This is a genomic window from Bradyrhizobium icense (assembly GCF_001693385.1).
GTDB classification, from domain to species: Bacteria; Pseudomonadota; Alphaproteobacteria; order Rhizobiales; family Xanthobacteraceae; genus Bradyrhizobium; species Bradyrhizobium icense.
Genome location: NZ_CP016428.1, coordinates 222,981 through 279,088 on the forward strand (window position 1 = coordinate 222,981; position 56,108 = coordinate 279,088).

52 protein-coding genes, 1 tRNA gene and 1 pseudogene (2 of these 54 cut by a window edge) are annotated in these 56,108 nt (G+C 62.7%); 29 read left to right on the plus strand and 25 right to left on the minus strand.

Features of this window, described 5'->3' with window-relative positions:
• The 4 genes from LMTR13_RS01095 to LMTR13_RS01110 form a co-directional block, all read left to right on the plus strand.
• Positions 1–683, plus strand: the 3' portion of a protein-coding gene (locus tag LMTR13_RS01095) for a phosphodiesterase (RefSeq protein ID WP_065726315.1). Its footprint begins 142 nt before the window's first position; 683 of the gene's 825 nt are visible here — the last part of the coding sequence; the start codon falls outside the window, past its left edge; it ends in the stop codon at positions 681–683.
• A gap of 220 nt (positions 684–903) precedes the next feature.
• The gene (locus LMTR13_RS01100) at positions 904–1,779 is read left to right on the plus strand and encodes a MurR/RpiR family transcriptional regulator (protein WP_065726316.1); all 876 of its coding nucleotides are present in this window, start codon (positions 904–906) and stop codon (positions 1,777–1,779) included.
• Between the two features lie 5 nt (positions 1,780–1,784).
• Positions 1,785–3,134 (plus strand): aspartate aminotransferase family protein, encoded by a 1,350-nt coding sequence (locus LMTR13_RS01105; RefSeq protein WP_065726317.1) that lies wholly within the window; start codon positions 1,785–1,787, stop codon positions 3,132–3,134.
• 231 nt (positions 3,135–3,365) lie between these two features.
• Positions 3,366–4,007: an arylsulfatase gene (locus tag LMTR13_RS01110; protein ID WP_065726318.1), complete on the plus strand. Its 642-nt coding sequence runs from the start codon at positions 3,366–3,368 to the stop codon at positions 4,005–4,007.
• Between the two features lie 18 nt (positions 4,008–4,025).
• Here LMTR13_RS01110 and LMTR13_RS01115 read toward each other — a convergent pair whose 3' ends face one another.
• The gene (locus LMTR13_RS01115) at positions 4,026–5,192 is read right to left on the minus strand and encodes an MFS transporter (RefSeq protein WP_065726319.1); all 1,167 of its coding nucleotides are present in this window, start codon (positions 5,190–5,192) and stop codon (positions 4,026–4,028) included.
• Positions 5,193–5,258: 66 nt separating this feature from the next.
• Complete coding sequence (locus LMTR13_RS01120) at positions 5,259–5,828, minus strand: hypothetical protein (RefSeq protein WP_065732314.1); 570 nt, start codon at positions 5,826–5,828, stop codon at positions 5,259–5,261.
• Positions 5,829–6,138: 310 nt separating this feature from the next.
• Here LMTR13_RS01120 and LMTR13_RS01125 point away from each other — a divergent pair, with 310 nt between their 5' ends.
• The gene (locus tag LMTR13_RS01125) at positions 6,139–6,912 is read left to right on the plus strand and encodes a helix-turn-helix transcriptional regulator (protein WP_236843254.1); all 774 of its coding nucleotides are present in this window, start codon (positions 6,139–6,141) and stop codon (positions 6,910–6,912) included.
• Between the two features lie 120 nt (positions 6,913–7,032).
• Here LMTR13_RS01125 and LMTR13_RS01130 read toward each other — a convergent pair whose 3' ends face one another.
• Positions 7,033–7,335, minus strand: coding sequence for a hypothetical protein (locus LMTR13_RS01130; RefSeq protein WP_065726320.1), 303 nt, complete (start codon positions 7,333–7,335; stop codon positions 7,033–7,035).
• 212 nt (positions 7,336–7,547) lie between these two features.
• On the opposite strand from LMTR13_RS01130, the gene LMTR13_RS01135 reads away from it, so the two are divergent.
• Positions 7,548–9,245, plus strand: coding sequence for a methyl-accepting chemotaxis protein (locus LMTR13_RS01135; RefSeq protein WP_065726321.1), 1,698 nt, complete (start codon positions 7,548–7,550; stop codon positions 9,243–9,245).
• A 100-nt stretch (positions 9,246–9,345) separates the two neighbouring features.
• Here LMTR13_RS01135 and LMTR13_RS01140 read toward each other — a convergent pair whose 3' ends face one another.
• Entirely contained in the window at positions 9,346–10,449 is a 1,104-nt protein-coding gene (locus tag LMTR13_RS01140) for a transporter (RefSeq protein WP_065726322.1), read from the minus strand.
• A gap of 386 nt (positions 10,450–10,835) precedes the next feature.
• Here LMTR13_RS01140 and LMTR13_RS01150 point away from each other — a divergent pair, with 386 nt between their 5' ends.
• From LMTR13_RS01150 to LMTR13_RS01160, 3 genes are all read left to right on the plus strand, one after another.
• Complete coding sequence (locus LMTR13_RS01150) at positions 10,836–11,354, plus strand: copper chaperone PCu(A)C (protein ID WP_065726324.1); 519 nt, start codon at positions 10,836–10,838, stop codon at positions 11,352–11,354.
• Between the two features lie 183 nt (positions 11,355–11,537).
• Positions 11,538–11,795 carry a hypothetical protein gene (locus LMTR13_RS01155; RefSeq protein WP_065726325.1) on the plus strand — a complete coding sequence of 86 codons (258 nt, stop codon included), beginning with the start codon at positions 11,538–11,540 and terminating at the stop codon, positions 11,793–11,795.
• 180 nt (positions 11,796–11,975) lie between these two features.
• A complete protein-coding gene (locus LMTR13_RS01160) occupies positions 11,976–12,200 on the plus strand; it encodes a hypothetical protein (RefSeq protein ID WP_065726326.1) in 225 nt (74 codons plus the stop codon).
• 188 nt (positions 12,201–12,388) lie between these two features.
• On the opposite strand, the gene fabA is transcribed toward LMTR13_RS01160, so the two are convergent.
• Positions 12,389–12,919 carry a bifunctional 3-hydroxydecanoyl-ACP dehydratase/trans-2-decenoyl-ACP isomerase gene (gene fabA / locus LMTR13_RS01165; RefSeq protein WP_065732316.1) on the minus strand — a complete coding sequence of 177 codons (531 nt, stop codon included), beginning with the start codon at positions 12,917–12,919 and terminating at the stop codon, positions 12,389–12,391.
• Between the two features lie 7 nt (positions 12,920–12,926).
• Complete coding sequence (locus LMTR13_RS01170) at positions 12,927–13,568, minus strand: TetR/AcrR family transcriptional regulator (protein ID WP_197520982.1); 642 nt, start codon at positions 13,566–13,568, stop codon at positions 12,927–12,929.
• A 211-nt stretch (positions 13,569–13,779) separates the two neighbouring features.
• Here LMTR13_RS01170 and LMTR13_RS01175 point away from each other — a divergent pair, with 211 nt between their 5' ends.
• The 3 genes from LMTR13_RS01175 to LMTR13_RS01180 all read left to right on the plus strand — a co-directional run bounded on the left by LMTR13_RS01175 (position 13,780) and on the right by LMTR13_RS01180 (position 15,825).
• A complete protein-coding gene (locus LMTR13_RS01175; protein ID WP_236843255.1) occupies positions 13,780–15,108 on the plus strand; it encodes an MFS transporter in 1,329 nt (442 codons plus the stop codon).
• Positions 15,109–15,199: 91 nt separating this feature from the next.
• Positions 15,200–15,376, plus strand: coding sequence for a hypothetical protein (locus LMTR13_RS40175; RefSeq protein ID WP_156795381.1), 177 nt, complete (start codon positions 15,200–15,202; stop codon positions 15,374–15,376).
• Positions 15,377–15,393: 17 nt separating this feature from the next.
• Positions 15,394–15,825, plus strand: a complete 432-nt coding sequence (locus LMTR13_RS01180; RefSeq protein WP_065726328.1) for a hypothetical protein — start codon at positions 15,394–15,396, stop codon at positions 15,823–15,825.
• An 83-nt stretch (positions 15,826–15,908) separates the two neighbouring features.
• Here LMTR13_RS01180 and LMTR13_RS01185 read toward each other — a convergent pair.
• Positions 15,909–15,985 (minus strand) — tRNA-Arg (locus LMTR13_RS01185).
• Between the two features lie 172 nt (positions 15,986–16,157).
• Between LMTR13_RS01185 and LMTR13_RS01190 the strand changes: the two genes are divergently transcribed.
• Positions 16,158–16,634 carry a universal stress protein gene (locus tag LMTR13_RS01190; protein ID WP_065726329.1) on the plus strand — a complete coding sequence of 159 codons (477 nt, stop codon included), beginning with the start codon at positions 16,158–16,160 and terminating at the stop codon, positions 16,632–16,634.
• Between the two features lie 7 nt (positions 16,635–16,641).
• On the opposite strand, the gene LMTR13_RS01195 is transcribed toward LMTR13_RS01190, so the two are convergent.
• The gene (locus tag LMTR13_RS01195; RefSeq protein ID WP_065726330.1) at positions 16,642–17,049 is read right to left on the minus strand and encodes a YccF domain-containing protein; all 408 of its coding nucleotides are present in this window, start codon (positions 17,047–17,049) and stop codon (positions 16,642–16,644) included.
• Between the two features lie 143 nt (positions 17,050–17,192).
• On the opposite strand from LMTR13_RS01195, the gene LMTR13_RS01200 reads away from it, so the two are divergent.
• Both LMTR13_RS01200 and LMTR13_RS01205 read left to right on the plus strand, forming a co-directional pair.
• On the plus strand, positions 17,193–18,263 hold the full coding sequence (locus tag LMTR13_RS01200; RefSeq protein WP_065726331.1) for an LLM class flavin-dependent oxidoreductase: 1,071 nt from the start codon (positions 17,193–17,195) through the stop codon (positions 18,261–18,263).
• Positions 18,264–18,471: 208 nt separating this feature from the next.
• Complete coding sequence (locus tag LMTR13_RS01205; RefSeq protein ID WP_236843256.1) at positions 18,472–20,367, plus strand: patatin-like phospholipase family protein; 1,896 nt, start codon at positions 18,472–18,474, stop codon at positions 20,365–20,367.
• On the opposite strand, the pseudogene LMTR13_RS38580 reads toward LMTR13_RS01205, so the two are convergent.
• Positions 20,283–20,486: pseudogene (locus tag LMTR13_RS38580) on the minus strand (EAL domain-containing protein); the annotation flags it as partial. The gene LMTR13_RS01205 and the pseudogene LMTR13_RS38580 sit on opposite strands and share 85 nt — an antisense overlap.
• 228 nt (positions 20,487–20,714) lie before the next feature.
• On the opposite strand from LMTR13_RS38580, the gene LMTR13_RS38585 reads away from it, so the two are divergent.
• Positions 20,715–21,676 (plus strand): IS630 family transposase gene (locus tag LMTR13_RS38585; RefSeq protein ID WP_156795382.1). Its coding sequence is split into 2 segments (ribosomal slippage): positions 20,715–21,054 and positions 21,054–21,676, totalling 963 coding nucleotides; the frame shifts between segments, so codons are not numbered across the junction.
• Here the strand turns inward: LMTR13_RS38585 and LMTR13_RS01220 are convergent.
• Both LMTR13_RS01220 and LMTR13_RS01225 read right to left on the minus strand, forming a co-directional pair.
• Entirely contained in the window at positions 21,673–23,442 is a 1,770-nt protein-coding gene (locus LMTR13_RS01220) for a putative bifunctional diguanylate cyclase/phosphodiesterase (protein ID WP_065726334.1), read from the minus strand. The genes LMTR13_RS38585 and LMTR13_RS01220 overlap by 4 nt on opposite strands.
• A 149-nt stretch (positions 23,443–23,591) precedes the next feature.
• The gene (locus tag LMTR13_RS01225; RefSeq protein WP_065726335.1) at positions 23,592–24,554 is read right to left on the minus strand and encodes a sensor histidine kinase; all 963 of its coding nucleotides are present in this window, start codon (positions 24,552–24,554) and stop codon (positions 23,592–23,594) included.
• 186 nt (positions 24,555–24,740) lie between these two features.
• Here LMTR13_RS01225 and LMTR13_RS01230 point away from each other — a divergent pair, with 186 nt between their 5' ends.
• Together LMTR13_RS01230 and LMTR13_RS01235 are read left to right on the plus strand one after the other, a co-directional pair.
• The gene (locus LMTR13_RS01230) at positions 24,741–25,577 is read left to right on the plus strand and encodes an SDR family NAD(P)-dependent oxidoreductase (protein WP_065726336.1); all 837 of its coding nucleotides are present in this window, start codon (positions 24,741–24,743) and stop codon (positions 25,575–25,577) included.
• 175 nt (positions 25,578–25,752) lie between these two features.
• Positions 25,753–26,250, plus strand: a complete 498-nt coding sequence (locus LMTR13_RS01235) for a cupin domain-containing protein (RefSeq protein ID WP_065726337.1) — start codon at positions 25,753–25,755, stop codon at positions 26,248–26,250.
• Between the two features lie 27 nt (positions 26,251–26,277).
• On the opposite strand, the gene LMTR13_RS01240 is transcribed toward LMTR13_RS01235, so the two are convergent.
• Together LMTR13_RS01240 and LMTR13_RS01245 are read right to left on the minus strand one after the other, a co-directional pair.
• The gene (locus tag LMTR13_RS01240) at positions 26,278–27,654 is read right to left on the minus strand and encodes a cytochrome P450 (protein WP_065726338.1); all 1,377 of its coding nucleotides are present in this window, start codon (positions 27,652–27,654) and stop codon (positions 26,278–26,280) included.
• A gap of 310 nt (positions 27,655–27,964) precedes the next feature.
• A complete protein-coding gene (locus LMTR13_RS01245) occupies positions 27,965–29,206 on the minus strand; it encodes an LLM class flavin-dependent oxidoreductase (RefSeq protein WP_065726339.1) in 1,242 nt (413 codons plus the stop codon).
• A gap of 166 nt (positions 29,207–29,372) precedes the next feature.
• Between LMTR13_RS01245 and LMTR13_RS01250 the strand changes: the two genes are divergently transcribed.
• Complete coding sequence (locus LMTR13_RS01250; RefSeq protein WP_197521200.1) at positions 29,373–29,609, plus strand: hypothetical protein; 237 nt, start codon at positions 29,373–29,375, stop codon at positions 29,607–29,609.
• Positions 29,610–29,736: 127 nt separating this feature from the next.
• On the plus strand, positions 29,737–30,948 hold the full coding sequence (locus LMTR13_RS01255; protein WP_065726341.1) for an extracellular catalytic domain type 1 short-chain-length polyhydroxyalkanoate depolymerase: 1,212 nt from the start codon (positions 29,737–29,739) through the stop codon (positions 30,946–30,948).
• Positions 30,949–30,982: 34 nt separating this feature from the next.
• Here the strand turns inward: LMTR13_RS01255 and LMTR13_RS01260 are convergent, their stop codons facing one another.
• Entirely contained in the window at positions 30,983–31,651 is a 669-nt protein-coding gene (locus tag LMTR13_RS01260) for an MBL fold metallo-hydrolase (protein ID WP_065726342.1), read from the minus strand.
• A gap of 119 nt (positions 31,652–31,770) precedes the next feature.
• Here LMTR13_RS01260 and LMTR13_RS01265 point away from each other — a divergent pair, with 119 nt between their 5' ends.
• Both LMTR13_RS01265 and LMTR13_RS01270 read left to right on the plus strand, forming a co-directional pair.
• Positions 31,771–32,586 carry an RMD1 family protein gene (locus LMTR13_RS01265; protein WP_065726343.1) on the plus strand — a complete coding sequence of 272 codons (816 nt, stop codon included), beginning with the start codon at positions 31,771–31,773 and terminating at the stop codon, positions 32,584–32,586.
• Positions 32,587–32,665: 79 nt separating this feature from the next.
• Positions 32,666–33,151 (plus strand): MmcB family DNA repair protein, encoded by a 486-nt coding sequence (locus LMTR13_RS01270; protein WP_065726344.1) that lies wholly within the window; start codon positions 32,666–32,668, stop codon positions 33,149–33,151.
• Positions 33,152–33,248: 97 nt separating this feature from the next.
• Here the strand turns inward: LMTR13_RS01270 and LMTR13_RS01275 are convergent, their stop codons facing one another.
• The 3 genes from LMTR13_RS01275 to LMTR13_RS01285 all read right to left on the minus strand — a co-directional run bounded on the left by LMTR13_RS01275 (position 33,249) and on the right by LMTR13_RS01285 (position 37,349).
• Positions 33,249–34,970: a SulP family inorganic anion transporter gene (locus LMTR13_RS01275; RefSeq protein WP_065726345.1), complete on the minus strand. Its 1,722-nt coding sequence runs from the start codon at positions 34,968–34,970 to the stop codon at positions 33,249–33,251.
• Positions 34,971–35,341: 371 nt separating this feature from the next.
• Positions 35,342–35,896, minus strand: coding sequence for an ActR/PrrA/RegA family redox response regulator transcription factor (locus LMTR13_RS01280; RefSeq protein ID WP_057852373.1), 555 nt, complete (start codon positions 35,894–35,896; stop codon positions 35,342–35,344).
• 118 nt (positions 35,897–36,014) lie between these two features.
• Positions 36,015–37,349: an ActS/PrrB/RegB family redox-sensitive histidine kinase gene (locus tag LMTR13_RS01285; RefSeq protein ID WP_065726346.1), complete on the minus strand. Its 1,335-nt coding sequence runs from the start codon at positions 37,347–37,349 to the stop codon at positions 36,015–36,017.
• Positions 37,350–37,497: 148 nt separating this feature from the next.
• Between LMTR13_RS01285 and LMTR13_RS01290 the strand changes: the two genes are divergently transcribed.
• The 4 genes from LMTR13_RS01290 (at position 37,498) to LMTR13_RS01305 (ending at position 41,638) form a co-directional block, all read left to right on the plus strand.
• Entirely contained in the window at positions 37,498–38,292 is a 795-nt protein-coding gene (locus LMTR13_RS01290) for an ABC transporter ATP-binding protein (protein WP_065726347.1), read from the plus strand.
• Positions 38,289–39,107 carry an ABC transporter permease gene (locus LMTR13_RS01295; RefSeq protein ID WP_065726348.1) on the plus strand — a complete coding sequence of 273 codons (819 nt, stop codon included), beginning with the start codon at positions 38,289–38,291 and terminating at the stop codon, positions 39,105–39,107. Before LMTR13_RS01290 ends, LMTR13_RS01295 begins: the two co-directional genes overlap by 4 nt.
• A gap of 123 nt (positions 39,108–39,230) precedes the next feature.
• Positions 39,231–40,601: a polyhydroxyalkanoate depolymerase gene (locus LMTR13_RS01300; protein ID WP_065726349.1), complete on the plus strand. Its 1,371-nt coding sequence runs from the start codon at positions 39,231–39,233 to the stop codon at positions 40,599–40,601.
• Between the two features lie 197 nt (positions 40,602–40,798).
• Positions 40,799–41,638, plus strand: a complete 840-nt coding sequence (locus LMTR13_RS01305; protein ID WP_065726350.1) for a M48 family metallopeptidase — start codon at positions 40,799–40,801, stop codon at positions 41,636–41,638.
• 40 nt (positions 41,639–41,678) lie between these two features.
• Here the strand turns inward: LMTR13_RS01305 and LMTR13_RS01310 are convergent, their stop codons facing one another.
• The gene (locus tag LMTR13_RS01310) at positions 41,679–43,892 is read right to left on the minus strand and encodes a transglycosylase domain-containing protein (protein ID WP_065726351.1); all 2,214 of its coding nucleotides are present in this window, start codon (positions 43,890–43,892) and stop codon (positions 41,679–41,681) included.
• A 144-nt stretch (positions 43,893–44,036) separates the two neighbouring features.
• Here LMTR13_RS01310 and LMTR13_RS01315 point away from each other — a divergent pair, with 144 nt between their 5' ends.
• The gene (locus tag LMTR13_RS01315; RefSeq protein WP_065726352.1) at positions 44,037–44,462 is read left to right on the plus strand and encodes a DUF1330 domain-containing protein; all 426 of its coding nucleotides are present in this window, start codon (positions 44,037–44,039) and stop codon (positions 44,460–44,462) included.
• Between the two features lie 75 nt (positions 44,463–44,537).
• Here LMTR13_RS01315 and LMTR13_RS01320 read toward each other — a convergent pair whose 3' ends face one another.
• Positions 44,538–45,764 carry an ABC transporter substrate-binding protein gene (locus tag LMTR13_RS01320; protein WP_065726353.1) on the minus strand — a complete coding sequence of 409 codons (1,227 nt, stop codon included), beginning with the start codon at positions 45,762–45,764 and terminating at the stop codon, positions 44,538–44,540.
• Between the two features lie 311 nt (positions 45,765–46,075).
• On the minus strand, positions 46,076–47,299 hold the full coding sequence (locus LMTR13_RS01325; protein WP_065726354.1) for an ABC transporter substrate-binding protein: 1,224 nt from the start codon (positions 47,297–47,299) through the stop codon (positions 46,076–46,078).
• Between the two features lie 266 nt (positions 47,300–47,565).
• On the opposite strand from LMTR13_RS01325, the gene LMTR13_RS01330 reads away from it, so the two are divergent.
• Positions 47,566–48,102: a methylated-DNA--[protein]-cysteine S-methyltransferase gene (locus LMTR13_RS01330; RefSeq protein ID WP_418219747.1), complete on the plus strand. Its 537-nt coding sequence runs from the start codon at positions 47,566–47,568 to the stop codon at positions 48,100–48,102.
• Between the two features lie 938 nt (positions 48,103–49,040).
• Here the strand turns inward: LMTR13_RS01330 and LMTR13_RS01335 are convergent.
• The 3 genes from LMTR13_RS01335 to LMTR13_RS01345 are packed head-to-tail and all read right to left on the minus strand — an operon-like array spanning position 49,041 to position 51,967.
• The gene (locus LMTR13_RS01335) at positions 49,041–49,499 is read right to left on the minus strand and encodes a response regulator transcription factor (RefSeq protein WP_418219748.1); all 459 of its coding nucleotides are present in this window, start codon (positions 49,497–49,499) and stop codon (positions 49,041–49,043) included.
• A gap of 33 nt (positions 49,500–49,532) precedes the next feature.
• Positions 49,533–50,204: a response regulator transcription factor gene (locus LMTR13_RS01340; RefSeq protein WP_065726357.1), complete on the minus strand. Its 672-nt coding sequence runs from the start codon at positions 50,202–50,204 to the stop codon at positions 49,533–49,535.
• Positions 50,201–51,967, minus strand: coding sequence for a PAS domain-containing sensor histidine kinase (locus tag LMTR13_RS01345; RefSeq protein ID WP_335622060.1), 1,767 nt, complete (start codon positions 51,965–51,967; stop codon positions 50,201–50,203). Before LMTR13_RS01345 ends, LMTR13_RS01340 begins: the two co-directional genes overlap by 4 nt.
• A gap of 420 nt (positions 51,968–52,387) precedes the next feature.
• On the opposite strand from LMTR13_RS01345, the gene LMTR13_RS01350 reads away from it, so the two are divergent.
• Positions 52,388–52,705, plus strand: coding sequence for a hypothetical protein (locus tag LMTR13_RS01350; protein WP_065726359.1), 318 nt, complete (start codon positions 52,388–52,390; stop codon positions 52,703–52,705).
• Positions 52,706–52,742: 37 nt separating this feature from the next.
• On the opposite strand, the gene LMTR13_RS01355 is transcribed toward LMTR13_RS01350, so the two are convergent.
• Together LMTR13_RS01355 and LMTR13_RS01360 are read right to left on the minus strand one after the other, a co-directional pair.
• On the minus strand, positions 52,743–54,071 hold the full coding sequence (locus LMTR13_RS01355; protein ID WP_197520869.1) for an IS1182 family transposase: 1,329 nt from the start codon (positions 54,069–54,071) through the stop codon (positions 52,743–52,745).
• Between the two features lie 195 nt (positions 54,072–54,266).
• Positions 54,267–56,108, minus strand: partial view of a [protein-PII] uridylyltransferase gene (locus tag LMTR13_RS01360; RefSeq protein WP_065732319.1) — the 3' portion only. It continues 954 nt past the right edge of the window; the window shows 1,842 of its 2,796 coding nt (coding positions 955–2,796); the start codon falls outside the window, past its right edge — the gene reads right to left on this strand; its stop codon occupies positions 54,267–54,269.

Below are 56,108 nucleotides of genomic sequence, written 5' to 3' on the forward strand. Positions count from 1 at the left end.
GTGACCTTGCCCATTGGGGCGAGGACGCGGCTTACGAAAATCTCGCCTCGGTCCTGGCACGGCTGACTGCGCCGACCATCCTCCTGATGGGCAACCACGACAAACGCGGTCCGTTTGGCCATTTCTTCCCCGGCGTGCCGCGCGACGAGTCCGGCTTCGTGCAGTCCATTCATTCGTTCGATGCTGCCACGGTCGTCACGCTGGATACGTTGAACGAGGCCGCGCCTGACCACGCCGGATGGCTGTGCGAGGCGCGGCTTGCTTTCCTCGAGCGCGCGCTTGCTTCGGCACCGGTCGACCGTCCGCTGCTGCTGTTTCAGCACCATCCGCCGTTCGATACCGGGCTACGCTACATGGATGGCATCAAGCTTGCCAATCCCGAGGCCGAATGGGGCGTGATCGCGCGCACGCGAAAGCCGGACTATCTGTTCATGGGCCATCTGCACCGGCCGATCTCGGGCATCTGGCGCGGCATTCCCTTCCACATCCAGCGCGCGCTATCGCATCAGGTGGCGTTCGACCTTGAGGCAGCGGATCACATTCCCGGATCGCACGAACTGCCGGACTATTCGCACGTCACCGTCAGCGCCGGGCAGGTGGTGATCCACCAATGCTCGTTCCTCTACGACGGGCCGCTGTTTTCGTTGCAGGACCGCGCCGCAATCGAATGGACCGATCGATAAGGCTAGCTAACGCCAAGCACGCCGCGATCGGCCGTCAGCCCGGTCGGGACTGCGCCCGGCGAGGGAATTCGGGCGTGGATGTCGTCACAGCACAAGGTTTCCCGACTTAAGCGGCGATGACTTCAGGCAACAATGACTTGCGGCAGCGATCTTCGGCCATGCGCCCGCAAGCTGCATTTCAAATGTTGTATCAAAATACAAGATGTGCAACATATGTTTTATGGCGCAGCCCGGGCCGAAATCCTCGCCGCTGAACGATTTGTGCAGTGCGCTGCCATCGTTGCCGATGCGGCTGCAACAGGTCGGCCGGTTCGTCGCCGCCAACGACTATGACGCCACCACGCGCTCGATGCGCGATCTGGCGGCCGAAGCCGGTGCCGATCCCGCCGCTTTCACCCGGCTCGCAAAAGCACTCGGCTATTCCGGATGGGACGAATTGCGCGCTGCGTTGACCGAGGCTCGCCGGCCGGCACAATCTTCGCCGTTTTCGGGTCGCGCCAAGGACGGCCGGAAGGGGCCCAACGCCGAGATGTCGCTGGTCTCCGACAAGCTGGAAGCCGAGGCGGCAGGTCTTGCGCGTATTTCGGCCGGCTCGGTGGCCAGCGCCGCCAAGGCCCTGCACGCCGCGCGGCGCATCTGGATCGCCGGCTTTCGGAGCTGCCGCAGCGTTGCGGAATTGCTCAATTATCAGCTTCGCTTGTTCCGGCCGGACGCGGTGCATCTGGTCGGCGGCTCGGGCCCCGAAGATCTCGATCTCGGTGCATTCCATAGCGGCGATGCCGTCGTGGTCATCGGGTTTGCACCTTATTCGAGGGCAAGCGTGCTGTCGGCCCGCGCCGCGCATGATTCCGGCGCCACGCTGATCGCGATCGCCGATACGGTTGCGGCGCCGATGGCGGAGGGGGCCGATCACCTGTTGCTCTATGAGGCCGCCGCGTCGCCCGGATTCTTTCCGAGCCTCACCGGCGCCATCGCCATCGCGCAGTCGCTGGCCGCCGTGACTTTCGTGCTGGGCGGCGCCGGCGCCAAGCGGCGCCTCGAAGAGACCGAAGGCCGCCTGGCCGCGCTGTCGCAATATGTCGCGGAGAAGGGTTGATCGCCATGGAAGCCAGCAAAAGCCGGTTGCTGCACCGAAGTCTGCGTGAAGCGCCACCAAAGGCCGTCGGTGGCGATGGCGTCTGGCTGATCGCCGAGGATGGCAGGCGGATTCTGGATGCGTCCGGCGGCGCGGCCGTCTCCTGCCTCGGCCACCAGCACCCTCGCGTGCTCGAGGCCATAACGCGGCAGGCGTCGAAGCTGGCCTTCGCCCATACCGGCTTCTTCTCGTCGGAGCCCGCCGAAGCGCTGGCCGAGGCGCTCGTCGGCGACGAGCCCGGCGGTCTGGCCTACGCCTATCTTGTCAGCGGCGGCTCGGAAGCGATCGAAGCCAGCATCAAGCTGGCGCGGCAATATTTTGCCGAAAGCGGTCAGCCGCAACGCCACCGCTTCATCGCGCGGCGCCAGAGTTATCACGGCAATACGCTGGGCGCGCTCGCCGCGGGCGGCAATGCCTGGCGGCGCGAGCCCTACGCGCCGCTATTGTCGGCGGCCTTCAGCCACGTGACGCCGGCCTTCGCCTATCACGAAAAACGCGATAGCGAATCCGAGACCGATTTCGTGACGCGACTGGCGGCCGAGCTGGAAGCCGAATTTCAGCGCCTTGGTCCGGATACGGTCGCAGCGTTCATCGCCGAGCCGGTGGTGGGTGCCACCGCCGGATGCGTGCCGGCGCCGGAGGGATATTTCCGCGCCGTCCGTGAGATCTGCAATCGGCATGGCGCGCTCTTGATTCTGGACGAAGTGATGTGCGGCATGGGCCGCACCGGCACGCGCCACGCCTGGGAGCAGGAGGGCGTCGCCCCCGATATCCAGGCGATCGCCAAGGGGCTTGGGGGCGGCTATCAGCCGATCGGCGCGATGCTCGCCGGCGGGCGCATCATCGATGCGATCCGGCAGGGCTCAGGCGCATTCCAGCATGGCCACACCTATCTGGCGCATCCGCTCGCCTGTGCCGCGGCGCTTGAGGTGCAGCGGGTGATCGATGACGAGCACCTGCTCGACCGGATCCAGGATCTTGGCCGCCAGCTCGAGCGGCGCCTGACCGAGCGTTTCGGCAACCACCGCCATGTCGGCGATATCAGGGGGCGGGGCCTGTTCCAGGCGATCGAGCTCGTCGCCGATCGCGCCAGCCGTACGCCGTTCGATCCCGCGCTCAAGCTCCACCAGCGGATCAAGGCCGCGGCGTTGGAAGGCGGCCTTGCCTGTTATCCCTCAGGTGGAACGTTGGATGGCCGCAGCGGCGACCACGTCCTGCTGGCGCCGCCCTATATCGCGACATCCGACGACATCGACATGATCGTCGATCGGCTGGGGCACGCCGTCGACTTGGCCTTGAAGAGTGTTGGCCATTAGGAGGAGCAGAATGAAGAGGATCATCATCGCTACGGCCTGATCGAGCTTGGTGTCACCGCAGCCAATGCCGATCGAATGGCAAAATCCAATGTGCCGGCCATCCAGCGGCTGCTCGGCACGTCGGGCGGCACCTGGGCCAAGGGCGGCCTGATGTACGCTCTGCCGTTCAAGTAATGAGACGCTGCGGCGCGGCGGGTTGACACAAGTCGCGCCGCAGCCAGACTGACCCGCATGCGCATTACCCTGATCCACGCCCTGAAACATTCGATCGTGCCGATCGAAGCCTCCTTCGCCAGGCTATGGCCGGAGGCTCGCCTGATGAATTTGCTCGACGACAGCCTGTCGGCCGATCTGGCCCGTGACGGTGGGCTCACCGACGCGATGGCCGAGCGATTCCTCGGGCTCGGACGCTATGCGGCCGGCACCGGATCGGATGCGATCCTGTTCACCTGCTCGGCGTTCGGCCCCTGCATCGAAGCTGTCGCGCGGGCCCACGCCCCGATGCCGGTGCTCAAGCCCAACGAAGCGATGATCGAGCAGGCGGTCGCGCGTGGCCGGAAGATCGGGCTGCTGTCGACGTTCCCGCCGACGCTGGTCTCGATGCCGCCGGAGTTTCCGTCGCGGGTCGAACTGGTGCCGAAACTGGCGGAAGGCGCGCTGGCCGCGCTCGATCGCGGCGATCGCGCGACCCATGACCGCCTGGTGGTGGAAGCAGCGAGGAGCTTGCGCAACTGCGACCTGATCGCGCTCGCCCAGTACAGCCTGGCGCCGGCAGCGGACGCGGTCGCCGAGGCGACGGGACGGCCGGTGCTGACCACGCCCGATAGCGCGGTGCTGAAGCTGATGGCGGTGCTGGGCGTTGAGAGCGGCTAGACTTGTTTCCTTTTTCGGCTAGGTTTGCTCGACACTATCTCTTGCCGCGGACCGTGCGCCAGCGGCAAATGCCGCTCCAATCGCGGCAACAAGCAGAGCAGCTCCTCCCCAAGAGAGCGCATTCGGGCCGAACCAAATAATCAGGCCACCACCGAACGCGCTGCCGAACATTTGCCCGAGATACGTGGCGGACAGATTCAATGCTGCCGAGGCTGAAGCCATTTCCGGCGACAGGAGCACCAGCCGTGCCTGCTGAGACGGATGAATAGCGAAGCCGCCAAGCCCCCAAATCGAGATCGCCAGCATCGTAGTCATCAGCGAGCCGTACGCCATGGGCCACATCGCAAACGCTGCAATAATGAGGACAAGACAAGCGCCAACCACACGTCCGGCGCCGATGCGATCGATCCCGCGGCTCGCGAAGTAATTGCCGGCAAGCCCAGCTACCCCGAACCAGCCGAACAGAAGGCCAATTCCCCCCGCATCAATGCCCAGGCTGTCCCTGAGGCTGGGAGCAAGGTAGGTATAGAGTGTAAATTGACCTGCACACTGGAGAACCGTAGTCAGCAACAACCATAGAACGACTGTTTTGCCCGCCAAAGACCGCCATGCGCTCCAGTCTGCCGGCGTATTCGGCAGTTTGGAAACCGCGAGTGCGACCCACACCGCGCTCGCGAACGACATTGCTCCGACAAGGCCGAGCGTTACGCGCCAGCCAAGAACCGCTCCGAGCGCGTTTCCTGCAGGTATCCCGATCACGATCGAGAGCGTGAACCCGAGAAACATCGTGGCGATGGCTCTGCCGCTCTGTCCGGGCGGCGCTGCAAGACCGGCGGCAGCGATCGAGTGCGGAGTGACGATCGCGGCAGCAAGGCCTGCCAATATGCGCGCCGCTGCAAGCGCGCTGTAGGTCGGCGCCGCCGCCGCGGCAAACTGCAGGACTCCAAACAAGACAAGCCCCGCCGCAATCAAGCCACGCCGTCCAAAGCGCCTCGTGAGAGATACAAGTAGCGGCGCCCCGACCGCGAGCGCAAGCGAATAGGCGGACATCAATTGTCCCGCGCCTGCGACTGACGTCCCAAGCTCCCGCGCGATCTCGTTGAGCAGACCGGTCACCGCGAAAGCGCCGACCCCCACAACGAAGTAGCCGAATGCAAGAGCTGCCGTGGACTGGGTTCTGCGCACACGACCTCACGTAAGCTTCGGATGCGGTCTCCTGGTGATTCGGTCGCTGGACACGTCCGCAGCCGCTCACACGCGGCGCGCACGAATATCGACCTGCTTCCGCCAGTTTTTGTGGTCCAAGCTCCGCTCTGCCGTCCAATGAAAAGACGCCGGTTCAATTTCGGCAAAAGTCCAGCGCATCGAACCGCCTCCTGGATCCGGACCTTCCTGCACGATATCTCGGCCTCGTGCGCGGCCGGTCTGTTGCGTGAAAACATTGGTCGCAGGGTCATTCCATAGAATGCGCCACGCATCGAGATTCGGATCGTAGATGCGCAGCGTCGTTCCGTACCAATTTCCTGCCCCGGGGAGTTGTTCAATATCCGGGCGCCGTCGGTTGAGGCGCGGGATCATCCAAACGTCCTGTATGGCGCGGCCTTGCAATATCCAGCCGGCGTGAATCTCGCCGCGACCGGCGTGGGTGCGCCCGTCCTCAAGTATTGTGGTGACGTCTATCTCCCACTGACCGACGAGCCACGAATAAAGTTCTAGCTTGGCCTTGCGCTCTGGATCCGGGCCATGGGCGTGGAGCACGCGAGGAAATGACGTGGTAAGCGAGCTTGGCGCTTGAGCATTTGTGGTGTGCGCAGATGTCATCATAGCCTCCTTTGACTCTAACGATCGCCTCGCAGTGAGCCTCGATCCGAAGAACAGAGGTCGCCGCATGGAACTTGCTCACTGCCAGGGTCCGGTGCCGCGAAACTGAAGTGCAAGCCTGGGGCGGGATCCGGATCGCTCCTGAAGATGTGGCGCGGCGGCGGTATTCGCTTGGGAAAAATTGCTAAATCTGGTCTGGCTGGCCGGAACAGCCGTTGCCCCGCTTTCTTGGAGAACCCGAGACCGAATTGTTCGTTCTGGCGTTATGGCACTCAAGATTCAGGTATTGGCGTCTGGCCCGGGTTGGAGCGTGCGTGACGTGCTCTGCGACTACGGGCCGCACGACCACTCTTTCGTCGAGCAGCACGCCGAAACGGCAATCTCGCCAGTGGCGCAGGGAAGCTTTCAGTACCGGACGCAGGTTGGAGCCGCGACGCTGGTGCCGGGATCGCTTCTGCTCGGCAATGCCGGCAGCTACTTCGAGTGCGGGCACGAGCATGCGCAGGGTGACCGGTGTCTCGCGTTTCATTTCGCGCCGGCATTCTTCGAGAGCATTGCCGCAGGCGTGCCGGGCGCACGCAGGACTACATTCGTCCATGCCGCCTTGCCTCCGACAAACGAGCTCATTGGTCTACTAGCCGATGCTGAAGTCGCACGCGACCAGCGCGACGAAGCAGCTCTCGAGGAAATCGGGACCCGACTTGTCGGCGCCGTTCTGATGATCACGGCCGACGAAGTCGCACCTATCCGGACTCCAAGCGCGCATGATGAGAGGCGGATCACCCGGGTCGTCCGCCGTATCGATGCGCAACCAGATGGAGGGTTACGGCTCAACGCGCTTGCCCGCGACGCTGCAATGAGCCCCTATCATTTTCTGCGCACGTTCCGGCAAGTGACCGGAATGACGCCGCATCAGTACATTCTGCATATGCGGCTCCACCGTGCTGCGAGGCGGCTCCGCGAGAGCTCGGATCCGATTTCCAGGATCGCTTTCAAGGCTGGCTTCGAGGATCTCGCCACTTTTAACCGGCGATTTCGCCGATTGATCGGCACAACGCCGAGTACCTACCGCGCGATCGGTTAGATATTTCCCGGTGGGCAACTCGAACAGAAAGCGGGTCCGTGGGCGCTTTTGCTGACAAGGATGCGATTGTGGCTGGTGCGATGAGGCGCATCGGAAGGCGATGCTCGCCGCTGATCGCGGCTAGGCGTCTTTCTTCTTCGCCGGCTTTTTCGCCGCCGCTGCTTCCTCGGCCGCGTTTCTGATTGCCCGCGCGTAACTATCGGCGGTATTCTGCGCGGAATTTTGCAGCCGCTTGGCCGCGGCCGTGCCGAGCTCCATCGTGCTCTTGGCAATCAGCCGGAACTGGTCCCGGGTCTCCTTGTCCTTGGCCTTAGCCGCGCGAGCCATGATCTGGTCGCGCCGTTTCTTCACGGCGGCCATCAGGCTCTTATTCTGCGCTTTTGCGATTTGCCGGATGACGACGTCGAGATCGGCTTCAGCCATTATGAGTCACTCTTTGCCGCACCATGCCATCCGCAGGGTGCGGGGATCACTGGCGCGCCGTGTTTGAAGGATAGGCGCCATTGTGTCGCCGCGGCGCTGTCATTTCAAGCGCGATTCTCGCAATCGGACGCCGCAGTTCGACCGCGCAACCCGATAACCGTCGATTAACGTTGTGTTGCTACGAATCCGCAACCAACAGGAAAGACACGCGGATGCGTAACCTCACCGTCTATCAGCGTTTTGCGATCATCATTGCAGCGCTGACGATCGTGCTGCTTGGCGTCTCCGCCCTGCAGATACTGGTGTTGCGCGACGCGGTGCTGGAGGAGCGGCGGACGACGGTCCGTAATCTGGTCGAGGCCGCGACAAAGATTCTCGCCCACCATGAAAACGAGGCCAAAGCCGGCCGGATCACTCCGGACCAGGCGCGCCAGATGGCCTTTGCTTCGATCAGCGCCATGCGCTGGGGCGAATACTCCGACTATATCGGGGTCTACGGCACGGGAAGCGCCGATGCCGGCGTCACCTATGTGCATGTCAATCCGAAATACATCAACGTCAACCGCTGGGAGTTCAAGGACAAGAGCGGCAAGCTGTTGATCCAGGACATCGTGCGGACCGCGCGCGCCGGCGGTGGCTTTGTCGAATATCTCGCGCCCCGCTCCGCCGGTGGCGCCGAGCTCCGCAAGGTCTCCTATGTCGGGTCCTTCGGCGCGGGCGACAAGCTTCTCGCGCTTCAGGCCGGCGCCTATGTCGACGATATCGACGCGGTAGTCTTCCGCCGGATGATCTGGGCCGGGATCGCCGGGCTGGCCGGCTTGGCGCTCGCGGGCTTCGTTGCATTCTGGCTCGGCCGCGGCCTGGTCGTTCCGCTCAACAGGACCTGCGCGGCGATGGACGAACTGGCCAAGGGCAATCTTGCGACCGAGATTCCCTTCGTCGACCGGACCAACGAGATCGGCCGGATTGCGCGAAGCCTCCAGGTCTTCAAGGATCATCTGGTCGAAACCACGCGGCTGCGCACCGAACAGGAAACGATGAAGACGCGTTCCGCCGAGGAGCGGCAAGCGGTTCTGTCCCGCATCGCGGACGAATTCGAGCGCAGCATCGGCGGGGTGATCCGGGGCACCGCCACCGCCGCCGACGAGTTGCAGAATTCCGCTTCGTCGATGTCCACGATTGCGGTGGGCACGACGGATCAGAGCGCGAAGGTCGCGGCAGCCGCCGAGCAGACGGCGTCGAACGTGCAGACCGTTGCGGCCTCGGCGGAGGAATTGTCATCCTCGATCCAGGAGATCGCCCGCCAGGTCACCCAATCTTCGTCAATTGCCCAGAATGCGGTCGGGCAGGCCAACCGAACCGAGGCCATGGTCGGCCGCCTGGTCGAGGCCTCGCAAAAGATCGGCGAGGTCATGGCGCTGATCCAGACCATCGCGGGGCAGACCAATTTGCTGGCGTTGAACGCGACTATCGAAGCTGCGCGGGCCGGCGAGGCCGGCAGAGGCTTCGCGGTCGTCGCCAACGAGGTCAAGGCGCTATCGTCGCAGACCGCCAAGGCCACCGACGAAATCACCAGCCAGATCCAGGAAATCCGGGATGCGACCGGCTCTACCGTCAATGCGATCCGCGAGATCGGCACCACGATCGGGCAGATGAACGAAATCACGGGCTCCATTGCGGCCGCCGTCGAAGAGCAGGGCGCTGCGACCAACGAGATTGCCCGCAGCGTGCAGCAGGCGGCGCAAGGCGCCCAAGAGGTGATGCAAAACATCACGGGCGTGCGCGAAGCTTCGAGCAAAGTCGACGCCGCCGCGGGCCTCGTGCTCAATGCCGCCGGCCAACTGACGTCGCAATCCGAGCTGCTCAAAGTCGAAACCGGCAAATTCCTCGGCAACGTCCGGGCGGCGTGACATCTGGCATAAGCTTCCGGTAGTCCGTGGAGCGACTAATATCCATCGGCGCGACGGCCGGCGAAGCAGACATCTTGCTTGGGGCCGCCAGCTTCCGTACTCAATTCAGCCGCGCCCCGATCCCCGTCAGCACGCGATAATCAGGCTTGGACTGAATGCCGTTGTGCTGGTTGATGACCGGCACGCCGACCGAGACAAAGCTGGAGAAGCGATCGAAGCCGATGCGAACGCCGGGCGAGAGATAGACCGTGGTGCCGCCCGAATTGGGATCGGGAATGCCGGCGATGCGCTGCTTGTCGTGCCACTCGCCATTGAGCTCGAGAACGAGGTCGAGCGTATAGGGCGTTTTCTTCATGTCGCTGTGGTCGTGGTTGGCGTGATAAAGACAATGCTCCTGCAATTGATTGCGCGGCTGCATGCAGTACTCGTGCAGTTCCACCTCTTTCGCGGAGCCGGTCGGCCCGACCAGCCGATACGACACGGCGGTGCCGAACAGGAAGCGGTCGCCGAGATTGGTGTCCTGCGTGCCCGTGCTGATCAGATAATAGAGACCGCTTACGTCGAACGACCAGCGGCCGGCGCGCTTGGTGAAGGCGGCGCCGAACAGGCCGTCCCACGAACCCGAGCCCGGCTGGAATTGGGCCTGAAAAAGCTGGCCGGCGGCGTCGCGCTGGTCGGTGCTGCCAGTCGGCGCCTTGAAGCCGAACAACACGGCGGCCGATGTCCCGGTCTGCGCGTTGTTGTGGAAACGGTATTGCCCGAGCATGGTGACGTCGCCGAACCCTGCCGAGTTGCCGCGCCGGTTGATGCCGTCGGGACTCATCAGGCTGCCCATGTCGCTCGCACTCATCATGCCCATGTGGCCGCCGCTCAGCATGTCCATTCCGGGCTCGCGGATATCCGAGCGGCGGACGCCGGCTGCGCGAACGGCAACGGTCAGGTCGTTGGTGATTCCATAAGCGACCGAAAGCGAGACGCTGTCGATCGAGCGGATCGAATGCGCGTGCGTGCCCCGGCTCGCGGCGGCGAGCAGGTCGGCGTCGCTGAGCTGGCCCAGCCGAATGAATTCATAGCGGATGGACGCGGCGATCAGCCCTTCGGAAAGCGTGTCGGCCGAGATGGTATTGATGGGCCCGCCGCTCCCGGTATTGCCGCCGCCGCCAGGATGATGCGCCTCGGCGGGAGCAGCGAGGAAAAGCATCATGAACGAAAAGATACCGGCCGCGGGCCGTCCAACATACGCACACACATACGCCCCCTGTACTCACTGGCTGGCGATTAGCCATCGCAATCGGGCGCGAGATTGACTGGATCGTGCGAGAAGCGCGGCTTGCTCGGGACGGAAGCGAAGCGGAAAAGCGAACGCGCCATCCCGAGCCGGGCATCTGTGTGGCTGTCGCTTGTTGGGCGAATGGCGAAAGAGGCGCAATCCGTTGCTTGGTTGTACGGCGGAATTCGCTCGCGCCGCAACGCAGTGGCCGCAATCACGTACGGCAGCGGCCGCAATCACGGCGAGCGCCAGCCGCAATCGCGTCCGATTGATTCTCTACACGCTTCACTGTCCAGCGCGCGTATCGGAGTAGGACAATTATGACAGCCATCGTCAGAGATCTCTTTGTGTTTGTCACAGCGGCCTTGTTTGTCGCAGCAAGTTTGCTTATTGCGAGCGGCGCCGGCGCGCACGAGTATAAAGTCGGCGCGCTCGACATCGGCCATCCCTGGTCGCGCCCGACCCCGAAGGACGCCAACATCGCCGGCGGCTATCTCACCATCACCAACAAGGGGAAGACTGCGGATCGTCTGATCGGCGGCACCTCGCCGGTGGCGAGCCAGATCGAGGTGCACGAGGTGGTCGAGGTGGACGGCATGGCGAAGACGCGCCCGCTCGCAAGCGGTCTCGAGATCAAACCCGGCAAGACCGTGGAGCTCAAGCCCGGCGCCTATCGCATTCTGCTGATGGGCCTCAAGGAGCCGTTTCAGGTCGGCCAGAAGGTGAAGGGTACGCTGGTGTTCGAGAAGGCCGGGCCCGTCGACATCATCTACAACGTCGAGGAAAACGCCGGGGCCGCCGTCAGTGGCGTCAATGGTGTCGCGCACAAGCACCATTAGGATCGGGCTTCACCTCTCGGTTGGATGAGTCTTCATGGCTCGGCATCGTCCTTAACTGCCGAACAAGCGCAGATCGCGCGCTTCGTCGCCCGTCCAGCGTCTCCCGCGCGACCGGCGCGAGCCTGAACCGTCGGCGCTATCGGCGACGGCTCTGGTCCAACTCATCATTTTCAGGCCGAGCGAATGTCAGTCATTACCGCCAACATGCCGCAACCATCGCTGAAGGGAACGCGGGCAAAGTCGCTGTTCGTGGTTGCAATCTTGTCTGCATCACTTCTCGGCCTCGGGTTAGCTTACTTTGCCGGCACGCGACTGATCCCGTTGGTTGGGCGTGAGGGGACCGAGGTGTCTTTGTTTTCGGCCGACAATCGTTCGCAGGACGTTATCTGTTCGAACAGCAATGCTTCGGCCTCGCCACAAACGATCCGTACGAATGAGTGAAGCGCTTGGCTCTAGCCTGAATGTTTGTTGGGACGGCCGAGAGCTGCCCTGTTCCGCAGGTTGCGCGTACGCCATCAACAGTTCGGAAACCACGCGCGCTCTCTTCCAGTCCCGCTAACTAATCGAAAATCGTTCTGCCGCAAGTTCGTGCCCGGGAAAGGAAATGGGGAGATCCAAACAATGAACGGGCTGGCCATCATGGAAAACGTGCGCCGCTACCGCACCATCGCGTCGCTGTGCCGCCAAACCGCGGCCTTCCGGCCGCTTCATAGTGGTTCCCTGCTGGCGCAAGCCATGGAATGGGAACACCGCGCGGTTGCAGAGCTGGAAGCCTACTACGAGACCTTCTGCCAGGCCGCTTGCGGCAGCACGCCAGCCTACTCCGCAAGCTGCGCCGTGAATTGACGGCGGGTGCGTCCAAAGGACTTCGTATCGAGCTCGTTAAGGAATTGGTAGCGGCGCGGGTGAGATCCACGGCATTGGGCCCGCCTCCGCCGCCTCAGCCCGGTGACTTGATCGGTTCAAGTGCCGTCATCCATGGCAATGTGATCGAGATTTCCCGTCGCTCATTCGGTCTTCTGCGACCTGCGATGTCAGATCGCAGTCGCTATCAGTCCCACTCGCATATCCCTGGCGATATAGACACATGTGTCGTCGGCAAACACACGGCCGTTCGCAATTCCAACAGCCAGTTTGCCGCGCCGTACGTGGCGCATGCTGACCTCGTAGCGCACGCGCTTGACGTCTGGCTTGATGTCGCCACGGAATTTCACCTCGCCGACGCCGACCGCGCGGCCTTTGCCCGGTGAGCCCGACCAGCCGAGCCAGTAGCCGATGATCTGCCACATGGCGTCCAGACCGAGGCACCCCGGCATCACCGGATCGCCGCGAAAGTGACAGTCAAAAAACCAGAGCTCCGGCGTGATATCGAGCTCGCCGATGACGTGGCCCTTGCCGAATTCGCCGCCGTCCACGCTGATCTCGATGATCCGGTCCATCATCAGCATCGGCTGTGCCGGGAGCTGAGCATTGCCCGGGCCGAAATAACCGCCCTCGCTCGACTTGAGCAGATCCTCTCTTGTGTAGGACGATTGCGGAGCGTGAAAGTCGCGCGGGTCGGACACGGTCATGTCACCTCTGCCGATGTTTGACGAGCGGCGGTTGAACGTCCATGGCCGCTTTTTCGGTGCCGGTGCCGGGCGGCAGGCGCAGGGCGCCGGCCATGAACGCCCAGATTTCATCCGTCAGTTTGCCGGGATTGGGTCGCTGTTTGCTCATCAAGGCGCCGATCAGGGCCTGGCGAATTCCACCGATCATCAGCGCAATGGTGAGCTGAGGATCGATGCGGTTGGGAACTACGCCATCGCGCTGGGCCGCCTGCAGCATCAGCGCGCCGGCAGCAAGCTGCCGGTTGGTGAAGGCGGTCTCGACATCCAGGACTTCCGGTGCGCGGCTCAGCGCTCCGATGACGAGCGGCGCAAACGGGTGGTCATAATGAAAGGCGATATAGGCGGCTATTCGCTGCTTTTCTCTCCCCGCCCAGCCTTCCACGCGCGCCTTGAACCCCTTGAACGCAACCTCGTCGAGGCGGCTGTAGAAGGCTTCGACGACAGCGGCGATCAGGCCGGCCTTCGATCCGAAGTGGTGATAGGCCAGCCCGACAGAAACCTGCGCCCGCTTCGCCACAGCCTGCATCTCCAGATGCCCATGGCTGCGGATGAGCTCCTTTTCGGCCGCCCGGATCAGCCTTTCTCGCGTCCCGATCGTCGTCATCATCCTCGATCCAGCACACTGAATTGAATTCAATTCAATAGCGCTTTCCGTAGCCTGACTTCAAGCCAGGAGTTTCCGCCGTATGCCTTCGGAGTTGCGCTCGATGGCCAGCAATGGTCCGCGCGCGGGTGTGTTCGGCGCGCTGGGCGCGAAACTTCTTATGATCTGCTGCCTTATCAACACATTGTGGATTCAATGAATCTGGACTCTGATGACTGTTGGGTCGATCCGGATGCCGAAGACCTTGCGCCCGATCGTGTCGTTGCTCCTGGGGCTCGCGTTCCTGCTGGCAGGCAGCGGCCTGCAATTCACGTTGCTGCCGTTGCGCGGCAGCGCGGAAGGGTTTGACGATCTTGCGCTCGGTGTCATCAGCTCGGCCTATTACGTCGGTTTCGTCAGCGGCTGTCTGCTCGCGCCTTATCTGATACTGCGCGCGGGACATATCCGCGCATTCACAGCGATGGTGGCGGTGGCGGCTGCCGTGGCGCTTGCCTACGCGCTCGCGCCGGTGGTCGTGGCCTGGATAGCTTTCCGCGGCATAACCGGCCTCTGCTTCGCCGGTCTCTACCTGGTGGTCGAGAGCTGGCTCAACGATCGCGCATCCAACGAGACGCGCGGGCTCGTGCTGTCGGCTTACGTGGTGGTCAATTATGGCGCCATCACATTTGGTCAGGCTCTGGTGACGCTCTATCCGATCGCTGAGGCTGGGAACTTCATGGTGGCCGCCATGCTTTCCTCGTTGGCCATCGTTCCGGTGGCACTGACCCGTGCGGCGCAACCGGCACCGATTACCACCGTCAGCTTTCGCGTCGGACAGCTATACCGCGCGGCACCAGTCGCGCTGGTCGCAAGTTTCATGATTGGCGCAGCTAACGGTGCGTTCTGGGGCCTTGCGCCGTTGTCGGCCGCTGGCAGCGGCCTCAGCATCGATCAGGTGGCGCTGTTCATGAGTACGGCGGTGCTGGCAGGAGCGATCGTCCAGTGGCCGGTAGGCCGCCTGTCCGACCGCGTCGATCGCCGCCTGGTGCTGCTCGTTCTCTTAATCGGAGCCGCCGCCGCGGGCGTTGCCTCGTGGCTGATCTCCGCATCCGGAATGATGCTGCTGCTATTCGGCATTCTCTTCGGAGCGCTCGCGCTGCCCGGCTATTCGCTTGCCGCGGCTCATGCCTATGACAAGACCCCGGCGAGTGATGTCGTGCCGATCGCCGCCACGATCCTGCTCACCAACGGCCTCGGTTCAGTGGTCGGACCGCTCATTGCCGCTGCCTTCATGTCGGCGGAAGGGCCGCGCGCCCTGTTCCTGTTCACCGCGATGGTCCAGGCGTTGCTTGCGGCCTACGTCGTCTATCGGACGCAGGTGCAGGTCTCCCTCGCTCCGCCACAGAAGACCGACTTCGATCTTGCCGCGACAGCACTCGTGGGTACGGTGGTCACGCACGATGCGCTGGACCCGGCCGATCCGTCGATTATTATTCCGGAGGCCTATGCGCGCGCGTCCATGCAAGCCAATGCCGGATCGACTCCATCGTCGGAGAGCTGACCTTGGGCTCACCGGTTGACGCGGCATCAAGCGCCGCCATCATGAACGCAGACCATGCGGATTCAAGTCGAACTCCATCATTGGAACGGACATGCATCCGGAGAACCGCAAGAAACTAGACGATCGCGTGATCAGAGCGGCGGAGGCGGCGCTCACGGTCCAGAAATATGTGAGCCCCGTCGACGTGCTGGTCGGGATCGGATGGCTCGATCCCGGGACACTCAAGCGCTGGCGGCAGGCGCAGGTCGACGGTCTGGAGCGCCCATAGTGCGGAGGCGGCACCTTATGGAAAAGAACGTAAAGGACTTGTTTGAGCGCTATGAGAAGCTGTTCCGAATGGCGCTCAGGGATCAAGTGGATATGGACCAAGTGGCGTCTTCATACGCCACTGCGTTCGTTGCTGCCTCTCCGGCTGGCGTCAGTGTCGGCCGGAATGACGACCACCTGAAGCAGATGATGCAACAGGGGTTTGAAAATTATCGCCGAATCGGTACGAAGAATATGCGACTTCGTAATGTCCGCATCGCACCTATCGACGAGCACCATTGCCTGGCGCATGTCGCCTGGACCGCCATCTACGACCGTGGCGGCGAACCGGATGTTTCCATTGATTTCGAGGTCCATTATCTGGTGCAGCAGCTCGAAGACACACCGAAGATCTTTGGATGGGTGTCAGGGGATGAGCACGCCGTTCTGAAAGAACACGGCATCGTCTGAATTCCGCTTCCCGCCATTCGCGCCGGGGGTCGCAGGAAATCGTGGACTCGGCGACCCGCGATGGTCATGTCAGCATGACCGGGTGGCGCACCCGACACGATTCGAACGTGTGACCTTTGCCTTCGGAGGGCAACGCTCTATCCAGCTGAGCTACGGGTGCTTCGGAGCTTCATTTAGCCGATTGGCCGGGCAGGGGCAACCGGCCCTTCCGAGGCTGGTAAGACGAAGGTGGCACGACGCTGGCCGCATCCGCTAACAAAATTCCGGTCCGTTCGCGTTATTTGGTGGTAATCTTGCCGCGTTGAACTTCTCGCCATGGATGGGGACGTCCGATGTATAAGAAGGTTCTTCTCGCCTATGACGGTTCGGTCGAGGGGCGGCGCGCGTTGCGGGAGGGCGCAAAGCTCGCACAACTCTGCGATTCCGAGGTCTTTTTGCTCGCCGTCGTCGAGGTTTCCTCGATCATGACGCCCGAGGCCGGGCTTACCATCCCGATCGAACTGCAGACCGAGGATTACAAGTCCATCCTTAACGAAGGCGCCGAGCGCTTGAAAGCGCTGGGATTTACCCCGACCGTGCGGCTTGAGGTCGGCGATGCCGGGCAGAAAATCGCCGAGGTCGCCGAAGAAATCGGCGCGCATCTCGTCGTCGTCGGGCACCGCCCGCAGGGGGCGCTCGCGCGCTGGTTCGGCTCGATCGGCAGCTATCTCGTCAAGCGCCTGCGCTGCAGCGTGCTGGTGGCTCAGACCGAGATCAGCGACGCCGAGTTCGAGCGGCTGAAGCCGGCGGAAGCGGTAGCCTCGGGATAGTCTGAGCTCAGTTCGCGGGAACGATGATCTTGCCGATTGGCCACAGCGCGATCCCGGCAAGTTTTAAGTGTGCCCAGGCAAAGGGAATGCCGATGATGGTCACGGCCAGCAGCACCGCCGTGACGACATGCCCGAGCGCCAGCCACCATCCCGCCAGCACCAGCCAGATGATGTTGCCGATCACCCCGAGCGGTCCGGTGCCGATATCTTCCTGGCCGGTATAGGCGTCGCGGGAAACCGCCGTGAAGCCGAACGGGAACAAGGTGTAGGCAGCGATATTGAACGCGGCCCGCGCCCAGGGAATCCCGATGATCGTGATCGCCATGACGACGGATGCGATCAGCCAGCCAAACGCCATCCATGCGCCGCCGAGAACGACCCAGATCACATTGAGAAGCAGTGAGACCGGTGACATGGCCGCTATCCTATGTTGACGCAATGCTGGCGAAACTGTGCTGCGGGCGAACCCGATTGCCCCAGGCCCTGCAGACGCTAGACTGATTCCCACGACGATCAAGCAACAAGCGCGCCAAAGAACACGTCAAGGGAGAAACGTTCATGCGTCCGCTCGAATTCGGCTGGTACCTGCCCACGCATGGCGACACCACGGCCTATGGCCTGATGGAAGCGCAGATTCCGGGGTCTCCTGAACTGTGCGACCGCGTGGTGCAGGCGGCGGAAAAGGCTGGCTTCGAATATCTGCTGATCCCGGTCGGTTCCGTGTGCTGGGAAGCCTGGATCACGGGTGCATTCATGGCGGCGCGTTCGTCAGCGATCAAGCCGCTGATCGCGGCGCGGCCCGGCTACATTAATCCCGTGCTGCTGGCGAAAATGATCTCGACCTTCGACCAAATGTCGGGCGGGCGGATCTGCATCAATCTGATCGCCGGTCAGAACGAAAGCGAGGTCGAGGGCGAGGGCGTCCGTTATCCGAAGGAAGCGCGCTACGAACTGATGGAAGAGGAAGTCTCGATCCTGAAGGCGCTGTGGACCACGCGCGGGCCATTGAATTTCGAAGGCAAGTTTCACAAGCTGTCCGGCGCGCATATCCGCCCGCGTCCGCACCAGCAGCCATTTCCAAAATTCTATCTCGGCGGCGGCTCGCGCCAGGCCTGGGAGCTGTCGGCGAAACATTCCGACGTGCATCTGTTCTGGGGCGATCTGCCGGAAAAAATCGCCTCGAATATCGCCGAGATCAGGGAGATGGCGCGCGCGCATGGCCGCGAGAACGACATCGGCTTCGGCATGCGCCTTCAAGTGATCTGCCGCGAGATCGAGGCGGACGCCTGGGAGGCTGCCGATCAACTGGTGCGGCACGCGACCGAGCGGCAGAAGCAGGAAATGAAGACGCTTTACAACAAATCGGAAGCGAACCAACGCGTGCAGCAGCTCGCCCGCGAGCATGGCGATCTGCTGTTGCCGCATCTGTGGACCGGCATCACAAAAGTCCGCCCGGGCGCCGGCATTGCCGTCGTCGGCAATCCCCTCCAGTGCGCCGAGACGCTGCAGCAATTCATCGACGCCGGCTGCCACTCGTTCTGCCTGTCCGGCTATCTCCATGACGAGGAGGCCGAGCGTTTCGGCCGGCTGATCCGGCCCATTCTTGCCGAGAACAATCGCGGCCGGTAGGCGGCGTAGAGCGGGCGGCGGATGCCGGCCGTCATGCTGCAGTGCAGCCGAATGCCAGATGACGCCAGGCGTATTTGCTGCGCCGCGCCGAGGCACACCCTTTATATCGCTCGCGGTGGTGTGTGGGCGGCGCTAAAGTCGGCCCGCGAATTCAACTGGGTACCGCCAAATGAGTGGATCGAGCTCGGTACTTGCGTGGAGCTCCGCGTTGGAGGACTTCGCGCTGTTTCGAACGCTCAGTTCCGAACAGCGGCTCAAGGCGCTCAACGCCATGGTCCGCCAGGATCTGGTGCGCGGGCAGATGCTGGTCGCGCAAGGCGGGCCATCGGACTCGCTCTTCCTGGTGCTGCACGGCGCGCTCGCCGTGCGCAAGACCGGCTATCTCGAACCGATCGCCGAGCTTCGCGCCGGCGAACTGGTCGGCGAGATCGGCTTCTTCGCCAATGTCCCGCGCACCGCCGACGTGATCGCCATACGCGACACCAGCGTGCTGGCGTTGACGCGTCCGGCCTACCAGAAGCTCGTCGCGGAAGCCCCCGCCATCGTCGAGGCGCTGCTCGCGGCGCTGGCGCGGCGGTTCGCCAAGGAGACCGCGCGCATCGCGCCGTTCCCCACTTCGCCGAAAGCGCGAACGGTGGCGCTGATCGACGGCGGATTGGAGCCGCTGCCGGAAGCCTTCGATCGCCGGATGCGCGAGGGGCTGGCTGCGACCCATGCCGAGATCGTCGATGCCGCCCGCCTGCAGGCGATGTTTCCCGGGCGGGCACTCGATGCGCATGAAGTCACCGAATGGCTCAACAAGCTCGAACACACCGCGCCGCTGGTGGTCTATCTCGGCGGCCGCGAGTCGTCGCCCTGGGCGCGTAAGGCGATCCGCCAGGCAGATATGGTCGTGTTCGCCTGTCGCGGGGAGGCGCCAGCGGCGGCATTGACCGAAATCGAGGCGTTTGCCTGCGAGGTTCATTCCGTCTCGGCCCGGCGTCTCGTCCGCATCCATGACCGGCGAAGCGGCGAGGTATCCGGCACCGCGGCCTGGCTCGCCCGGCTGCCGGCCTTCATGCATCACCATGTCGCGCTCCAGGACCAGGTCGATATCGACAGCCTGATCCGTTTTCTATGCGGCCGCGCCATCGGCTTCGTCGCTGCCGGCGGCGGCAGTTTTGGAACCGCGCATGTCGGAATCTACAAGGCGTTTCGCGAACGCGGCGTGATGTTCGATATCTTCGTCGGCACCAGCGTTGGCTCCGCCATGGTGGCCGGCTTTGCCAAAAATCTCGAAGCCGAGCATCTCGAGCGCGGCACGCACGAAATCTTCGTCAGGAGCCGAAGTTTTCGGCGGCCGACCTGGCCGCGCTATGCGCTGCTGGACCACAAGGCGTTCGATCGCGCGCTCGCGCAACAATACGGCCCTGACTGCCGGATCGAGGATTGCTGGCGGCCGTTTGCGGCCATCGCGACCAACCTTTCGACCCATAATCTCGAACTGATCCGCACCGGCCCGCTTTGGCAGGCAGTCCGCGCATCGAGTGCGATCCCCGGGCTGTTGCCGCCGTTCTACACGAAGGAAGGCGCGATGCTGGTCGATGGCTGTCTCATCGACAATGTCCCGCTGGCGTCGATGCACCAGCTCAAGAGCGGTCCCAACCTGGTCGTGCATTTCGGCGAGCCGGCGGCCGAGATGTTCGACGTCGATTATGCATCGCTGCCGGGACGGCTGGAATTGATCGCCGCCATGCTGACGCCGTTCCGCAAGAAGCTATTGCCGGCGGCGCCGAGCGCGGTGAACGTGCTGTGGCGAAGTCTCGTAGCGCATCAGCGCTACGATACGTTGCCGGTCGGGCCGTTCGACACGGTAATGCGGCCGCCGCTTCCGCTCGATATCGATGTGACAGATTTCGATCGCCACACGGAGATCTTCGAAGCTTCCTACCTCTGGGCCAGGGAGGCCATCGCGGCGCTGGAGGCGGGCGCCAGTTCGGCCATCGCAGCCATCCTCGACGCCGGCGCGCTGGAACGGCGTCAGGCGACGGCCGTCGCAGCCTCCACTCGCCCGCCCAGCAATCGCCTCGCCTCGGCAGCCGGCTTCGGCGCGCTGAACAGGTAGCTCTGCATCTGCGTGCAGCCGAGCTGGCGCAGCATCTCGCGCTGCTGCTCGGTCTCGACGCCTTCCGCGGTCGTGGTCATGTTGCGGGCGGCTGCGATGTTCACCACAGCCTGCACGATCGCCGCCGAACGTCAGGAAATCCGGTTACCCTTAATCGTGGGTCCTTCGGGCGCGATCGCGAGATGAAGCGGTATTTCACTGCTCCTGCCGTTCTATCGTCGGCGATGAAGCGCTCGTCCGCGGCGAGCGTCTCCCTAGAGCGTTGGCCCATCTGACTGAATCGTCGGGGATTCACAAATCAGCGTTTTAGTGATTCAAGCTGGTCGCCGGACTGGAGGCCGGCGGGCATGGCGAAACCGCTGTCGATGGATCTGCGCGAACGTGTGCTGGCCTGTATTGGAGGCGGCGTTTCAGGCCGGCAGGCTGCTGAGCGATTTGGCGTCAGCGCGGCGAGCGTAAGCCGCTGGCGAACGCGCGAGCGGGAGCAAGGCGATGCCCAGCCGAGAGCTCAGGGCGGCGATCGCAAGTCCCACCGGATTGATGCCCATCATGCGACGATCGTGGCTCTGCTCAAGGCCTCACCCGACATCACCATCGAGGAATTGCGTGATAGCTTGAGCAAACAAGGCTTGTCCTTTGGTTATGGCACGATCCGACGCTTCTTCGAGCGGCACAAGATCACGCGTAAAAAAAGACCGCCCATGCCACAGAGCAAGATCGCCCGGATGTCTTGACGCGACGCCAGGCCTGGCGCGAGAGCCAGGGCAAGCTCGACCGGGATCGGCTCGTCTTCATCGACGAGACCTGGGCATCGACCAACATGGCGCGAACACATGGTCGATGTCTGCGCGGAGAACGCCTGCGGGCCAGCGTTCCTCACGGCCACTGGAAAACAACAACCTGCGTCGCCGCCCTCACCACGCGCGGCATCATCGCGCCCTGGGTGCTCGATGGTCCCATCAATCGCGATGCCTTTGAAACCTACATCGAAAAGGTGCTCGTCCCCGAGCTCCCGGACGACGCTATTGTCATCATGGACAACCTCTCCAGCCACAAAGGGCCCCGCATACGTGAGATGATCGAGGCAGCTGGCGCGACGCTTCTCTACCTTCCGCCCTACAGCCCCGACTTCAACCCGATCGAAAACGCCTTCGCCAAGCTCAAAGCAAGCTTGCGAAAGGCCGCCGAACGCACCGTCGGCGGCCTTTGGGATGCTATCGGGCGCACCGTCGACACCTACACGCCAGCAGAATCCACAAACTACTTCACCGCCGCCGGCTACTTGCAACCTGATAGGCTAACGCTCTAGCGGCGATAGCCGCCGGCGCGCGAGTAGGTGGGGCGGCTTTCCTGTGCCGGCCGGCTGGCCAGACTGGCGCGTGCCTCGCTGGCGCGCGGGGCCGCCAGCTTGAGGTCTTCAAGGAAGATCGGCTTTGAGAAGTAGTAACCCTGGGCGTAGCGGATCTTGGTCGCGGCCTGCAGATAGGCCAGTTCCTCGAAGCTTTCGAGCCCTTCGGCGATCACGGTCATGCTGAGCGCTTCGCTCAAGGATTCGATTGCCCGCAAGATACCCTGGCTGCGCGGGCGCTTATGGATGTCCGTGATGAAGGAGCGGTCGATCTTGATCTCGTCAGCGGTAATGTCGGCCAACGCCGACAGCGACGAATAGCCGATGCCGAAATCGTCGATCGAGATCTTGACGCCGAGCTTGCGGAAGATCGGGAGGATCTCGTCCTGGAAATGCGTCTTGGTGACGAAGGCGTCTTCGGTCACCTCGATCATGAAGCGCTTTGGAAATCCGGTGGCTTCGATCGCCTGGGCGAACGGGCGCATGAACTCGAGATTGCCGGCCTGTTTGGCTGCGACGTTCATGCTGATCGTGGTGTCGGGGCCGAAGTTCTCGTTGATCAGGTCGATCGATTTGACGATCTCGGCCAGCACGAGGTGAGTCAGTTCGTCGATCAGGCCGAGTTCGGTAGCAAGATTGATGAAGGTGCTGGGAGCCTGAATCACCCCCTCGTCGTCGCGCAGCCGCACCAGCGCCTCGACGCCCATGATCTCCTGGGTCCGGATATCGACCTTGGGCTGGAAAGCGCAGCAAAAACGTTTTTCCAGGATCGCCACCCGCAGCGCCTGCTCGACCTTCATCCGCGCCAGGGCCTCGCGTTCCATACTGGTGTCGAAGAACGCCGCGGCACCCTTGTTGCCGTTCTTGACGCGGTACATCGCGATATCGGCGTTTTGACGCAACTCCTCATAGCTGCGCCCGTGCTCGGGATAGAGGCTGACGCCGATCGAAGTCGAGGCGAAGATCTCGGACTGGTCGATGAAAAACGGCGCCTTCAGCCGTTGCAGGATGAAACGGATGAATTCAGCGACCTCGCTCTCGCTCTGGACCGGGTTGAGCAGCAGCACGAATTCGTCGCCGCTGATCCGCGAGAGGATGTCGGAATCGCGCAAGTCGAGTCCCACCCGCTTGGCGATCTCCGCCAGCAGCGCGTCGCCGACCGAATGTCCGTAGTAATCGTTGATGTGCTTGAAATTATCGACGTCGAGAAAGGCCAACGCGAAAAGGCCCTGTCCGTTGTCGTACTTCAACAGACTGTTGACGCGATGTTCGATCACGCGCCGCGTCGGCAGCCCGGTCAACTCGTCGTAATAGGCGGAGCGGAACAGATGCTCCTCGAACGCCTTCTGTTCGGAAATGTCGGTCGAACTCGAGATCAGCAGATTGCGCTCGGCGATCCGAACTGGCCGGTGGGAGGTCAGCAATACCTGCTTGGCCTGGCGACCGGCAATGGATTCTTCCAGCACCACCGGGCGCCCGGAACGCAGCAATTCGAGGCAGGTTTCGCGGCGATCGTTCAGGTGCGAGGCCTCCGGCGCGGCGGTGGCCATCTGCAGCGCGGCTGCCGCAGCGTCGTTCACCAGCATGAACTCGCCGTTCTCGTCCTGAACCGTCACGCCGGTCGGAAGCAGCCTGAGGATATCCCTCAGGAGGGTCAGCTCGGATTCGAACGCGCTTTCATCGCCAGCCTGCGTCGCCTGGAAATCGTATTTGTGGGCACTATGCATGCCGCGGAGCTTTGCAAAGTCCGTTGTAGTATTGGTTAAGTGGACTTCCGAAAAGCGGCGACAACCGTAGAAGTCGACGATTTTCGAGCGGCGTCCGCTCAATCGTCATTAACAGAGTGTCAACACCGAATGAGAGATTTTGCTCGGGTCTAGCTTGCCGGGATCTTGCATTGCATCGTGCAATGAACGCCGGTCTTCAGGTAGCGGACCTCGGTCTTGCCGTCGAACGCGCGCAGCGCCGACTGCAACAGCTTGGTGCCAAAGCCAGGCGGGCCGACTTTTTCGATCACGGGGCCTTCGGTTTCATCCCAGGTGAGGTTGAGGCGGTCCTCCGACACGGACCATGACACTTGCAGCAGCCCGCGGGCCGAAGAGAACGCGCCGTACTTGCCCGCATTGGTGGCCAATTCGTGGAAGATCAGCGCCAGGCTGACCGCCAGTTTGGCCGGTAGAAACAGCGAGTCGCCATTTAAATTGAACCGGACATGGCCGTAGGGCCCGAGCTCGGAACGCAGCATGTCCTTGATGTCGCAACCGCTGCCGTCCAGCCGCGCGATCAAATCGTCGGTCGCCGACAATGCGCGGAGGCGGCGGTCGATGCTGCCCCAGATCTGCGGCTGGTCCTGCAGGACCTGGTGCAGCACGGCGTGGATCGTCGACGTCTTGTTTTTGAGCCGGTGCTGCAACTCCTCGACCAGAAGCTTGCGATATTCCTCTTCCTGGGTCAGACGTTTCGAATCTTCCCGTTGGCGGGCGACGATCGTCCGGTAACGCTCGACGCCCCAGATGGCGAGACCGCAAACCGCCCAGAACATCAGCAGCAGCGCAAACCGTGCGGAATCGGCCGTGGCACTGCTGAAATTGACGAAGACGCCGAGGGCGCCCCCCGCGATGGCCGTTGCGATCCCGATCCTGGCGCCGCCGATGGCGGCGGCCAGGAACACGGCCGGAAAATAAGGCGTGAAGAATACGTCGGGACGGATCTGGGCAACACCCCATCGGGCGATTGTCGACAATGCGAGACAGCCGGCCGCGAACACCGTGCTGTAAAGCAGCGGGGGCTGGGAGATTCCCTGCCAACCTCGTCTGAGCTCGTCGATCAATTTCTTCATTTGGATTGTCACTTCACGTGATCAGCGAATCCAAAATATGGCCGATCATACCGAAAATCGGGATTTCGTGGCGCCGAAGCAGCAAGGCCAGCCGAACGCCGGTGATCGCGACGGAACAAGTTCGCTTGCCTTGTCCGCGAGGGGCGGGAATATTGGCGTCAACGAATTCCGACGGGGGGCAACAACATGGGACGGCTGGACGGCAAGGTAGCGGTGATCACCGGCGCCACGAGCGGCATCGGATTGCACACCGCCGAGCTATTCGTCGCCGAGGGCGCAAAGATCGTGATCGCCGGCCGCCGCGTGCCGGAGGGCGAGGCGCTGGCCAAGAAGCTCGGCGCCAACTGCATCTTCCGCCAGACCGACGTCACGGTGGAAGAACAGATGAACGCGCTGATCGGGCTTGCGGTGGAAAAGTTCGGCCGCATCGATTGCCTGTTCAACAATGCCGGCGGTCCGGCGCAGACCGGTGGTATCGAAGGCCTGGAGGTCGAGCGGTTTGATGCCGCGATGGCGACGCTGGTGCGCAGCGTGATGCTCGGCATGAAGCATGCGGCGCCGTACATGCGCAAGCAGGGTTCCGGCAGCATCATCAACAACGGCAGCATTGCCGGCCGCCTCGCCGGCTTTTCGTCGTCGATGGTCTATAGCGCCGCGAAGGCCGCCGTCATCCATCTCACCAAATGCGTGGCGATGGAACTCGGCGAAGCCAACATCCGCGTCAATTCGATTTCGCCCGGCGCGATCGCGACCGGCATTTTCGGCAAGGCGCTGGGCCTGTCGGTGGAGGCTGCCGAAAAGACCCCGGCCGTGATGCGCGAGGTCTACAAGGCCGCGCAGCCGATTCCGCGCGCCGGCCTGCCCGAAGATATCGCGCACGCCGCGGTGTTTCTGGCCAGCGACGAGTCCTCCTTCATCAACGGCCATGACCTTGTGGTCGACGGCGCCATGACCGGCGGCCGCAACTGGAGCCAGCAGCAGCAGGGCTATGTCACGCTGAAGAAGGCGTTCGATCAGGGTTAGGGGTGAGGGGGTGTCATTCCGGGGCGATGCGAAGCATTGAACTATGGTGCGCAATTGCGCACCTGAGAATCTCGAGATTCCCCGATGCGCAATTGCGCATCTGAGGTTCGGTGGTAACGCACCATCCCGGAATGACGGATGCAAAAAGCTGACGCGCTTGGGAGAGACACGCAAAATGTCTGCAGCATTCAGATTATCGCCGCCATCGGAAGGCCGCCCGTTCTATCTCGCCATCATCGCGGGCCTGGCCTGCGCCTTCGTCATCGGCAAGGCGCTGCCATCGACGATGGACGCCGTCTCGGCGATCATCGAGCCGCTCTGCGCCAACAGCGTGACCGGTTCGACGCAGGATGTTGTCGAGCCGATCTCTTCGCATGCGCTGCCGAACGTGCCGGGCAAGCGCGTCACCATCGTGCGCGTGTTCTACGGCCCGGGCGGCTTTACGCCTGCGCACCGGCATGCCGGCTCCGTCACCGCCTATGTCACCAAGGGCGAGATCCGCTCCCAGCTTGCCGGCGGCCCTGTCGAGACGTTCGGGGTCGGCCAGTCGTTTTTCGAGCCGCCCGGCTCGACCCATCTGGTCTCGGCCAATGCCAGCATGACCGAACCTGCAGAATTGATCGCGGTGTTCGTGGCCGATGAAGGCGCGCAGCTCACGACGCTGGTGAAGTAGGGGCGCTTTGCCCACCCTACACACGTATCACACCGGCTTCACCAGCACCCGCAAGCCATCCCGCGGCTTCGGGATCGGCCACATCTGCCAGTCCGGCTTGTAGCCGGGCTCCAGCGACACCTCGAGATTCTGCAGGAAATGCCGCGCAAAGCATTTCGCCTGCATATAGGCAAAGTGCAGGCCGAGGCACATATGCGCGCCGCCGCCGTACGGCACCCACGCAAAACGATGGCGGTTGCGTTGCGCCTCGTCGGTGAAGCGCGTGGGGTCGAATTTCTCCGGCTCAGGCCAGATCTCCGGCATGTGGTGGGTGAACAGCGGATTGATGCCGACCATGGTGCCGGCCGGAATTGCATAGCCCTTGAAGGTGAAGTCCCGGATGGCGCGGCGCGGCATCGATGGCACCGGCGGCTTCAGCCGCAGCGCTTCCTTGAAGGCCATCTCGGTGACCTTCATCGCTTCGAGATTATCGAACGTCGTGGGGGCGTCGGCGGCGGCGCCTAGGCTCGCAACCTCGTCGCGCAGCTTTTGCTGCCATTCCGGATGGGCGGCCAATTCCCCGACGAACGAGGTCAGCGACGAGGTCAGGGTGTCGTGCGCCGCCATCATCAGGAAACTCATATGGTCGACGATGTCCTGCGTCGAGAGCAGCGCGCCGTCCTCGTGGGTCGCCTGGCACAATTGCGAGAACAGATCGTCGCCGCCGCCCTTGGCACGGCGGATCGGAATCTGCTCGGAGAAATAGGCGACGATGCGCTTGCGGCCCTTGACGCCGCGCGCCATCTGCGTGCCGGGCAGGGGTTTGCGGATCACGGCGACGGAAGCCGCTACCATGTCGACGAAGGCGCGCGTGATCTCGTCGACCTCGGGCCCGATGCCGGCGCCGAGAAAGGACGTCGCCGCGAGGTCGAGCGTGAGCTGCTTCATCGCCGGATAGAGCAGCATCGGTCCGGGCTGCGCCTTCCACTGCGCCACCCGCGCCGCAATGCCGGTATCGAGGTCGGCCAGATAGGACTTCATCGGCCCGGACTTGAATGCGACCGACAGCGCGCGCCGGTGCAGGCGATGCTCCTCGAAATCGAGCAGCATCAGCCCGCGCGGAAACAGCAGCCCGAGGATCCGGCCCCAGCCGAGCGTCGAGGAGAACTGCTTGGCCTGGTCGAAGAGGACCAATTCATTCGCTTCGGGGCCGAGCAGTACCAGGCTGGTCTCGCCGAACAGATGACTGCGATAAACCAAGCCGTACTTCTTGGATTGCCGTTCGACCTGCCCCTTCGGGTCGGCGAGCACTTCCAGCGTCTTGCCGATCAACGGCCAGCCCTCGTCACCCGGAATATGCGTCAGCGAATTACGTCGCGGCGGGGTGAAGCTGTAGACGGGAGAGGCAATGCTCTGCATCGACATGGCAATCGCTCCGGTTGAGCCTCGGATTCGCAAATATTATCCACCGTGTCGGCGGCTTTGTCGCGGCCTTAAATGTCGCCACGCGGCCCGGGCTTAGCCGTTTCGGGCAATAAGTCTTTGTTTTGTTGCGGCAAAGCATGTGTCCGCTGGCGGTAAAGCTGCCGGTTCCGTCATTGCGAGGAAGCGACGACTTGTCCGCCGAAGCTCAACGCGCAGGCGGAAGCAATCCATGCCCCCCTTTGTGGCACTATGGATGCTTCGCTAACGCTCGCAATGACGGGGCAAGATATCGTCGTCCCTCACGAAACCGTCACGCCTTGCGCTTCGCGGCTTCCTTCTGCAGGTCCGGCGCGTTGACGGTCGGGATCGCGACCCGGCCGGGACCGGTGTGCTGCAAGGCAGCGGCGGCCTTTTCGTTTTCCATGATCTTGGCCATCACCGCCTGGCCCGCGCGATCGAACACCGCGCGGTTCTCGATCAGGAATTTTTGCGACTCGCGCAGTTTTGCGACATAGCCGTTGATCTCCGGAATCACGTAGCGCGCGACCATGTCCCAGCTTCGGCGCGTGTTCTCCGGATTGGCCCAGTCGTGCACGAAGCCGATGATGGCGCCGACGCCGCCCGAGACGTGCATCAAATTCTTGATGGTCTTGACCAAATCGTCCGGCGTGCCGATGGTGGAGGCGGCATTTTCGCCGCCGGCGGTTTTCTCGATGGCATCCTCCGGCGAGGTGAACGGCTCCAGGCCCGGCCGCTGCAGCGTGCGGACATTATATTCGTTGTGCCAGCGCATCAGGCCTGGACCGGCCTCGCGCTGTGCCTGTTCGCGCGTCTCGGCGATATGCCAGCTCAAGAGTACGCGCCAGTCCGAACGGCTCACGGTGGTGCCGGCCTTCTTGGCGGCATCCTCGGCAAAGCCCCACTGCGTCGGCAGCGCCATCAGGCCCTGCGTCGACATCGATCCGAGCGAGATGATGCCGATGCCGTATTTGCCCGCGAGCGTCATGCCGGACGGCGAAATCTGCGACGCCACCACGCAGGGCATCTCTTCCTGCAGCGGCAGCAATTGCAGCGCGGCGTCCTGCATGGTGAACCAGTCGCTCCTGGCGGTGACGCGCTCGCCCTTGAACAGACGGCGGATGATGGCGAGGGCCTCGTCTTGACGGTCGCGCTGGGTCATCGGATCGATGCCGAGCGTGTGCGCGTCGGAGGCGAGCGCGCCCGGACCGGAGCCGAAGATGGCGCGGCCACCCGTCATCCAGTCGAGTTGCACCATGCGCTGCGCAACGTTGTAGGGATGGTGATAGGGCAGCGAGACCACGCCGGTGCCGAGCTTGATGCGCTTGGTGCGCTCGCCGGCAGCCGCCAGAAACATTTCCGGCGAGGCGATCATTTCCCAGCCCGAGGAATGGTGCTCGCCGCACCAGAACTCGTCGAAGCCGAGCGCATCGATCTGTTCGACGAAGTCGAGGTCGCGGCGGAACTGCAGCAACGGATGCTCGCCGATCGGATGATGCGGGGCGAGAAAGGCTCCGAATTTCAGGCGTGCCATGGGGTTTTCTCTCCGGATTTATTGTTCTTTGAAGCGCTCGGCGCCAAGGGTACGGGGTGGGCCTTAGCAAGGCAATGCTCGTCAGCCCGCCGCCAGTGCATGGATGTCGCGCGGAGTCGGCTGACTTACCGTGGCCCGGAATTCGTGAGCCTTCCCGGCTGAATTGGTGCTCGCAACCGTCGTTGCGGCGCAGTTCATGTTCGGGGTCGATACCTTCAACCTCAACGTCGCGATCCCGACCATCGCGGCCGAGCTTCACGCGAGTTTGCGGATGACTCGCGTTCGCGCTTGTTCGGCGTCTACGGCATTGTGCTCGGACTTGCCGGCCCTACTCATTGCGTGCGCGCTGTCGATCATCGCCTGCGCCGCATTCCTGACATGGATGCGTCAGGTCACAGGATGACAAATTAACGTCAACTGCCGAAATTTGATTGTGGGGAATGACAGTGCACGGCCTTTTTATTTTGCAGTGCAACAACTATCTGTTCTGGGTAAGCGTGATTTAAAAGCAATCGCCCCAGGAGCTTTCGTTGTCACTCGCCAAGAACGTCGAATTCTTGCGTCATTTCCCGAAGCTGAACGGGTTCAATGGCTTGGGAATCTATGGCCGAAGCACATCGCCCGGGGCCGGCAGTCCGCTCGTCGAAATCAGTGGTTTCGGCACCAATCCCGGCGCGCTCAAAATGTTTGCGTTTGTGCCGGAGCAATTGTTGCCCACGCGCGCCCTTGTGGTCGTGCTGCATGGCTGCGGCCAGACCGCGGCCGGCTATGATTTGGGCACCGGCTGGTCGACGCTCGCCAAACGATACGGCTTTGCGTTGCTGATGCCAGAGCAGCAGGCGTCGAACAACGCCAACACCTGCTTCAACTGGTTCAACCCGGGCGACATCGCACGCGGCCGCGGCGAAGCGGCTTCGATCCGGCAGATGATCGCGCGCATGGTCGCCGATCACAAACTCGATCCGCGCCGTATCTTCATCACCGGGCTTTCCGCCGGCGGCGCGATGACGTCGGTGATGCTGGCGACCTATCCGGAAGTGTTCGCGGGCGGCGCCATCATCGCCGGTCTCCCCTACGGCATCGCCAGCAACGTCCGCGAAGCGCTTGGCGGCATGATGCAGTCGACGCCGCGCCCCGCCGCCAGGCTGGGCGATCTGGTGCGCAAGGCCTCCAAGCACAGGGGACCATGGCCGAAGGTGTCGGTATGGCACGGCAGCGCCGACCGCACCGTCAACCCGGGCAACGCAAACGAGATCGTCAAGCAGTGGCTCAATGTCCACGATCTGCCGGCGGCGCCGATGTCGACCGGAGACGTCGACGGCCATCCGCGCGAAATCTGGTGGAATGACGACGGCGAGACGGTGGTCGAATCCTACACCATCACCGACATGGCCCACGGCACGCCGCTGGGGCTTGCCGGCAATGACGAGCGTTACGGCGCGGAGGGCGCGTTCCTGATCGAGGCGGGAATTTCCTCGTCGTATCACATCGCCAATTTTTTCGGTCTGACCGAGCGCGTCAGTCCTGCCGGCGAAGCGGCCAGGCCGGCGCAGGCGCCGAAGGTCGTTCCGTCGACTGCCACGGAATCCCTGCAGTCGTCCGATCTCGCCGCGAGACTCTGGTCGAGGACCCACAAGCCGGTCCGCGAACACAAGCCGGCGCCGCGCGAACCGAAGCGTCGCGGCATCGATGTCGGCGGCGTCATCACCCGCGCGCTGACGGCCGCGGGCCTGATGAAGTAGCCGGACATCACAGCGTCAGGCGGATAATTTCAGCTCACATCCCGTCGGTAAGGAACGGATTGGTCAGCCGCTCCTGGCCGAGGCTGGAGCCGGCGCCATGGCCGCAGATGAAGCCGACGTCGTCGCCGAGCGGCAACAGCTTCTCCTTGATCGAACTGATCAGCGTGGCGTGGCTGCCGCCGGGCAAGTCGGTACGTCCGACCGAGCCGTTGAACAAGACATCGCCGACATGGGCGAAGCGCAATTCCCTGTTGAAGAACACGACGCTGCCCGGCGAGTGGCCGGGGCAGTGCAGGATGTCGAAGGTGAGTTCGCCGATCGAGACCTGATCGCCTTCGTCGAGCCAGCGGTCCGGCCCGAAATTGCGCACCCCCGTCATGCCGAAGCGCTCGCCGCTCGAGACGACGTTGTCGAGCAGGAACTTGTCGGCGATATGCGGGCCCTCGATTTTCACCTGCAGCGCATCGCGCAAGTCGGCGGCGCCGCCGACATGATCGATATGGCCGTGCGTCAGCCAGATCTTCTCGACCGTGACGCCGGTTTGCTTGATCGCCTCCAGGATCTTGGGAACATCCCCGCCGGGATCGATCACCACGGCCTTCTTGGAAGGTTCGTGCCAGATGATGGTGCAATTCTGCTCGAACAGCGTCACCGGCACGATCATCGCGCCGGCCTTCGCCTGGGTATCGGTTTTGTCATCCATAAGGGCAACATATTCATCCCGTGTAGGGGGTCAACACGGGTTTGCAATCGGCAGGTAACCGGCATGCCACCTACACGGCTCCGTGATAGGTTGTTTCGGCTTCAGCAGTTGGGAGTTCCATGAGCAAGGCTTCTGCATCGCCGCTGGTCGGGCCTCGCACCACGGTTCGCGCCTTCTTTGTCAGCGATCGGCTGAATACGTCGGGCCTCGAGCGCGGCGATGTCCTTGCCACCACACCGCTTGCGTTTCGCGTCAATGAGAATGGCGTCGCGATTCTCTTCCGCTATGGCGTGGTGGTCCTGATCGGACTGAATGCGCTGGAAGAGGAGGAATTCCTTCGCGGTCTCGATAAGCGCATGACCGGGAAGTTTACAAGACGTGACGAGGAAATCGCCATCATCGAGCTGGCCCCGGAAAGGGAGGACCAGATTCCGCCCGGCGGCCCCATCTGCCTGCAAAGCCTTTCGGCCGAGCGGTTGATTCTGATCGGCGAGGCGCTGGCGAAGAGCGTCGTTCTGGCTCGGCACGAACGCGAGGTTGCCAGCGTCTTCGACACGACCGAACCGTTCGCGCGGGAATTGGCACAGAGCGGGCGTATGCGCGGCAGCCGTCGCTCGATCCTGAAAAATATCGGCAACGCGCTTCTGGTACGGCATCGGGTGTCGGGGCCGGTCGAGGTGGAAGAGAAACCCGACGTGCTCTGGGACAAGCCGCATCTGGAGCGGCTGTATGCCCGGCTGGAGGACGAGTACGAGCTCAAGGAGCGATCGGAATCGCTCAACGGCAAGCTCGCCGTGATCGCCGAGAGCGCGCAGGTGTTGACCGATATCATCGACACCCGTCGCTCGCTTCGGCTCGAAGTGATTATCGTGCTCCTGATCCTGTTCGAGGTTCTGGTGACGATCTACCAGCTTGCGATGGGCCGGCACCCCTGAGCTTTGTCGTCCCGGCCAGGCGAACGCTGAGCCGGGACCCATATGTGGACGGCCCGGAATCGGCTAAGGTTCGAGCACCATGGAATCACCCGCCCGCCAGATCAGCCTTGTGCCCGCGCCGGACCGCCGCCAGTCCGAGACGGCGCTGGCGATCGCGCGCGGCACCGCGCGGCTGCTACGGTCGCTCGGCTTTTCCTGCGTCAGCGAATTGCCGCTGCCGTCGGGCCGGCGCGCCGATCTGGTGGCGCTGAACGAGAAGGGCGAGATCTGGATCGTCGAGATCAAGTCGTCGGTCGAAGATCTGCGCGCCGACCAGAAATGGCAGGACTACCGGATGCATTGCGACCGGCTGTTCTTTGCCTTCACGCAGGATCTGCCGTGCGAGATTTTCCCAGAGGACACCGGCCTGATCATCGCCGACGCCTATGGCGCACACCTGCATTGCGAGGCGCCCGAACATCGCCTGCCGGCGGCCACGCGCAAATCGATGACGGTGCGCTTTGCGATGGCGGCTGCGCAACGGATCAACCGGTTGGTCGATCCGCAGGGGCATGGAGAGTTTTAGACCGAGAAGAAAGGCGCGCCGACTCAAATCCGCAATTCGAGGGAGCGCCTGCCAAATTCAGACCACGAAAAAGGCGGGCCGCCCGGTATATGAGACCCTAACCTTTGGCTCGGTCCTCCCAGTCCTCCCACTCTACGTCATGGACTTCCAGGTAGCCGGAAACGGCTGCGCCGATGGTTGGGAAGAAGCAATTCTCGCCAAGCTGCGCTAACAATCCGAATTTCTTCAGCTTATCCTTCACGGGATCCTTGAGTTCGGCAAAACAAAGCTCAATATCCTGTGCGTGCAACGCCTTGTCGAGTTCGGCGAGCGTATCGCCGGCGGTGACGTCAACGCTGGTGACCGGCTCCGCCGCAACGACCAGCCAACGTACGGGCGTCGGCGATTTCGCCACCGCGTCCAGAGCGCGCTCCTTGAAAAATTCGGCGTTGGCGAAGAACAGAGGCGCATCCCACCGGAACAGAACCAGCCCGGGGATCTGGCGTGCGTCGCGATATCTCGTGATGTCATGATAACCTTTCACGCCGTCGGCGCGACCAAGTACGGCGGAGTGCGGGCGCCACGCGTCCCAGAGAAACTCGGCAATGGCGATGGCGATTGCCAGACCTATTCCCGGAATCACTCCGAGCGCGACGACGCCGATAAAGCAGACGATCGATAGCCAGAACTCCCACTGCTGAACGCGGTAGATCCGCTTGAGGTCGGTGACCTCAATCAAGCCGATCGCCGCGGCAATGACGACGGCGGCCAATGCTGCATTGGGCAAATACTGAAGGAGGTTTGGTGCCGCCAGCAGAAGAAAAGCGATAGCAAGCGCGCCAACGACGCAGGTCAACTGAGTGCGGGCGCCGGCGGCTTCGGCAACAGGCGTGCGCGAGCCGCTGCTGCTGACCGGGAAACCTTGAAAAAGACCGGTTGCGAGATTGGCCGCGCCGAGCCCCACCATCTCCTGGTTGGGATCGACATGAGCGCCCAATCGTGCGGCATAGGCCCGTGAGAGCACGCTGGTATCGGCAAAAGATACCATCGCGATCGCGCAACCGCCGATCAGCACCGGGACTATGTCCGCCGTGCCGATCCAGGGAACGGCGAAAGCCGGCAGACCCAGCGTAAGGGGACCCAGAACTGTCACGCCGTAACGCGCCGCAAGATCCAGTGCAGCGACGGCAGCCGTTGCCCCGACGACCGCAATCAGAATGCCAGGGAGCCGTTGGTATTTTTGGAGCAGCAAGATAGCCATCAACGTGCCGAGCCCAATCCCGAAGGCTACCCAGTTGGTCTTCCCCTCAAGGATTGCACCGGCGATCGCCCACAAGCTCCGCAAAGATCCTTCGCCATCGATCGAGAAACCGAACAGCTTTGGCAGTTGGCTGATCAATACGGTCAACGCAATACCGTTCATGTAGCCGTAGCGTATCGGCTTGGAGAGCAGCTCGGTCACAAAGCCCAGGCGCGCGATGCCTGCCAGAATGCATACCGCCCCGGAAACGATTGCCATCATGGCGGCCAGGGTTGCGGCGCGGATGGGATCGCCACCAGACAGTGGAACGACAACGCCAAGGATGATGGCTGCAAGAGCCGAGTCCGGTCCCAGGACGAGGATGCGGCTTGGACCGAACAATGCGTAGACAAACAGCGGTACGATCGTTGCATAGAGACCGTAGATGCCGGGCAAGCCCGAGGCCTCCGCGTAGGCGATGCCAATCGGGACCAGCATGGCCGCGAGCACGAGCCCAGCAAGGACATCATGCCCAAGCCACGCCGCTTCATATCGACGGAAGGTGTCGAGACCTGGCAGCCAGCGGATCCAATGCTTCATCGCCGGTCACTCCCAAACCCGGTCGGGCTCGCTAGTTCAGGGTCGTACGTCGTTGCGACCGGTGTTTGCCCCTACCTATCCTGCCGTACGAGATTTTCGCTGAGGATGCCGAGTGAATATAGCCGATGCCTGTCGCGCGCATCTGCATTGCGGGGCGTCCGAGCATCGCCTGCCGGGCGGCAACGCGCAGATCAATGACGGTGCGTTCTGCGATGGCCGCCGCGCAACGGATCAACCGGTTGCTCGATCCGCAAGGGCATGGAGAATTTTGATGCTGAGGTGGGCAAAGCGAAGCGTGCCCACCATCTATCCACTATCGTTGTCGTGAATGGTGGGCACGCTTCGCTTTTCCACCCTACGATCCCGCGAATTTACCGCGGCGCGCGTTTCGCGAGAATGCGCTGCAGGGTGCGGCGATGCATGTTCAGACGCCGCGCGGTTTCGGAGACGTTGCGGTTGCACATTTCATAGATGCGCTGGATGTGTTCCCAGCGCACGCGATCCGCCGACATCGGATTGGACGGCAGCTCGGACTTTTCGGTGCCGCTGGCGAGCAGCGCCGCGACCACGTCGTCGGCATCCGCCGGCTTCGAGAGATAGTCCACCGCGCCCATCTTCACCGCCGTGACGGCGGTTGCGATGTTGCCGTAACCGGTCAGCACGATGGTGCGCGCATCGGGACGCTTGCGCTTCAGTGCCGACACCACGTCAAGCCCGTTGCCGTCACCGAGCCGCAGGTCCACGACCGCAAAGGCCGGCGCCGCCTTGTTGATCTGCGCCAGTCCGTCGGAAACGGTATCGCAGGATGTCACCGCGAAACCGCGGGTTTCCATCGCGCGCGACAGGCGCTCCAGAAACGGCTTGTCGTCCTCGACGATCAGCAGCGAGCGGTCGGCGAGATCGTTCAGTTCGGCGATGGCGTTCAAGGCAGCTTTCCCGGTTGCAGATGAGGAACACTATATAGAGCATATGGCGCGGCGACTTTGCACTGCCAAGGGTCCGAAAGGACGCGCGGCCCCGGTTTTCTCAATCCTTAATGCAGTTCTAATCGGCTGATCCGGCAGCGGTTTCGGTGGGTTCCTCGGTCTCGAAACGGGCACGCGGCCAGACGATCCGGACCACGGCACCGTGATCGGGAAAGGTCCGGTTGGCGAAGGAGACCCTGGCGCCGGTGCGCTCCAGAAGCGTACGGGCGATGAATATGCCAAGACCAAGCCCGGCACGCGCGCTGTGGGGTTCAACCGCGCTGCGCCGCCGCGATAAATAGGGTTCGCCGATCCGTTTCAGCATGTCGGGCGCGATGCCGGGGCCGTCATCGGAGATGACGATTTCGACCGTATCCGCATTCCACCATGCGTTCACATCCACCGTCGTCCGTGCGAAATCGACGGCGTTCTCCAGGATGTTGCCGATGCCATAGAGGATCGCCGGGTTCCGCGCGCCGACCGGCTCGCGCGTGGCTGCGACAGCAAGCCGCACCCGGATCGCGACGCCGAAATCGCGATGCGGCGCCACCGCTTCCTCGATGAGCGTCGACAGCGGCATGAGGTCGAACGGTGCTCCGGACGAGGAAAGCTGGGTGATCTTGGCCAGGATGTCGCGGCAGCGCTGCGCCTGCTCGCGCAGGGTCTTCAGATCGGAGGCGAGCTGGTCGTTGCCTTCGACGGTCTTTTCCAGCTCCCGTGAAATCAGGAAGATCGTCGATAGCGGGGTGCCGAGTTCATGCGCGGCGGCAGCGGCGAGGCCGTCGAGCTGGGTCAGATGCTGCTCGCGCGTCAGCACCAGTTCGGTTGCGGCCAGCGCATCGGAAAGTTTGCGCGCCTCCTCGGTCGCCTGGAATGCGTAGAGCGAGGTGACGCCGATCGCGAGCACGATCGAGAGCCAGACGCCGAACAGATAGATCGGCGGCAGCACCAGCGGGTCTTCGCTGTCCCAAGGCAGCGGCAGATGGAAGAACACCAGCGCCGAAGCACAGGCGACTGCGAGCAGCCCGAGCCCAACCGTCATCCGGATCGGCAACACCGTCGCGGAGATCAGGACGGGACCGAGGAACAGAAATGAAAACGGGTTCTGCAAGCCCCCGGTCAGGAACAGCAGCGCGGCCAATTCGACGATGTTGAGCGCGAGCAGCGCCGCCGCATAGGCCGGTTCCAGCCGTTGCATCGGGTTGAAGGCGATCTGCAGGGCAAGATTGAGCAGTGCCGAAATGCCGACGACGGCGACGCAGGCAATGATGGGAAAGTCGAACTCCAGCCCGTGCGCCACGATGAAGATCGCGGTGAGCTGGCCGAGCGCCGCCAGCCAGCGCAGCCGGAGGATCGTATCGAGACTGACAAAGCGGTGCGGATGACGGAAATCGGAGGCTGCAACGTCGGACATGGCTGGAGTTTAGCCGCGCGGCCGCATGATCACAAATTGGCTGCGATTCGATACTCCCTCCGGCATGCCCGGGACAAGCCCGGGCACGACGACCTTGTATGACGAGCTTCTTGCGCTCACCCCCGCGATGGCCCAATGAACGGATTGCATGACAAGAGGTGATGCCACGCCAGCGCAATCGCCCGCGGCCGGGCCGCAAGGTCCCGCCGCGATCGAGGTTGCGCATCTCATAAAGCTCTACAAGACCACCCGCGCCGTCGACGATATCTCGTTCCGGATCGCGCGCGGCAGCGTCACCGGGCTGCTCGGCGGCAATGGCGCCGGCAAGACCACGACCATTGCCATGATCATGGGGCTGGTGCTGCCGACGTCGGGGCGCGTCCAGGTGCTGGGACATGCGATGCCGGAGCAGAGCGCCGAGGTGCTCGGGCGGATGAATTTCGAGAGCCCGTATGTCGACATGCCGATGCGGCTCACGGTGCGGCAGAACCTCACCATTTTCGGGCGGCTCTATGCGGTCGAGAATCTCGCCGAGCGCATCGAGCAGCTCGCCTCCGACCTCGATCTGAAGGATTTCCTCGATCGCGCGAACGGCAAGCTATCCGCCGGACAGAAGACCCGCGTCGCGCTGGCAAAAGCGCTGATCAACCAGCCCGAGCTGCTTCTGCTCGACGAGCCGACGGCCTCGCTCGACCCTGATACGGCCGACTGGGTGCGGCAGCATTTGCAGGATTATCGCAGGACCCATGACGCCACCATCCTGCTGGCCTCGCACAACATGCTGGAAGTGGAGCGGCTGTGCGACCGCGTCATCATCATGAAGCGCGGCCGCATCGAGGATGACGGCAGTCCCGACCAGATCATGGCGCGCTACAACCGGACCACGCTGGAAGACGTGTTCCTCGATGTCGCGCGCGGCCGGATGGCGGAGGCCGCGCGATGAGCGAGATTGCCGCCCATCACGGGATTTCCTGGCACCGCATCCAGGCGATGGTGCTGCGCTACTGGTATCTCCTGATGTCGTCGTGGCCGCGGCTGCTGGAGCTGATCTACTGGCCGGCGCTGCAGATCATCACCTGGGGTTTTCTGCAGAACTACATCGCGCAGAATGACAATTTCTTCGCGCGCGCCGGCGGCACGCTGATCGGCGCTGTCATCCTGTGGGACATCCTGTTCCGCGGCCAGCTCGGGTTTTCGATCTCGTTCCTCGAGGAGATGTGGGCGCGCAACCTCGGCAACCTGATGATGAGCCCGCTGAAGCCGATCGAGTTTCTGATCTCGCTGATGATCATGAGCCTGATCCGGCTCGCGATCGGCGTGATTCCGATGACGCTGCTGGCGCTGTTCTTCTTCGATTTCAATTTCTTCGCGATCGGCCTGCCGCTGGTCGCGTTCTTCTGCAATCTGATCTTTACGAGCTGGTCGCTCGGCATCTTTGTTTCCGGCCTGGTGCTGCGCAACGGGCTCGGGGCCGAGAGCATCGTCTGGACGATGATGTTCGGTTTGATGCCGCTCGCCTGCGTCTACTACCCGGTCGCGGTACTGCCCGCCTGGCTGCAATGGATCGCCTGGCTGCTGCCGCCGACCTATGTATTCGAGGGCATGCGCGCGCTCCTGATCGATCACGTATTCAGGAGCGACCTGATGGTCTGGTCGCTTGCCATCAACACGGTGCTGTTCATTGCCTCCTTTGCGATCTTTCTTGCCCTTTTGCGCAGTGCCAAACGTCACGGATCTTTGCTCGGAGGTGGCGAATAAGTCACAGTTTCCCGTGGTTTTCCGGTGCTTTTAGACCTTTTGATGCGTGGACATACCTAACCGATCCATTGACGCATTATTACGCATTCTGCACTATGCTGCGGCGCAAACAGAGGAAATAGAATGCCGATTGGTGAGTTTGGCGGCGCACCGCCGCTGGTGGCCGAAGGCAGTCCGGCGCTCACGACGCCGATGTACTGGATGTACGAAATGGGCCACGCGTCGCTCAATCCGGCACGCGCCGTGACCGACGCCACCAAGATCCTGTTTCAAAACCCGCTTAATCCGTGGTCGCACACGCAGTTCGGCAAATCGATCGCGGCGGCCTGCGAATTGTTCGAGCGCACCACGCGCCGCTACGGCAAGCCCGAATGGGGTCTCGACTTCACCGAGGTCAACGGCATCCAGACGCCCGTCGAGGTCCGCTCGATCTGGGAAAAACCGTTCTGCCGTTTGCTGCACTTCGATCGCAAGCTGACCCGGCCGCTGCGCGCGCCGCATCCGCGCGTCTTGATCGTGGCGCCGATGTCCGGCCATTACGCGACGCTGCTGCGCGGCACGGTCGAGGCGTTCCTGCCGACGCATGAAGTCTACATCACCGACTGGTCGGATGCGCGCATGGTTCCCCTCACCGAGGGCCGTTTCGATCTCGACGACTATGTCGATTACGTCATCGAGATGCTGCACGTGCTGGGCGGCAACATGCACGTGATCGCAGTGTGCCAGCCATCGGTGCCGGTGGTGGCGGCAGTCTCCGTGATGGAAGCCGCACGCGATCCCTTCGTGCCGCTGTCGATGACCTTGATGGGCGGCCCGATCGATACCCGCCGCAACCCGACCTCGGTGAACAACCTTGCCGAACAGCGCGGCATCGAATGGTTCCGCAACCACGTCATCACCAAGGTGCCGTTCCCGCATCCCGGCGTGATGCGCGACGTCTATCCGGGCTTTTTGCAGCTCTCGGGCTTCATCACCATGAACCTCGACCGCCACACCGACGCGCACAAGGCGCTGTTCAACAATCTGGTGAAGGGCGACGGCGACATGGTCGACAAGCACCGCGAATTCTACGACGAGTACCTCGCGGTAATGGATCTGACGGCCGAGTATTACCTGCAGACCGTCGATCTCGTGTTCGTCAAGCACGCGCTGCCCAAGGGCGAGATGACCCATCGCGGCAAGCCGGTCGATCCGTCAAAGATCCGGCGCGTGGCGCTGATGACGGTGGAAGGTGAGAACGACGACATCTCCGGGCTTGGCCAGACCGAAGCGACGCACGCGCTGTGCCCCCATATTCCCGATCATCGCCGCGTGCACTACGTGCAAAAGGGCGTCGGACATTACGGCGTGTTCAACGGATCGCGATTCCGTTCCGAAATCGTGCCGCGCATCTCCGATTTCATGATGTCGTCGGCCACTACCATGATGTCAGCGGCTGATACGAAGACATCAGCAGCCAAGACCAAGCCAACATTGGTCCGTGCAGCCGAATAGTGCCCTGGCGGCATCGATTTTGGTGTCGCCCATAAGTTGCTGAATAGATTCAAACATTCCAATTTTCGGTCGAATCAAGGGATGAGTTCAGACTCACTCTTTGGGGTGATTTTTGACCCTTGGTTCCAACCAGATTTTTGGGTTCCAGCCCCAGCCCCTAGGGGCTTTTTGACGCTTACCCCCTGTATATTGGGCAAATGATTTGTTTTTGCGCCGAGCGATTTCCCTGGCGGCGGATATGGCAGAATCCGGGCGAACTCCTGCTCCCCGGACTCCAAGAAATGGCTACTCGCGCCCTCCTTTATCGGCGGCCCGCCGAACCCGCGACTCTTTTGGTCAAACACGGCTCGCAAATCTTTGCGATCAGACTGCGCCGGCATCGCCGGGCGCGGCGTTACACGTTGCGCATTCATCCGACGGATCGTGAAGCGATCCTGACCATGCCGCCGCGCGGCACGTTGATGGAAGCCAAGGACTTTGCGCAGCTTCACGGCGGCTGGATCGCAGCCCGTCTCGGCCGCTTGCCAAAGGCCGCACCCTTTCAGGTCGGCACCATCGTGCCGCTGCGCGGCGTTCCGCATCGTCTGGTGCATCGCGCCGGCGAACGCGGCACGGTGTGGACCGAAACCCGCGACAGCGGCGAGAAGATTTTGTGCGTGGCCGGCGGCTACGAGCACATGGACCGGCGCGTCCACGACTTTCTCAAGCGCGAAGCGCGCAAGGATCTGCACAAGGCATCGCTCGCCTATGCTGCGGAACTCGGTGTGCGGGTCCGGCGGGTGTCGATCCGCGATCAGTCGAGTCGCTGGGGGTCATGCACCTCGGCCGGCTCATTGTCCTACTCCTGGCGCTTGATCCTCGCGCCGCCCTATGTGCTGGACTATCTCGCCGCCCATGAGGTCGCCCATCTCGTCGAGATGAACCATTCGCCCAGGTTCTGGCGGGTGGTCGACCGCATCTGCGACCATGTCGAACGCGCCAAGCGCTGGCTCGATACCCACGGCAACGATTTGCATCGGTACGGGGTCGAGGATTAGGTTTTTCCCGTCGCCCTGCGAATCGCAGGGACGACGGGGACTACCTTCCAAACAGCCGATCCACCAGCCAGCTATCGAGTCCTGCTGCGGCTTCCGGCCGCGCATTTGGATTGGGCGGCGGCGCGGAAGTTCGCGCCGGCGCAGGCCGGTATCCGCCGCCTGATGGGACCGGCGCCGACTGCGACGGCTGCGCACTGACCTGCGAGGTCTGGAACATGTTCGACAAAAAGCCGCCGCGTTGCGTGTTCGGCAAGCCTGCCACCGCCACGCCTTGATGCGCCGTGCGCATGAAGCGGGTCCACACTTCAACCGGCAGGCCGCCGCCGGTTGCCTTCCTGGTCGGCGAATTGTCGTCATTGCCGAGCCAGACGCCCGTGACCAGGTTTGCCGTGTAGCCGATGAACCAGGCATCGCGGAAGTCCTGGCTGGTGCCGGTCTTGCCGGCGGCCATCCAGCCCGGAATCTCCGCCTTGCGCGCGGTGCCCGACAGCAGCGTTTCCTGCATCATGGTGTTCATCATCGCGACATGGCGCGGCCCGATCACCTGGCCGAGCGGATCGGCCATGCGCCTGTACAGCACCTTGCCTTCATTGGTGCGAATCTTGGTCACCACATGCGGCGAGATGCCGAGCCCGCCATTGGCAAACGGCGCATAGGCCGCGACCAGCTCGATGACGGAGACTTCCGAGGTGCCGAGCGCAATCGAGGGATTGGCTTCGAGTTTCGATGAAATGCCGAGCCGGTGCGCGGTCCGCACCACGTTCTTGGGCCCGACTTCGAGCCCGAGCCGCACCGCGACCGTGTTCAGCGACATCGCCAGCGCCTGCGTCAGCGTCACCGAGCCGAAATATTCATGGGTGTAGTTCTCCGGCCGCCAGCCCTTGAGGTCGAGCGGCGCGTCCTGTCGGATCGTTTCCGGCGAAAGCCCGCCTTCGATCGCGGTCAGGTAGATGAACGGCTTGAATGCCGAGCCGGGCTGACGTTTGGCGGTGACTGCGCGGTTATACTGGCTCTCGGCATAGTTCCGTCCGCCGACCATGGCGCGCACCGCGCCGTCGGGCGTCATCGCCACCAGCGCGCCTTGCGTAACATGGAACTTCACGCTCTTGGCCGCCAGCTCGTCGATGATCGCGGCCTCCGCCACACTCTGCAGCTTCGGATCGATCGTGGTCTCGACCACGATGCTCTGGTCGATCTGGCCGACGAGATCGTCGAGCACCTCGCCGATCCAGTCGGCGACGTAGTTGATGGTGCCGGCGCCGGCCGGCTTCACGTTGTAAGAGGGATGCCCGATCGAAGCCTTGGCCTGGGCGTCGCTGATGAATTTGGCCTCTGCCATCGCCGCGAGCACGATCTGGGCGCGCGCTTCCGCGCCTTCGGGGTTGCGGTTCGGCGCCAGCCGCGACGGCGATTTGACGAGGCCCGCCAGCATCGCGGCTTCCGCGACCGTGACGTTCTTCGCCGACTTGCCGAAATAACGCTGCGCCGCCGCCTCGACGCCATAGGCACCGGAGCCGAAATAGACGCGGTTCAGGTAAAGCTCGAGGATTTCGTTCTTGGAGTGCTTGCGCTCCAGCCATAGCGCGAGCTCCACTTCCTGCAGCTTGCGCGCGATCGTCCGTTCCTGGGTCAGGAACAGGTTTTTCGCGAGCTGCTGCGTCAGCGTCGAGCCGCCCTGCGAAACGCCGCGATGCAGGATATTGGCGACCGCCGCGCGCGCGATACCGACAGGATCGATGCCGTAATGCGAATAGAAGCGGCGGTCCTCGATGGCGATGAACGCCTTCGGCAGATAGGGCGGGAGGTCTTTCAATGCGACATTGGCGCCGGGCGCTTCGCCGCGCGAGGCCAGCACGCTGCCGTCGATGCCGACAATCTGGATGGTCGGCGGGCGCTTTGGGATTTCCAGCGACTGGATCGCCGGCAAATGCGCGCCGACCCAGATCACGACGCCGATGATCGCGATCGCCGCCCACAGGCCGAGCACGGCGCCCCAATAAATGAGACGGCCGATCCTGAAGCGGCGTTTCGAGCGCCGTTTCGCGCCGCTTTTGGCGCCGCGCGGCTTGCGTTCGCGCGGCGGCTCGTCCTCATCGTCTTCGTGCTTGCGCTTTGGCACTGGCTTTTTCGGTTTGTCGTCGTCGGTGGCAGCCGGAATGCGATCATCGGGCGAGAGACGCAGCTCCGCGAGCGCTGCCGGAAGCCCAAACAGCGGCTCCTTGCGTCCGCCGCTCTTTTTCCGTCCCCACGCCATGCCAAACGCCGTTCACACCCGTCCCCCCGCACGCTAACGGTCGCTGTTTAAGGGTCGGTTACGGAAAGGTTAATGCGGGATTAGGAGGTGCGGCGTGGCGTGCTAGGATTGGCGCAAACGACGGCATTCTCGGGAGAAGACGGCATGGGCCACATCGATCCGACCAAGGAAGTGTTCGCGCAATTCAGGGCCAATGACCGGCCGGGTCCGATCCACATGCTCAACCTGGTCCGGCTGCGCGCTGAGGCCGCCTATCCCGACGGCCGCAAGGCGACGGGGGCGGAGGCTTATGCCGCCTATGGACGCGAAAGCGGCCCGGTGTTCGAACGGCTCGGCGGGCGGATCGTGTGGCAGGGCAGGTTCGAGCTGATGCTGATCGGGCCGCAAGAGGAGCGGTGGGACCATTGCTTCATCGCCGAATACCCGAGCGTCGCAGCCTTCGCGGAAATGATCCGCGATCCCGTCTACCGTGACGCGGTGAAACACCGCCAGGCCGCAGTCGAGGATTCCCGCCTGATCCGCCATGCCGTACTGCCGGTAGGTAACACGTTCGGGGAGATTCCGAAGTAGCGCCGAAAAAAATCGGCGGCCCCGAAGGCCGCCGATCGCTTTCACCGCCGATCGTTTCGATTGGGTCGTCGAGCTCTAGCCCGCCGGACCCTTGTCCTCGAGGATCGGCCCGAACAATTCCCAGCGCTCGCCGTTGAACCGCATCATCTGCAACTGCTTGTTGACGCGGTAGTCGGTCGGCGAGGTGTTGGCGAGGATGCCCGGCAGCGACAGATCGAGCTGAACGTCCTTGAGGCTGGTCGCCTGCTTCATGACGTTCTCGCGCGTCAGGTTGTCGCCGCACTTCTGCAGGACGTGAATCAGCAATTGCGAGGTCGAGTAAGCATAGGAGTTGAAGCTCGAGTCCTTGTCGCCCTCGGGATAGTACTTCGCCATGAACTCGAAATACTTCTTCATGCCGGGGTCGTCCTTCCAGGTCGGATCGAGCGGATCCTTGCCGTAGTTGACGCTGATCACGCCCTTGGAGGCTTCGAGCCCCGCCGGCTTCATGACGGCGCCGACCGAGGTGGCGTTGATGTCGAGGATGTGCACCGGCTTCCAGTTGAGCTCGTGGATTTTCTTGATCGCCTGCGCAGCCTGCTTGGGCGTCGTCGCCGAGAAGAACAGGTCCGCGCCGGCGTCCTTGATCTTGAGGATCTGCGAATCGATGGTCGGGTCGGAGACTTCGTAGGAAGATTCCGCCACGATCATCTTCGAAGCCTTGTCGCCGAGGCCGGCCTTGATGCCGTTCAGATAATCCTTGCCGAGGTCGTCGTTCTGATACAGCACGCCGATCTTGGCGTTCGGGTGTTCCTTGATAATGTACTGACCGTAGATGCGGCCCTCGACGAAGTAGTTCGGGTTGAAGCCCATCGTCCACGGAAAGTTCTTCGGATCGGTGAACTTCGAGGCACCGGTCGCGGCGAACAGTTGCGGTACCTTCTTGGCGTTGAGATATTTCTGTACCGCCGCGTTCGACGGCGTGCCGAGGAGCTGGAAGGTCAGCAGCACTTCGTCGCTCTCGACCAGCTTGCGCACCTGCTCGACCGCTTTCGGCGGCGAATAGGCATCGTCATACTGGATCAGATTGATCTTGCGGCCGTTCACGCCGCCCTGATCGTTGATCATCTTGATATAGGCGGCCTGGGTCTTGCCGATGGTGGCATAGGCGGAAGCCGGTCCGCTGAATGGATTGGTCTGGCCGATCTTGATCTCGGTGTCGCTCGCGCCGGTATCGTATTTCTTCTGCGCCGACGCCGTGGAGACCGACAGCGCCAACGCGAGCGCCGTGCCGGTGGCCAGATGGAAAATACCCTTCCTCATAATGCTGCATTCCTCGTGAGTTTATGATTGAGCGGATGAGCTCGCCCGCTGCCGTTAGGCCGGGCGCGCGCCATCGCTGCCGCAATAGTGGCGGAAGCCATGTTGCAATGCAAGACGTAGCTGGAGATGCAGGATTTTGGGTGAAGGCGGTGGGGTTCCGCCTGCACAAAAAAGGATCCAGTGCACCGCTTGCCTTCAATTAATGCAAGAAGCTCAACGCAAACTGAAATCCCGTGTCACGGCGCCTGCGGCGCACCGCCAAGCGGCGCTGCACCGCGTCCGGGACACGGAAGCTCATCCGACGAGCCTGACTAACCGCTCGGTCCGGTATCCTCGATGATCGGTCCGAACAGCTCCCAGCGCTCGCCGTTGAACTTCATCATCTGCATCTGCTTGTTGATGCGGTAGTCGGTCGGCGAGGTGTTGGTGACCATGCCGGGCAGCGACAGGCTGCCGGTGACGTTCTTCAGATTGGCCGCCTGCTTCATGATGTTTTCGCGAGTGAGGTTGTCGCCGCATTGCTGCAGGATCTTCACCAGCAATTCCGCGGTCCCATAACCGTAGACGTTGACGGTGTTGAGCTTGTCGCCCTCCGGGTAATACTTGTCCATGAAGGCGAAATAAGCCTTCATGCCGGGATCATCCTTCCACTGCGGATCGCCGGGGTCTTTGCCGTAGTTGGTCGAGATGATGCCCTTGGAGATGTCAAGGCCTGCGGGCTTGAGCGTGGCAGACACCGGGCTCGCATTGATGTCGAGGATGTGGACCGGATTCCAGCCGAGGTCAGCGACCTTCTTGATCGCTTGCGCTGCGAATCTCGGCGTCGAGGCGTCGTAGAGCAGGTCGGCGCCAGCCGCTTTCAATTTGACGATCTGCGAATCGATGGTCGGATCGGTCAGCTCATAGGAGGTTTCGGCGACGATCATGGAAGCCGCCTTGGCGCCGAGGGCGTCCTTCAAGCCGGTGACATAATCACGGCCGAGATCGTCGTTCTGATAGAGAATGCCGATCTTGGCGTTGGGATGGTTCTTCAGAATGTATTGCCCATAGATGCGGCCCTCCGTCTGGTAGTTGGGATTGTAGCCCATCGTCCAGGGGAAATTTTTCGGATCGGTGAATTTCGAGGCGCCGGTCGCTGCCAATAGCTGCGGCACCTTCTTGGCGTTGAGATACTTCTGCACGGCGGCGTTCGAGGGCGTGCCGATGATCTGGAAGGTGAACAGCACCTCGTCGCTCTCGACCAGCTTGCGCACCTGCTCGACAGCTTTCGGCGGCGAGTAGGCGTCGTCATACTGGATCAGATTGATCTTGCGGCCGTTGATGCCGCCTTTTTCGTTGATCATCCTGAAATAGGCGGCCTGCGTCTTGCCGATGCCGGCATAGGCCGATGCAGGCCCCGAGAACGGAACGGTCTGGCCGATCTTGATTTCGGTATCGCTGGCGCCGGTATCGTATTTCTTCTGCGCGGCAGCAGGCGACGCCAGTGCGAGCGCAACCGCCGTGCCGGCGATCAGATGAAGAACACCACCTCTCATATGTTGCTCCCTTCCCTTGATCTCGACCGATGATCCTGTTCCGGTCATCCGTTCGGAAGGCCGGACGTCATCGTTGGAAGCGAGTGTGGCGGAACGATTTTGCCAATGCAAGGCAGTACGGAACGCCGTAACGCCAGCCGGAGCAGCATCAGGCGAGCGCCGCCTGCGCAGAGGATCCGGCCAACCGGCAGCGGAATTCGGGTGGACGCCAGCACGCTGCTGGTGAAAAGTGCGGGTTGCTTGCCGCTAATTTTTCAGGGATGACGATGCCGGAGAGCTTCAACCTCGATCGCCTGCCAACGCCGATCGGCACCGCGCTACTCGTCACCGATGCGGATGGCCTGCTCCGCGCGCTGGACTGGGAAGACTACGAGGCGCGCATGCAGCAATTGCTGCGCCTGCATTACGGTGCGGTGAACCTGAAGAATGCGCGGGCGCCGCGTGATTTGCGCGCCGCCTTGACGGGCTATTTCAAGGGCGACCTCGACCGCCTGGCAGCGATCCAATGGCGCGTCGCCGGCACGCCGTTCCAGCAGCAGGTCTGGAACGCGCTGCCGAAGATCGCGGCAGGGACGACGATGAGCTACGGCGCGCTCGCCGCAAAACTTCGGATGCCGCGCGCCGTCCGCGCCGTCGGTCACGCCAACGGCTCGAACCCGATCAGTGTGGTCCTGCCCTGCCACCGCCTGATCGGCGCCAACGGTTCGCTGGTGAAGTATGGCGGCGGGCTGGAGCGCAAGCGCTGGCTTCTCGAGCACGAGGGCGTGGAGATTAGCCTGCGAACGGTGCAACGCGTAGTGTAGGGGTGGGCAAAGGAGCGCAGCGACGTGCCCACCATTCTTGCCGTACGTGAAATGGTGGGCACGCGGAGCCTGTCATCGGGCGCGCATTCGCGCGACCCGGTGGCTTTGCCCACCTACAAATCAATGAAAGCGCGAAGGGATCAAGAATAGGGAGCGGCGGATCGAGCGAGCCGGCTTGCAGTGATGTTTGGGGGCATTCCGCCGGTTCAAGTCAGTCGGGATCACGGGGCGCGTTTCGCATGTCCCGTAGGATATAGATGAATACGATCAGCAGGGGCCCCCACGCCAGCAACGCGCCCACCAGCATCCCATTTACCGTCGCCATGCCGGCTTCTCCGCGATCACCGGCACGATAGATGGTCTCCGTGCGCCGCGGGTTCGGGCACCCGGTAGAGCCACTTCCAATACGTCCGGTTGCGCTCCAGTTGACGCTTGTAGATCTCGCGGCACTTCGACGAACAAAACTGCTGCAAGTACCAGCTACGCCGGACCAGCCCGAAGGGGCGCTTGCATTCCGGATTTCCGCAACAATTGCTCATGACGCAATCTCCGCATTGGCACGCCGTATCCAGCGAATGAAACTCTCATGGCCCTTGTTGAGACAGAAGCGCCCGCAGTAACGCTCGCGCGCTGGATTTCGCAGAGAGATGATCTTCGGGTCTTCGCTGTCACACTCGGAGCAGCGCGGTTCTTTACGCATGGCGACCTCCTTCTGAGGAATTGCCATTTGCCGATCAAAATGTGTGATGCTTTGCGGCCCTCGTTTCTCGAAGGACGATGCGAAGTCTGGCGCGGTCGGGGCTTGTCTTCAATTCGTCTAGATGTTTGACGAAATCATCCTTACGTATGCTGGCTCGCCCTAGAGCGTTTTCCCGCGAAGGGGATACCGGTTCGCGTCAAGAAATGCGTCAAAACAAGAATCTAGGGGCCGGATCGGCTCATTTGCTTGCTGCTTCGCCATTTGGCACCAGCGCCGCTTCGAGGCACTTGATCAGGGCTTCCCCATCGCACGGCTTGCTCAGGAAGCAGATCGCTCCCGCCTTCATGGCCCGGGCGCGGTCGCTGTCGACTGAAAAAGCCGTGACGAAGATGATGGGAAAGCGACGGCCGGTGGCGAGCAGGTGAGCTTGCAGCTCGAGCCCGCTCATGGCTGGCATTCTGACATCGGTTATCACGCACGAAGTGTCATTCAGATGCGGTGATCGCAGGAACTCCTCGGCCGACGCAAATGAATGGACGACGTAACCAAGCGACCTGACGAGATTATGGGTCGCGGCGCGAACCGACCCGTCGTCGTCGATGATTGATATGACCCGATTGGACAAGGCGATCCTTTCTGGAGACGACCAGAGGATGTCTTTTGCTGTGCCGCCGCGTCTCGGGAGAGTGCGCCGCAAATCGGCGAGGGAAAATCATACTTAGGTTTGCGCTTAGGTTTGCGAGCGGCCGGATGCGGGCCCGACCCCCAGCAGCTCGGCCATCCGCACCAGATCAGGCAGCGACTTCGCTCCCATTTTCCGCATGATGTGCCCGCGATGTATCTTCACGGTGATCTCCGCCAGGCCGATTTCGGCTGCGATCTGCTTGTTCATGAGCCCCGCCGTAACCAGCGTCATCACCTGCCGCTCCCGCGGAGTCAGTGTCGCGAAAAGCGTGTGCAGCTCCGAGAGAACATTCGCTTCGTCGCGGCTGCTGCGGTCGCGTTCGATCGCCGCGGTCACGGCATCCAGCATGTCCTGATCGCGGAACGGCTTGGTCAGAAAATCGACGGCGCCGGCCTTCATTGCGCGGACCGTCATCGGAATATCGCCATGGCCGGTCATGAAGATGACTGGGATGTGAATGTCGGCCTTGGCCAGTTCGGCCTGAAAGTCGAGGCCGCTCAGCCGGGGCAGCCTGATGTCGAGAATCAGGCAACTGGGGACATTCGGAAGCTTGTGCTGCAGAAACTCGTGAGCCGAGCCGAACACCTCGACGCGCAATCCCACGGACCGGAAGAGATTGCTCAGTGCCTCACGTACCGATGCGTCGTCGTCGACGACGAAGACAACCGGCTCCTCGGCGCTTGCGAGCGTGGGAGGCGATGCCCGGCGTCCCGTCACGGCGCGCCCTCCTGATTTGATGGCAGTGTGAACTGGAATGTCGCGCCAGGGCCGGCATTTCCTGACGCGGACAGCCGCCCGCCATGAGCGCCGATGATGGAGCGGCAGATCGACAGGCCCATTCCCATGCCGCCGGATTTGGTGGTGAAGAAGGCGTCGAACAGCCGGTCGGCATTCGCGGTGGCGAGCCCGACGCCGCAATCCTTCACCGTCACCATGATTTGCCTGATGTCGTCCTGGCCTGTCCGGATCACCAGTTCTCGCGGCCGGTCCGTGACTGGTTGCATCGCCTCGATGCCATTGATGACCAGGTTGAGAATGACCTGTTGCAACTGGATCCGATCGGCGACGACCAGCGGCAGCTCGGGGGAGAGCTCCAGCCGCAACGATACCTGGTGGCTGAGCAGCTCATGCTGCACCAGGCTGATGACCTCGTTGATGACATCGTTGATGTGAAGCGCGGCCTTCTGATCGGTGGCCTTGTTCACGAGCGCGCGGACGCGCTGGATCACTTCGCCGGCCCGATGGCCGTCCTTGATGATCGACTCCACGGTCCCGCGCGCTTCCTTCAGATCGGGAGGCTCACGGTCGAGCCAACGCCGGCATGCGGCGGCATTGGTAGCCACGGCGGCGAGCGGCTGGTTCACTTCATGGGCGATCGACGCGGCAAGTTCGCCGAGGGCAGTCACGCGCGTGACATGCGCAAGGGTCGCCTGCGCTTCATGCAATTCCATCTCGGCGTGCTTGCGGGCCGTGATATCCGTGACGGCCCCGACGAATTCGATGCCATCGGACGCATCCCTCACCGCATGCGCGGCGGCGTGGACATGCTTGATCGAGCCGTCGGGCATCAGCAATCGGTATCCATGCGCGAAGTCCTTGCCGTCGCTGGACGCGCGGTCGATGGTCCGTTGCACGCGGGCGCGATCATCCGGATGAATGCGTTGAATGACGGTGGCATGCTTGATGGAGGGGGCCTTTTTGAAACCGAATATTCTGAAGGTCTCTTCCGACCAGATGATTTCGCCGCTGGCGACGCGCCAGCCGAAGCTGCCGGTGTGGCTCAATCGCTGGGCTTCGGCCAGATACATTTCGCTCTGCCGCAGCGCATTTTCAGCCCGCTTGCGCTCCGTGATGTCCTCGCACGCGATCAGGACGATCAATCGGCCGTCCAGCCGCCGCACGGCTTTGGCGTTCTCACGAACCCAGAGCGTCGAACCGTCCTTGCGAACCTTGCATATCTCCCAACTGTGGGTCTGGCCGATATTCTCCAGGCATACGGCGACGTTGCTCTGGGCGACGCGTTGCTCTTCGGCAGGAAAGACTTTCAGCACGGACTTCCCGAGCAATTCGCTGACGGAGTAGCCAAGCTGCGCGGCGCCGAATGTATTGACGGACAGCACGGTTCCCGTTTCGTCGACCATGAAGTACATCACCGGGTTGTGCTCGAACACCTCCTTCCATTGCGCCTCGCTGTGGCGCAGCGTCTCGATGGCGCGTGCTTCGGCGCTCACCCGGCCCTCGAGCACGGCCTCCATCTGCCGGTGCGTGCGGCCGACCAGACCCATCATGATCAATGAGGCGGCAACCGAAGCGACGAGCAGCGCAATCGCAATGAAATGAGGGGCGGCCGTCGGCGCCGGGCCGAGCAGCAGCCAGATTCCGGCCACCGCGCCCAACGCTAGCGCCATGCTGCCGAGCAGCCATTGCTCGGCCGAGCGCCAGGACTTTATCGTCGGCTCAACCATCATAAGCACTGACACTCGGCCATCCCGAGCGGCGCTGCGTCGCCAGGCGTTCGCGACCATCAGCGGCGACAACGGCGCCCTCCTAACAGGCTGGATACTAGCAGCTTTTCGGATTCCGGAGGGCAAAATCGACAGGTCCTCGGCAGCTCCTTGACGTTCGGGCGCGATATTCTGCGGCTGCGGAGCAGGTTGCGATCCCAAACCTCGGTATGATCCGTCCAACCGAATGGAACGTTTGGATCAACCTCCGTTCAATGGTCCGGTCCTTCTCGACGACTACGCTGCTTGGCTAACCGCATGGTGGCAGACCGCAGGTATTGCCATGCGGGAAGAGTGTTGCGGAAGACCCAACGACCTGAGGCCTTGCCGGCCGCAACGGTCGCTGTAGTCAAACCCGCTTCGTTGGGGATCGCCAACCGAACTCAGGGGATTGATATGCCGAAAGCTCATCTGCATCTGATCCGTTGCTCTAACGACATCGAACCCGCAACAAATCGCCGCGACCGCAGGTTCCAGCCCACCATCATCGATGGAGGCCGGCGAACAAACGTCGTCCCGGTAGTGAACCCGTGGGAAGATCTGCTTGCCCTGTTCGATCTCGGCGTCCTGATGGCGCAGGCAAACTATCTTACCTTGATCGCGGCGACCTTGGGCGCGTTCGAGTGTTACGCGAAAAGGCAGCGCGAGTCCGTAGAGCCTGTGAAGCTTTTGGGTCCGCGGGGATTGGCAAGGCGAGGTCAGGGTGTGAGTTGATCCGACCGTTGTGAAGAGACGGACGTTGGCGGTGCCACTAGGTTTTGGCGAGACGGTGGCCCTGCAAGATGTTGTTGGTGAGCGCGAACCAGAGCACGACGGCGCGGACCTTGTCGATGCCGCGGACGGTCAATTGCCGCAGGTCCCAGTTGCGCCAGCGGGCATGGATGCATTCGCAGATCGTGCGGGCTCGGTACTGCGCCTTGCCATCTTCGCTGGCCATGCGGGCACGCCAGGCCAACACGCCCGGGCTGTCGCCGGGCCGGGGCAAATAAGGATCGATGCCACTCCTGGATTGTGTTGGTGGGCAGTAGACGTCAACGCCTTTGCCATGCGCCCACTCGATGTCCTCGGCGCTGCAGAACCCGCCATCGACGAGGTGGCGGCGGGGAAAGCAGCCCAGCAGTGAGCGCGTTCGTTCCAGCATCGGCCGCATCAGGCCGCGATCCGATCCATTGTTATCGACATCGACCGTGACCACGATCAGCTCGCCCGCTGCACTGGCCACCTGCACGTTGTAGGCTGGACGGAAGCCGGCATCCGCCATCTTCATCACCCGTGCCTGCGGGTCTGTGGTAGAGGCCCGCGGTTCCTTCGGCTTTTTGCCATTGCCGCCCTTCTCGTCGAGTTGCTTTCGCTTGCGCTTGATCTCGGCCAGCGCCGCTTGCGCAGCCTGTACGCGCTCGCTGCGTTCGCGCGCCGCGCGCTCCCTGGCGGCCCGGATGCGCCGATTGCTGGCTTCCGGATCCGCATCGACCTCGCGCTTCAGCTCCTCCACTATCGCCTGGGCCTGCGCCATCTGCCGATCCAGCGTCGCCTCGCGCCGGAACGATCCGGTCCCCGCATTGGCCCGTATCCGCACCCCGTCTTGGGTCAACTTCTCCAGATCGACCAGCCCCGCCTTGCTCAGCGCCGCCAGATGCTCGCTCAGCAACCGGTCGAGCAGGTCGGCACAACCGACCCGGAAGTCCGACAGCGTGTGATAGTTCATCGACACCCCGCCACAGAGCCAGCGATAGACGTCATGGTTCTCGCAGAGGCGGGCCAAGGCACGCGCGCTGCCCACGCCATCGCTCGTGGCGTAAAGCCAAAGAGCCAGCAGCAGTCGTGGCGATGGCGGCGGATGGCCGGGCGTATTCTCCCGCGCCTTGACCCGATCCTCAAGCTCGCTCAGGTCCAGCCCCTCAACATAGCCCCAGATCACGCGCGCCGGATGCTCTTGCCCGATCAGGCTCTCGATATCCACAGCGCGAAGTTCGATCTGCTCGCGCATTGGCTCGCGCAGTCGCGGCGCTCCACGCGGCTCCGCACCCGCTCGGGGCTTTACCTGTTCCGGCAATTCTCCAAAGAGCCCTTCGTCAGCCATTATTCTCTCCGGCGAATCAACGCACATAGAGAATCACGACCGCCTTGATCTCCGCTACATCCGCCAAGCCGAAATGAAAGATTCACAGCCTCGTAGGATGGATGGAGCACAGCGAAACCCATCATCACGCGCATCGGCATTGATGGGTATCGCTTCGCTCCACCCATTCTACGAGACCGGCGCCGCCGACAGCAATCACGCCGCCGGCTTGGCGACGTTGTCTTCGCTGGCGAGCAGATGGATCAGCGCGCTCTTGATCGCGGCCTGCCGGGTCGGCGCGTTGATCTGGGCGCCGAGCAAATCAGTGACGTAGAACACGTCGCGGGCGCGCTCGCCGAAGGTCGCGACATGGGCGGAGGCGATGTTGAGGTTGAGCTTCGAGATCGCAGTGGTGAGCTGGTACAACAAGCCCGGACGGTCGAGGCCGGAGACCTCGATCACGGTGTAGCGGTCCGACCACTGGTTGTTGATGGTGACCTCCGGCTCGACCACGAAGGCGCGCACCTTGCCGCGGTTGGCCGCCTTGCGCGCCACTACTTCGGGCAGCCGCAATTTGCCTTCGAGCACCTGCTCGATCATCTCGCCAATGCGGGTCGCGCGCCGTCCCTCGTCCTCGTCGCGGTCGTATTCCCTGGAGATCGCGATGGTATCGAGCGCGCGGCCGTCGGTGGTCGTGTAGATCTGCGCATCGACGATGTTGGCGCCGGCCGAGGCGCAGGCGCCCGCGATGATCGACAACAGCCAGGGATGGTCGGTCGCGAGAATCGTCAGTTCGGTGACGCCGCGCGCCTCGTCGAAGCCGACATTGATCGCGAGTTGGTGGCCGGCCTGTTCGCTGGCGCGGATGAAGCGCGCCTGGCGGATCTTTCGTTGCAGATCGACCTTGAGCCAGTAGGCCGGATAATGCCGCCCGATATAGGCGTTGAGCTCGGCTTCCGGCCATTCGGTGAAGGCGGCGCGGAATTCGGCCTGTGCGAGCGCAATGCGCCGCGCGCGGTTCACTTCCGAGAAACCGCCGGTCAGGACCGGCTCGGTTTCGTAATACAGCGTGCGCAGCAACTGCGCCTTCCAGCCGTTCCAGACGCCGGGGCCGACGCCCCTGATGTCGGCGGTGGTCAGGATGGTCAGAAGCTTCATCTGCTCGACCGATTGCACGACGGCGGCAAAATTCTCGATCGTCTTGCGGTCGGAGAGATCGCGCGATTGCGCCACCGTCGACATCGTCAGATGCTCTTCTATCAGCCACGCCACCAGCTCGGTGTCGCCTGCGGAAAAGCCGAGCCGCGGACACAGCCGGCGCGCCACCCTGGCGCCCGCGATCGAGTGGTCCTCCGGCCGGCCCTTGGCGACGTCGTGCAGCAGGGTCGCGATGTAGACCACCGCGCGATGCTCGGGCTGGATCTTGCGGAACAGGTCGCTCGCGACCGTGAACTCGTCATTGCCGCCGCGTTCGATCTCCTGCAGGAAGCCGATGCAGCGGATCAGATGCTCGTCCACCGTATAATGGTGGTACATGTTGAACTGCATCATCGACACGATCTTGCCGAACGCACGGATGAAGTGACCGAGCACGCCGGTCTCGTTCATCCGCCGCAGCACGGTCTCCGCATCGTTCGAGGTCAGGATCTCCATGAACAGACGGTTGGCTTCCGGATTCTCGCGAAGCTGGCTGTTCACCAGTTTCAGCGAGCGCGTCACCGTCCGCATCGCATCGGGGTGGAAGGCGAGGTTGTTCTTCTGCGCCAGATGAAAGATCCGGATCAGGTTGACCGGGTCGTGCTTGAAGACGTCAGGCGCGGCGAGGTTGATGCGGTTGTTATCGATGATGAAGTCGTCGCTGTCGGGCATCCGCCGCCGCTTGGCGCTCGGCCGCAGCCGTGCCACCATGCGGCTCAGGACCGGCGCGGGCTTGGCCTGCTCGTCTTCCAGCTTGGCGCACAGGATGGCGGTGAGATCGCCGACGTCTTTCGCCACTAGGAAGTAGTGCTTCATGAAGCGCTCGACATCCTGCATGCCGGGATGCGAGGTATAGCCGAG

Excerpts from the sequence above, each read along its gene's own strand:
- LMTR13_RS01180 (WP_065726328.1), top strand. The coding sequence starts at position 15,394 with ATGGAAAAGAACGTAAAGGACTTGTTTGAGCGCTATGAGAAGCTGTTC.
- LMTR13_RS01170 (WP_197520982.1), bottom strand. The coding sequence starts at position 13,568 with ATGACGACGATCGGGACGCGAGAAAGGCTGATCCGGGCGGCCGAAAAG.
- LMTR13_RS01190 (WP_065726329.1), top strand. The coding sequence starts at position 16,158 with ATGTATAAGAAGGTTCTTCTCGCCTATGACGGTTCGGTCGAGGGGCGG.
- LMTR13_RS01100 (WP_065726316.1), top strand. The coding sequence starts at position 904 with ATGGCGCAGCCCGGGCCGAAATCCTCGCCGCTGAACGATTTGTGCAGT.
- LMTR13_RS01105 (WP_065726317.1), top strand. The coding sequence starts at position 1,785 with ATGGAAGCCAGCAAAAGCCGGTTGCTGCACCGAAGTCTGCGTGAAGCG.
- LMTR13_RS40175 (WP_156795381.1), top strand. The coding sequence starts at position 15,200 with ATGCATCCGGAGAACCGCAAGAAACTAGACGATCGCGTGATCAGAGCG.
- LMTR13_RS01155 (WP_065726325.1), top strand. The coding sequence starts at position 11,538 with ATGTCAGTCATTACCGCCAACATGCCGCAACCATCGCTGAAGGGAACG.
- LMTR13_RS01310 (WP_065726351.1), bottom strand. The coding sequence starts at position 43,892 with ATGGCGTGGGGACGGAAAAAGAGCGGCGGACGCAAGGAGCCGCTGTTT.
- LMTR13_RS01285 (WP_065726346.1), bottom strand. The coding sequence starts at position 37,349 with ATGTCCGACGTTGCAGCCTCCGATTTCCGTCATCCGCACCGCTTTGTC.
- LMTR13_RS01160 (WP_065726326.1), top strand. The coding sequence starts at position 11,976 with ATGAACGGGCTGGCCATCATGGAAAACGTGCGCCGCTACCGCACCATC.
- LMTR13_RS01350 (WP_065726359.1), top strand. The coding sequence starts at position 52,388 with ATGCCGAAAGCTCATCTGCATCTGATCCGTTGCTCTAACGACATCGAA.
- LMTR13_RS01235 (WP_065726337.1), top strand. The coding sequence starts at position 25,753 with ATGTCTGCAGCATTCAGATTATCGCCGCCATCGGAAGGCCGCCCGTTC.
- LMTR13_RS01315 (WP_065726352.1), top strand. The coding sequence starts at position 44,037 with ATGGGCCACATCGATCCGACCAAGGAAGTGTTCGCGCAATTCAGGGCC.
- LMTR13_RS01355 (WP_197520869.1), bottom strand. The coding sequence starts at position 54,071 with ATGGCTGACGAAGGGCTCTTTGGAGAATTGCCGGAACAGGTAAAGCCC.
- LMTR13_RS01175 (WP_236843255.1), top strand. The coding sequence starts at position 13,780 with ATGACTGTTGGGTCGATCCGGATGCCGAAGACCTTGCGCCCGATCGTG.
- LMTR13_RS01330 (WP_418219747.1), top strand. The coding sequence starts at position 47,566 with ATGCCGGAGAGCTTCAACCTCGATCGCCTGCCAACGCCGATCGGCACC.
- LMTR13_RS01260 (WP_065726342.1), bottom strand. The coding sequence starts at position 31,651 with ATGGATGACAAAACCGATACCCAGGCGAAGGCCGGCGCGATGATCGTG.
- LMTR13_RS01320 (WP_065726353.1), bottom strand. The coding sequence starts at position 45,764 with ATGAGGAAGGGTATTTTCCATCTGGCCACCGGCACGGCGCTCGCGTTG.
- LMTR13_RS01300 (WP_065726349.1), top strand. The coding sequence starts at position 39,231 with ATGCCGATTGGTGAGTTTGGCGGCGCACCGCCGCTGGTGGCCGAAGGC.
- LMTR13_RS01270 (WP_065726344.1), top strand. The coding sequence starts at position 32,666 with ATGGAATCACCCGCCCGCCAGATCAGCCTTGTGCCCGCGCCGGACCGC.
- LMTR13_RS01240 (WP_065726338.1), bottom strand. The coding sequence starts at position 27,654 with ATGTCGATGCAGAGCATTGCCTCTCCCGTCTACAGCTTCACCCCGCCG.
- LMTR13_RS01245 (WP_065726339.1), bottom strand. The coding sequence starts at position 29,206 with ATGGCACGCCTGAAATTCGGAGCCTTTCTCGCCCCGCATCATCCGATC.
- LMTR13_RS01225 (WP_065726335.1), bottom strand. The coding sequence starts at position 24,554 with ATGAAGAAATTGATCGACGAGCTCAGACGAGGTTGGCAGGGAATCTCC.
- LMTR13_RS01200 (WP_065726331.1), top strand. The coding sequence starts at position 17,193 with ATGCGTCCGCTCGAATTCGGCTGGTACCTGCCCACGCATGGCGACACC.
- LMTR13_RS01130 (WP_065726320.1), bottom strand. The coding sequence starts at position 7,335 with ATGGCTGAAGCCGATCTCGACGTCGTCATCCGGCAAATCGCAAAAGCG.
- LMTR13_RS01195 (WP_065726330.1), bottom strand. The coding sequence starts at position 17,049 with ATGTCACCGGTCTCACTGCTTCTCAATGTGATCTGGGTCGTTCTCGGC.
- LMTR13_RS01325 (WP_065726354.1), bottom strand. The coding sequence starts at position 47,299 with ATGAGAGGTGGTGTTCTTCATCTGATCGCCGGCACGGCGGTTGCGCTC.
- LMTR13_RS01120 (WP_065732314.1), bottom strand. The coding sequence starts at position 5,828 with ATGACATCTGCGCACACCACAAATGCTCAAGCGCCAAGCTCGCTTACC.
- LMTR13_RS01110 (WP_065726318.1), top strand. The coding sequence starts at position 3,366 with ATGCGCATTACCCTGATCCACGCCCTGAAACATTCGATCGTGCCGATC.
- LMTR13_RS01305 (WP_065726350.1), top strand. The coding sequence starts at position 40,799 with ATGATTTGTTTTTGCGCCGAGCGATTTCCCTGGCGGCGGATATGGCAG.
- LMTR13_RS01230 (WP_065726336.1), top strand. The coding sequence starts at position 24,741 with ATGGGACGGCTGGACGGCAAGGTAGCGGTGATCACCGGCGCCACGAGC.
- LMTR13_RS01290 (WP_065726347.1), top strand. The coding sequence starts at position 37,498 with ATGACAAGAGGTGATGCCACGCCAGCGCAATCGCCCGCGGCCGGGCCG.
- LMTR13_RS01265 (WP_065726343.1), top strand. The coding sequence starts at position 31,771 with ATGAGCAAGGCTTCTGCATCGCCGCTGGTCGGGCCTCGCACCACGGTT.
- LMTR13_RS01140 (WP_065726322.1), bottom strand. The coding sequence starts at position 10,449 with ATGATGCTTTTCCTCGCTGCTCCCGCCGAGGCGCATCATCCTGGCGGC.
- LMTR13_RS01135 (WP_065726321.1), top strand. The coding sequence starts at position 7,548 with ATGCGTAACCTCACCGTCTATCAGCGTTTTGCGATCATCATTGCAGCG.
- LMTR13_RS01275 (WP_065726345.1), bottom strand. The coding sequence starts at position 34,970 with ATGAAGCATTGGATCCGCTGGCTGCCAGGTCTCGACACCTTCCGTCGA.
- LMTR13_RS01295 (WP_065726348.1), top strand. The coding sequence starts at position 38,289 with ATGAGCGAGATTGCCGCCCATCACGGGATTTCCTGGCACCGCATCCAG.
- LMTR13_RS01150 (WP_065726324.1), top strand. The coding sequence starts at position 10,836 with ATGACAGCCATCGTCAGAGATCTCTTTGTGTTTGTCACAGCGGCCTTG.
- LMTR13_RS01220 (WP_065726334.1), bottom strand. The coding sequence starts at position 23,442 with ATGCATAGTGCCCACAAATACGATTTCCAGGCGACGCAGGCTGGCGAT.